At 68.1% G+C, this 41,626-nt stretch carries 35 protein-coding genes; 25 read left to right on the top strand and 10 right to left on the bottom strand.

Features of this window, described 5'->3' with window-relative positions:
* Positions 1 to 97 precede the first annotated feature (97 nt).
* The 5 genes from D3654_RS15190 (at position 98) to sucD (ending at position 6,655) form a co-directional block, all read left to right on the top strand.
* Positions 98 to 937, top strand: a complete 840-nt coding sequence (locus D3654_RS15190) for an inositol monophosphatase family protein (protein WP_120522316.1) — start codon at positions 98 to 100, stop codon at positions 935 to 937.
* An 87-nt stretch (positions 938 to 1,024) separates the two neighbouring features.
* On the top strand, positions 1,025 to 3,601 hold the full coding sequence (gene pcrA, locus D3654_RS15185) for a DNA helicase PcrA (protein ID WP_120522315.1): 2,577 nt from the start codon (positions 1,025 to 1,027) through the stop codon (positions 3,599 to 3,601).
* A 14-nt stretch (positions 3,602 to 3,615) separates the two neighbouring features.
* Positions 3,616 to 4,308 (top strand): hypothetical protein, encoded by a 693-nt coding sequence (locus D3654_RS15180; protein ID WP_120522314.1) that lies wholly within the window; start codon positions 3,616 to 3,618, stop codon positions 4,306 to 4,308.
* A gap of 261 nt (positions 4,309 to 4,569) precedes the next feature.
* Positions 4,570 to 5,739 (top strand): ADP-forming succinate--CoA ligase subunit beta, encoded by a 1,170-nt coding sequence (gene sucC, locus D3654_RS15175; protein ID WP_120522313.1) that lies wholly within the window; start codon positions 4,570 to 4,572, stop codon positions 5,737 to 5,739.
* 13 nt (positions 5,740 to 5,752) lie between these two features.
* A complete protein-coding gene (sucD, locus tag D3654_RS15170) occupies positions 5,753 to 6,655 on the top strand; it encodes a succinate--CoA ligase subunit alpha (protein WP_120522312.1) in 903 nt (300 codons plus the stop codon).
* Between the two features lie 177 nt (positions 6,656 to 6,832).
* On the opposite strand, the gene D3654_RS15165 is transcribed toward sucD, so the two are convergent.
* Entirely contained in the window at positions 6,833 to 7,819 is a 987-nt protein-coding gene (locus D3654_RS15165) for a LacI family DNA-binding transcriptional regulator (protein WP_245413262.1), read from the bottom strand.
* A 160-nt stretch (positions 7,820 to 7,979) separates the two neighbouring features.
* Between D3654_RS15165 and D3654_RS15160 the strand changes: the two genes are divergently transcribed.
* From D3654_RS15160 to D3654_RS15115, 10 genes are all read left to right on the top strand, one after another.
* Entirely contained in the window at positions 7,980 to 9,431 is a 1,452-nt protein-coding gene (locus D3654_RS15160) for a sugar porter family MFS transporter (protein ID WP_120522310.1), read from the top strand.
* Positions 9,432 to 9,550: 119 nt separating this feature from the next.
* Positions 9,551 to 9,958 (top strand): tautomerase family protein, encoded by a 408-nt coding sequence (locus D3654_RS15155; protein ID WP_120522319.1) that lies wholly within the window; start codon positions 9,551 to 9,553, stop codon positions 9,956 to 9,958.
* 127 nt (positions 9,959 to 10,085) lie between these two features.
* Positions 10,086 to 11,084: a 5-dehydro-2-deoxygluconokinase gene (iolC, locus tag D3654_RS15150; RefSeq protein WP_120522309.1), complete on the top strand. Its 999-nt coding sequence runs from the start codon at positions 10,086 to 10,088 to the stop codon at positions 11,082 to 11,084.
* Positions 11,081 to 12,037: a Cgl0159 family (beta/alpha)8-fold protein gene (locus tag D3654_RS15145; protein ID WP_120522308.1), complete on the top strand. Its 957-nt coding sequence runs from the start codon at positions 11,081 to 11,083 to the stop codon at positions 12,035 to 12,037. Before iolC ends, D3654_RS15145 begins: the two co-directional genes overlap by 4 nt.
* 8 nt (positions 12,038 to 12,045) lie before the next feature.
* Positions 12,046 to 13,977: a 3D-(3,5/4)-trihydroxycyclohexane-1,2-dione acylhydrolase (decyclizing) gene (gene iolD, locus D3654_RS15140; RefSeq protein ID WP_120522318.1), complete on the top strand. Its 1,932-nt coding sequence runs from the start codon at positions 12,046 to 12,048 to the stop codon at positions 13,975 to 13,977.
* 62 nt (positions 13,978 to 14,039) lie between these two features.
* Positions 14,040 to 15,539 carry a CoA-acylating methylmalonate-semialdehyde dehydrogenase gene (locus D3654_RS15135; RefSeq protein WP_120522307.1) on the top strand — a complete coding sequence of 500 codons (1,500 nt, stop codon included), beginning with the start codon at positions 14,040 to 14,042 and terminating at the stop codon, positions 15,537 to 15,539.
* Between the two features lie 29 nt (positions 15,540 to 15,568).
* On the top strand, positions 15,569 to 16,486 hold the full coding sequence (locus D3654_RS15130; RefSeq protein WP_120522306.1) for a sugar phosphate isomerase/epimerase family protein: 918 nt from the start codon (positions 15,569 to 15,571) through the stop codon (positions 16,484 to 16,486).
* 46 nt (positions 16,487 to 16,532) lie between these two features.
* Positions 16,533 to 17,579, top strand: coding sequence for a Gfo/Idh/MocA family protein (locus tag D3654_RS15125; RefSeq protein WP_120522305.1), 1,047 nt, complete (start codon positions 16,533 to 16,535; stop codon positions 17,577 to 17,579).
* Positions 17,576 to 18,454, top strand: coding sequence for a sugar phosphate isomerase/epimerase family protein (locus tag D3654_RS15120; RefSeq protein WP_120522304.1), 879 nt, complete (start codon positions 17,576 to 17,578; stop codon positions 18,452 to 18,454). Before D3654_RS15125 ends, D3654_RS15120 begins: the two co-directional genes overlap by 4 nt.
* Before the next feature lie 101 nt (positions 18,455 to 18,555).
* Entirely contained in the window at positions 18,556 to 19,563 is a 1,008-nt protein-coding gene (locus tag D3654_RS15115) for a Gfo/Idh/MocA family protein (protein WP_120522303.1), read from the top strand.
* Between the two features lie 151 nt (positions 19,564 to 19,714).
* Here the strand turns inward: D3654_RS15115 and D3654_RS15110 are convergent, their stop codons facing one another.
* The 3 genes from D3654_RS15110 to D3654_RS15100 form a co-directional block, all read right to left on the bottom strand.
* On the bottom strand, positions 19,715 to 20,491 hold the full coding sequence (locus D3654_RS15110; RefSeq protein ID WP_162943755.1) for a hypothetical protein: 777 nt from the start codon (positions 20,489 to 20,491) through the stop codon (positions 19,715 to 19,717).
* 405 nt (positions 20,492 to 20,896) lie between these two features.
* The gene (iolB, locus tag D3654_RS15105; protein WP_120522301.1) at positions 20,897 to 21,802 is read right to left on the bottom strand and encodes a 5-deoxy-glucuronate isomerase; all 906 of its coding nucleotides are present in this window, start codon (positions 21,800 to 21,802) and stop codon (positions 20,897 to 20,899) included.
* A gap of 40 nt (positions 21,803 to 21,842) precedes the next feature.
* On the bottom strand, positions 21,843 to 22,583 hold the full coding sequence (locus D3654_RS15100; RefSeq protein WP_120522300.1) for a GntR family transcriptional regulator: 741 nt from the start codon (positions 22,581 to 22,583) through the stop codon (positions 21,843 to 21,845).
* Positions 22,584 to 22,868: 285 nt separating this feature from the next.
* Between D3654_RS15100 and D3654_RS15095 the strand changes: the two genes are divergently transcribed.
* From D3654_RS15095 to D3654_RS15075, 5 genes are all read left to right on the top strand, one after another.
* On the top strand, positions 22,869 to 23,867 hold the full coding sequence (locus D3654_RS15095; protein ID WP_120522299.1) for a substrate-binding domain-containing protein: 999 nt from the start codon (positions 22,869 to 22,871) through the stop codon (positions 23,865 to 23,867).
* Positions 23,868 to 23,933: 66 nt separating this feature from the next.
* Entirely contained in the window at positions 23,934 to 24,986 is a 1,053-nt protein-coding gene (locus tag D3654_RS15090) for an ABC transporter permease (protein WP_205571824.1), read from the top strand.
* A 14-nt stretch (positions 24,987 to 25,000) separates the two neighbouring features.
* Positions 25,001 to 25,936 carry an ATP-binding cassette domain-containing protein gene (locus tag D3654_RS15085; RefSeq protein WP_120522297.1) on the top strand — a complete coding sequence of 312 codons (936 nt, stop codon included), beginning with the start codon at positions 25,001 to 25,003 and terminating at the stop codon, positions 25,934 to 25,936.
* Positions 25,933 to 26,949 carry a Gfo/Idh/MocA family oxidoreductase gene (locus D3654_RS15080; protein ID WP_120522296.1) on the top strand — a complete coding sequence of 339 codons (1,017 nt, stop codon included), beginning with the start codon at positions 25,933 to 25,935 and terminating at the stop codon, positions 26,947 to 26,949. The genes D3654_RS15085 and D3654_RS15080 overlap by 4 nt, the downstream gene beginning before the upstream one ends.
* Entirely contained in the window at positions 26,946 to 27,983 is a 1,038-nt protein-coding gene (locus D3654_RS15075) for a Gfo/Idh/MocA family protein (RefSeq protein WP_120522295.1), read from the top strand. Before D3654_RS15080 ends, D3654_RS15075 begins: the two co-directional genes overlap by 4 nt.
* A gap of 4 nt (positions 27,984 to 27,987) precedes the next feature.
* Here the strand turns inward: D3654_RS15075 and D3654_RS15070 are convergent, their stop codons facing one another.
* From D3654_RS15070 to D3654_RS15060, 3 genes are all read right to left on the bottom strand, one after another.
* Positions 27,988 to 29,898 carry an alpha-amylase family glycosyl hydrolase gene (locus tag D3654_RS15070; RefSeq protein WP_245413261.1) on the bottom strand — a complete coding sequence of 637 codons (1,911 nt, stop codon included), beginning with the start codon at positions 29,896 to 29,898 and terminating at the stop codon, positions 27,988 to 27,990.
* Between the two features lie 89 nt (positions 29,899 to 29,987).
* Complete coding sequence (locus tag D3654_RS15065) at positions 29,988 to 31,022, bottom strand: LacI family DNA-binding transcriptional regulator (RefSeq protein WP_120522294.1); 1,035 nt, start codon at positions 31,020 to 31,022, stop codon at positions 29,988 to 29,990.
* On the bottom strand, positions 31,019 to 32,440 hold the full coding sequence (locus D3654_RS15060) for an MFS transporter (RefSeq protein WP_425359426.1): 1,422 nt from the start codon (positions 32,438 to 32,440) through the stop codon (positions 31,019 to 31,021). The genes D3654_RS15065 and D3654_RS15060 overlap by 4 nt, the downstream gene beginning before the upstream one ends.
* 67 nt (positions 32,441 to 32,507) lie before the next feature.
* Here D3654_RS15060 and D3654_RS15055 point away from each other — a divergent pair, with 67 nt between their 5' ends.
* From D3654_RS15055 to D3654_RS15040, 4 genes are all read left to right on the top strand, one after another.
* Positions 32,508 to 33,695, top strand: coding sequence for a Gfo/Idh/MocA family protein (locus tag D3654_RS15055; RefSeq protein WP_120522292.1), 1,188 nt, complete (start codon positions 32,508 to 32,510; stop codon positions 33,693 to 33,695).
* An 11-nt stretch (positions 33,696 to 33,706) separates the two neighbouring features.
* The gene (locus D3654_RS15050) at positions 33,707 to 34,708 is read left to right on the top strand and encodes a sugar phosphate isomerase/epimerase family protein (RefSeq protein WP_120522291.1); all 1,002 of its coding nucleotides are present in this window, start codon (positions 33,707 to 33,709) and stop codon (positions 34,706 to 34,708) included.
* Between the two features lie 225 nt (positions 34,709 to 34,933).
* Complete coding sequence (locus D3654_RS15045) at positions 34,934 to 36,139, top strand: Gfo/Idh/MocA family protein (protein ID WP_120522290.1); 1,206 nt, start codon at positions 34,934 to 34,936, stop codon at positions 36,137 to 36,139.
* Between the two features lie 156 nt (positions 36,140 to 36,295).
* Complete coding sequence (locus tag D3654_RS15040) at positions 36,296 to 37,216, top strand: endonuclease domain-containing protein (protein WP_120522289.1); 921 nt, start codon at positions 36,296 to 36,298, stop codon at positions 37,214 to 37,216.
* Positions 37,217 to 37,267: 51 nt separating this feature from the next.
* On the opposite strand, the gene D3654_RS15035 is transcribed toward D3654_RS15040, so the two are convergent.
* On the bottom strand, positions 37,268 to 38,143 hold the full coding sequence (locus D3654_RS15035; RefSeq protein ID WP_120522288.1) for a gamma-glutamyl-gamma-aminobutyrate hydrolase family protein: 876 nt from the start codon (positions 38,141 to 38,143) through the stop codon (positions 37,268 to 37,270).
* A 58-nt stretch (positions 38,144 to 38,201) separates the two neighbouring features.
* On the opposite strand from D3654_RS15035, the gene D3654_RS15030 reads away from it, so the two are divergent.
* The gene (locus D3654_RS15030) at positions 38,202 to 39,347 is read left to right on the top strand and encodes an LOG family protein (RefSeq protein ID WP_120522287.1); all 1,146 of its coding nucleotides are present in this window, start codon (positions 38,202 to 38,204) and stop codon (positions 39,345 to 39,347) included.
* 105 nt (positions 39,348 to 39,452) lie between these two features.
* On the opposite strand, the gene D3654_RS15025 is transcribed toward D3654_RS15030, so the two are convergent.
* Positions 39,453 to 40,703 (bottom strand): aminopeptidase P family protein, encoded by a 1,251-nt coding sequence (locus tag D3654_RS15025; RefSeq protein ID WP_120522286.1) that lies wholly within the window; start codon positions 40,701 to 40,703, stop codon positions 39,453 to 39,455.
* Between the two features lie 62 nt (positions 40,704 to 40,765).
* Positions 40,766 to 41,539: a creatininase gene (locus tag D3654_RS15020; protein ID WP_120522285.1), complete on the bottom strand. Its 774-nt coding sequence runs from the start codon at positions 41,537 to 41,539 to the stop codon at positions 40,766 to 40,768.
* Positions 41,540 to 41,626 lie beyond the last annotated feature (87 nt).

Genomic DNA, 41,626 nt, shown 5'->3' with positions numbered 1-41,626 from the left:
TCGCTGCGCTCGGCCGGGGCCCCTCGCGGATAGCGCCTATCCGCTTCCCCAACCTCGCTGCGCTCGGCCGGGGCCCCTCGCGGATAGGCTGGGACCCATGACCACTGGCAGGCACTCCGCTGTTGAACTCGACCCCGCACTCGACGACTACGAACTGGCCGCGGCCCTCGTCCGCGAGGCCGGGCAGCTCGCGCTCCTGATGCGGATGGGCGGGCTCCAGGCGGACCGCAAGACCTCCGTGTCCGACGTCGTCACCGCCGCCGACCGGGCCGCCGAGGCCTATGTGCTGGAGCAGCTGCGCCGCTGCCGCCCGGACGACGGGATCCTCGGCGAGGAAGGCAGTTCCGTGGCCGGCAGCAGCGGCCGCACCTGGGTGATCGACCCCGTGGACGGCACGTTCAACTTCCTGCACGGCTCGGCGTACTGGTGCTCGGCCATCGCCCTCAAGCGCGACGGTGTTCCCGGCAGCGGTGCCCGGGACCCCGAGGTGGTCCTCGGCGCTGTCTACCAGCCGGAACCGGACAAGCTCTGGCTCGGCGGCGAATCCCGCCCGGCCACCCTCAACGGCGAACGGATCAGCGGACCTTCCGCCACCGCGCTCGCCGAACTCTGCGCCGCCACGTACATCCACCCCACGTGGCTCGCCGACCCCCGCGCGGCCATGCCGTGGCATGCTGCGGCGGTGTCGGCGGCCTCCCTGCGCATGTTCGGTTCCGGTTCCTGCGACCTTGGCCGGGTGGCCGACGGCGAACTCGGCTGCTGGTTCCAGCACAGCTGCCCCGAATGGGACTGGCTGCCCGGCAAGGCGATCGTCCGCGCGGCCGGCGGGGACACCGCCGTCGTCCGCGTGAACGGACTGGACTGGTTCATAGCCGGAGGCCCGACGGCGGTCCGCGAGCTCGGCGCGGCGCTCACCTCCGTGCCCCAGTTCGCGTAGTCCGGCGCGGGTAGGCGGGCCGCGTGACGCTCCACGTCACGGCCCGGAAGTCCGGTGTCAGCCCCACCGCCTAGACTTGTAATCACCATGGATATGTTGTTCGACCCCTATGCAGGCAGCTCCTACAAGGCTGCGCCCGAGCCCGCCCGGTCCCTCGCCGGTGCCGCCCTGCCCGCGTCGGCGTCCGGCGGACCCGGCGCATCGCTGCGTGGTTCCGGGACCGGCGGGTCCGCTCCATGGGAGTCTGGCGGCGGCCATGGCGGGCACTCGATGCCGAGCGCCGAGTCGCTGCTGCTGGGCCTGAACCCGCAGCAGGAGGAGGCCGTGAAGCACTCCGGCAGCCCGCTGCTGATCGTGGCCGGCGCGGGTTCGGGAAAGACCCGCGTGCTCTCCAACCGGATCGCGTACCTGATCGCCACGGGCCGTGCGCACCACGGCGAAATCCTCGCCATCACGTTCACCAACAAGGCCGCTGCCGAAATGCGCGAACGCATCGAGGCCCTGGTGGGCGGGCGCGCCAAGAGCATGTGGATCTCCACTTTCCACTCCTCCTGCGTGCGCATCCTCCGCCGCGAGGCCGCCAACGTGGGCCTGAATTCCAACTTCTCCATCTATGACTCCGCGGACTCGCTGCGGCTGATCACGCTGGTGGCCAAGAACCTGGACCTGGATCCCAAGCGCTTCGCGCCCAAGGCCATCCAGCACAAGATCTCCGCGCTCAAGAACGAGCTCGTGGACGACGACGCCTTTGCCGCCGCGGCCAACTACAACGATCCGTTCGAACAGGCCGTGGCCGGGGTCTTCAAGGGCTACACGCAGCGGCTGCGCCAGGCCAACGCCATGGACTTCGACGACCTCATCGCCCAGACGGTCTACATGTTCCGGGCCTTCCCGGCGCTTGCCGAGTCCTACCGCCGTCGCTTCCGGCACGTGCTGGTGGACGAGTACCAGGACACCAACCACGCCCAGTACGCCCTGGTCCGGGAGATCGTGGGCACGGACGCCGGGACGCATGACGGCGAGGGCCTGGACGGACCCGGCCACGGCGGGCCCGGACATGTCGGACCGAGCGAGCTGACCGTCGTCGGCGATTCCGACCAGTCCATCTATGCCTTCCGCGGCGCGGACATCCGCAACATCGTGGAATTCGAAGAGGATTACCCGAGCGCGCGCACCATCAAGCTGGAGCAGAACTACCGCTCCACCCAGAACATCCTCTCCGCCGCGAACTCGGTGATCTCCCGCAACCCGAACCGGCAGGAGAAGCGGCTCTGGACCGCCGAGGGCGACGGCGAAAAGATCATCGGCTACGTGGGTGAGAACGAGCACGACGAAGCCCAGTTCATCGCCAAGGAAATCGACCGGCTCCAGGACGAGGAAGGCCTGCGCCCGGGCGATGTCGCGATCTTCTACCGCACCAACGCACAGTCCCGTTCCATCGAAGACGTGCTGGTGCGTGTAGGCCTGCCGTACAAGGTGGTGGGCGGCACCCGCTTCTACGAACGCAAGGAAATCAAGGACGCCCTCGCGTACCTGCGCGTCCTGGTGAACCCGGACGACGACGTCAACCTCCGCCGCGTGCTGAACGAACCCAAGCGCGGGATCGGCGACCGCGCCGAAGGTGCCGTGGCGGCCCTCGCCGAACGCGACCGCACCTCCTTCATGGCCGCGGCCCGCCGCGCCGCCGAAGCCCCCGGAATGGCCACCCGCTCGGTCAACGCCGTGCTCGGCTTCGTGAAACTGCTCGACGACCTGGCCGAAGTGGCGTCCGGATCCGGGGCGGCCGCCGCGCTGGAAGCCGTGCTCGAACAGACCGGCTACCTGGCAGGGCTGCGGGCCAGCAACGACCCGCAGGACGAATCCCGGGTGGAGAACCTGGCCGAACTGGTGGCCGTGGTCCGCGAATACGAGCGCGACAACCCCGAAGGCTCGCTCGGCGAGTTCCTGGAGCAGGTTTCCCTCGTGGCCGACGCCGACCAGATCCCGGACGCGCCGGGTGCGGACATCGACGCCGCCGTGGCCGAGGCCAAGCGCCTGGGCGTGGTCACCCTCATGACCCTGCACACCGCCAAGGGCCTGGAATTCCCGGTGGTGTTCCTCACCGGCATGGAGCACGGGATCTTCCCGCACCAGCGTTCGGCCACGGACCCGAAGGAACTGGCCGAAGAGCGCCGCCTGGCCTATGTAGGCCTGACCCGCGCCCGGCAGCGGCTGTACGTCACCCGCTCCGAGGTCCGCAACATGTGGGGCCAGAGCCAGTACAACCCGGCCAGCCAGTTCATCGAGGAAATCCCCTCCGACTTGGTGGAGTGGAAGCGCGAAGGCACTTCCCGGCAGCTGGGCGGCTGGGGCGCATCGTCCCCGGGCGGCAACCGCTACGGCGGTTCCTATTGGGGCGCGGGGACCTCCCGCGGCGCCGCCGCCAGCCCCACCGCAGGCTTCGACGCCGACGTGCCGGCCGCCGTCGCACGCAATCGCGTGCAGCCGCAGAAGGAAGTCATCACCGTGGCGGTGGGGGACAAGGTGAACCACACCAGCTTCGGCAACGGCACCGTGATCGGCGTCGAAGGATCAGGCGACAAGACGGTCGCCAAGGTGACGTTCGACGTCGGGGAGAAGCGCCTGCTGCTGCGTTACGCGCCGCTGACCAAGCTCGAGGGCTGACGCCGCCGGGCATAATGGGTGCCATGCGACGGACTGTGTTGGGGATTCTGGCCGCCTGCCTGCTGATGCTGGCCACCGGGTGTTCGGTGTCGACGAAGGACCCGGACTATGTGCCGCCGGCGCCGCTGCCTCCCCTCGAGCAGCTCAAGCAGGTCCCGGTCACCCAGCCCAGTGAACTCACCGGCGACGAGGTGACCGCGTTCGTCACCGCGGACCGCAACATCGTGTGCGCCATGACCTCTGCCCGTGGAGACCACCTGAACCTGCCCTACGAGGCCAACAACTACGGCGACAGCGCCAACGGAAAGCTCGCCACCGTCCCGGTGGTGCACTGTGAACTGGCCGCGTACCCTGCGCCGCAGCCCAAGGACGCCACGGATACCTGCAACGGCACGGGCCTGGGCTACCTAGGCGGCACTGTCCTGCTGCGGCCGGACAAGGTAGCCTACGGCGGCTGCCGCTCCGGCGTCACCGAAATGGAGGCGGAGTTCGGGCCCAAGGGCAGCCGCACGGGACCTATCGCGGAACTGCCGGTGCTCGGCGAAGGGCAGAACATCGAACGCAACGGCCTGCGTTGCTCCACCTACAACGGCGGCGTGGCCTGCGGGAACCTCTCCGCGGGGGTGGCCTTCTTCGTGAACCGGGCCGGCTACATGCTCGTCTCCAAGGGCGGAACTGTTACCAGCGGCACGATGCCGGCATCATAACCTGCGAACTGAGAGGAAACTGCTGAAAATCCGCGGGATTCCGCGGATTTTCTACGTCTGATAGAAGTGTGTGGTTACTCACTTAACGGGTACTGTAGAACCGGCTTGCCCCCGCGGGCGGCTAGAGTTCCAGAGGAACTTGCGCAATATGACCGGCAGTTTTGGCGGGATGTTGCACACTTCTCTTCCGCAGCTGGTTACCGCGGTCACCGCGGACGCCGGCTGTACCGACACTACTTCGACGTAGAAGGACACTAAACCGTGGACCTGTTTGAATATCAGGCGCGCGATATGTTCGAAGCGCACGGTGTACCCGTGCTCGCCGGCATCGTGGCGCACACTCCTGAAGAAGCAAAGGCAGCTGCCGAGAAGATCGGCGGAGTCACTGTCGTCAAGGCACAGGTTAAGGTCGGTGGCCGCGGCAAGGCCGGCGGCGTGAAGGTTGCCAAGACTGCCGATGAGGCACTTGAGCACTCCACCAACATCCTGGGTATGGACATCAAGGGCCACACCGTCAACAAGGTGATGATCGCCCAGGGCGCAGACATCGCCGAAGAGTTCTACTTTTCCATCCTGCTGGACCGCGCCAACCGCAACTACCTGGCCATGTGCTCGGTCGAAGGCGGCATGGAAATCGAGCAGCTCGCCGTCGAGCGTCCCGAGGCCCTTGCCAAGGTTGCCATCGACCCCGCCACCGGCATCGACCAGGCCAAGGCTGACGAGATCGTCGCTGCCGCCGGTTTCTCCGCCGAACTGGCCCCCAAGGTCTCCGCCGTCATCCTGAAGCTCTGGGACGTCTTCAAGAAGGAAGACGCCACCCTGGTGGAGGTCAACCCGCTGGTCCGCACCGGCGCCGGTGACATCGTTGCCCTGGATGGCAAGGTCTCCCTCGACGAGAACGCCGACTTCCGCCACGTGCACCACGCCGAGCTGGAAGACAAGGAAGCCGCTGACCCGCTCGAGGCCAAGGCCAAGGCGCAGGACCTCAACTACGTGAAGCTGGACGGCGAAGTGGGCATCATCGGCAATGGCGCCGGTCTTGTGATGTCCACCCTCGACGTCGTCGCTTACGCAGGCGAGAACCACGGCAACGTGAAGCCCGCCAACTTCCTCGACATCGGCGGTGGAGCCTCCGCCGAGGTCATGGCCGCCGGCCTGGATGTCATCCTGGGCGACGAGCAGGTCAAGAGCGTTTTCGTGAACGTCTTCGGCGGCATCACCGCCTGTGACGCCGTGGCCAAGGGCATCGTGGGTGCGCTTGCCGAACTGGGCAAGTCCGCCAACAAGCCGCTGGTTGTCCGCCTCGACGGCAACAACGTGGACGAGGGCCGCCGCATCCTGACCGAGGCCAACCACCCGCTGGTGACCCTGGCAGCAACCATGGACGAGGGCGCCGACAAGGCCGCCGAGCTCGCCAACGCAGCAAAGTAAAGGGACGCAGACTATGTCTATCTACCTCAACAAGGACTCCAAGGTCATCGTCCAGGGCATCACCGGCGGCGAAGGCACCAAGCACACCGCCCTGATGCTCAAGGCCGGCACCAACATCGTCGGCGGCGTGAACGCCCGCAAGGCAGGCACCACCGTGCTGCATGGCGACAAGGAAATCACCGTCTACGGCACCGTCAAGGAAGCCATCGCGGAGACCGGCGCCGACGTCTCGATCGTCTTCGTTCCCCCGGCATTCACCAAGTCCGCCGTGGTCGAGGCCATCGAAGCCGGCATCGGCCTCGTGGTTGTCATCACCGAAGGCGTTCCGGTGCAGGACTCCGCCGAATTCTGGGCCCTGGCCCAGTCCAAGGTGGACGCCGACGGCAAGCAGATCACCCGCATCATCGGCCCGAACTGCCCCGGCATCATCACCCCGGGCGAAGCCCTGGTGGGCATCACCCCGGCGAACATCACGGGCAAGGGCCCCATCGGCCTGGTCTCCAAGTCCGGCACCCTGACCTACCAGATGATGTTCGAACTGCGCGACCTCGGCTTCTCCACGGCCATCGGCATCGGCGGTGACCCGATCATCGGCACCACCCACATCGACGCCCTCGCTGCGTTCGAAGCCGACCCGGAGACCAAGGCGATCGTCATGATCGGCGAAATCGGCGGCGACGCCGAAGAGCGTGCGGCTGACTTCATCAAGGCCAACGTCACCAAGCCGGTCGTCGGCTACGTGGCCGGCTTCACCGCCCCCGAAGGCAAGACCATGGGACACGCAGGCGCCATCGTCTCCGGCTCCGCCGGTACCGCCCAGGCCAAGAAGGAAGCCCTCGAAGCCGCAGGCGTGAAGGTCGGCAAGACGCCGTCCGAGACCGCCAAGCTGCTCCGCGAGGTCTTCGCAGCGCTCTAAGACAGCAGGCCCAGCGCCCGGGTTACGTTCGGCGCCCGTCACCTTCCCCGCGAAGGTGACGGGCGCCGTCGTCGTTAAGTCCCGTTGAGTGCCCAGTTGTGACGGGTTTTTCCGCGAAAAAGCCGCCACAAGTGAGCACCCAACGGCCAGGAAGGTCCCGACGGCGGCGGGCGGCCTTCAGCGCAGGGCGGCGGTGGAAGAGCGGGTCACTAGAGCCGGGGCGAGGATGCGGTCGACGGCGGGGGAGGCCGGGTAGAGCATGCGCTCGACGGCGGCCCGGCCGGCGGCGCGGCCGAGCTCGCGGGCGTGCAGGTCAACAGTGGTCAGGTCGATCCCGTGCAGGCCCGCCACCCGGGAATTGTCGTAGCCCACCAGGGAGAGGTCGCGGGGAATGGACAGCCCGAGCGAGGCGGCAGCCTCCCGCACGCCGAGGGCCAGTTCGTCGCTGTGGGCGAAGATTGCGCTCGGCCGCTGCCCGGGCGGGGACGCGAGGACGTCGAGCGCCACGGCCGCCGCGTCGCGCCGGCTGAAGCCCGCGGCCTCGACGATGAGCGGCTGCAGCCCATGCTCCAGCATTGTGTCCCGGTAGCCGGTGCGCCGCTCCAAGTGCCCTTCGAAGGCGGGACCGCACAGGTGGGCGATGTTCCGGTGGCCGAGCTCCAGCAGGTGCTCCGTGGCCAGCCGGCCGCCGCTGATGTCGTCGGAATGGATGCTGTCCACTCCGGGCACCGAGCGCGTGACGTTGACCAAAGGAACGCGGCGGTTCAGTTCCTGCACCCGTTCGTCCGGGTCGAGCAGTGTGGCCGCGATGATGACGCCCACCTGTGCTTCAAAGAGCGGGTCCAGTGCGCGCGGGTCCGGTCCGTAGGGTGTGGCGTTGACGCTGATGACCAGGCGGGAATCGTTGGCCCTGAGGACTTCCTGCACGCCGCTGAAGATGTCGGCATAGACATCGTTGTGCAGGTCCACCAGATGCAGCCCTACCGCCGTCGGGCGCTTCCGGGCGAGATCCGCCGCCTGGACGTTGCGGCGGTACCCGAGCGCATCGGCGGCGCTGAGGATCTGCCGCCTCATGTCCTCGCTGACCCCCGGTGCGCCGCGCATGGCGAAGGATACGAGCGTGCGTGACACCCCGAGGTGCCTGGCGACGTCGCTCTGTGTCACCGCCCGTTTGTTTGTTTCCGTTTCCGGGGTGCGCATGGCATCAATGATGGCACGGCCAAAGAAACATTAATACTTTTTGAGAGTATGACCTGACAAACTTTCTTTCGCGCGTTAGGCTGTGTGTGATCCACATCGCATGACCCGACGACAAAGGAGTCTCATGAGTTCTCATCCCACGGCCGGCAAGCTGACGGACGGCGCCGGACTTCCGCCCCTGACGGGCGGCCCGCACCGGAAGCGCTTGGGCCTGGTGGCCCTCGTCGCCACCTTCGGCGGCCTGCTCTTCGGCTATGACACTGGTGTTATCAACGGGGCCCTGCGCCCCATGACCGCGGAACTCGGCCTCTCGGCCTTCACGGAAGGCATCGTCACCAGCTCCCTGGTGTTTGCCGCCGCAATCGGTGCGATTTCCTGTGGACGCATCTCCGACGGCTGGGGCCGCCGGAAGACGATCCTCCTCCTGGCTGCACTCTTCTTCGTGGGAACCCTCGCCGTGGTGCTCACCCCGAACTTCGCCGTCCTGGTGCTGGGCCGCATCCTGCTCGGCCTCGCAGTGGGCGGCGCGTCCGCCGTCGTTCCTGTCTTCCTCGCCGAACTGGCACCGTACGAGATCCGCGGCTCGCTGTCCGGGCGCAACGAACTCGCGATCGTCGTCGGGCAGCTTGCCGCGTTCGTTGTCAACGCCGTCATCGGCGGGCTTTTCGGCCACGTGGAGGGAGTCTGGCGCATCATGTTCGCCGTCTGTGCCCTGCCCGCCGTCGCGCTCTTCTTCGGCATGCTCCGGATGCCGGAATCCCCGCGCTGGCTCGTGGAGAAGGGGCGTCGCGAAGAGGCCCTGCAGGTCCTGCGGACCATCCGCTCCGTGGACCGCGCCGACGCCGAACTTGCCGAAGTCGAGTACATCGCCCGCTCCGAGAAGTCGAGCACTGTCGGCTGGCGTGCCATCCTCAGCAACCGCAACCTCCTGCGCATCCTCCTGGTCGGAATCGGCCTCGGGGTTGCCCAGCAGCTCACCGGCATCAACTCGATCATGTACTACGGCCAGACCGTCCTCGTCGAGTCCGGCTTCAGTGAAAGCGGAGCGCTCGTCGCCAACATCGCCCCGGGTGTCATCGCCGTGGTCGGCGGCATTATCGCCCTGACCATGATGGACCGCGTGGACCGCCGCAAGACGTTCATCATCGGCCTGAGCCTCACCACGGTCTGCCACCTGCTGATCGGCGTCGCATCGATGGCCCTGCCCGTGGGCAGCCCGATCCGCCCGTTCGTGATCCTGTTCCTCGTGGTGGCCTTCGTCGGCTCCATGCAGACCTTCCTCAATGTCGCCGTCTGGGTATATCTCTCAGAGGTCTTCCCGCTCCACATGCGCGGCATCGGCACCGGCATCTCGATCTTCATGCTCTGGATCGTCAACGGCTTCCTGTCCCTGTACTTCCCGTCCCTCGTGGCCGGCGTCGGCATCACGGGAACCTTCTTCCTCTTCGCCGTCGTAGGCGCCATCGCCCTGCTCTTCGTCGCCACGCAGGTCCCCGAGACCCGCGGGCACACCCTGGAAGCCCTCGAAGAGGACGTTTCCACCGGCGCGATCTTTGTGGTGGCGAAGTCCAAGTAGCGCCTGGTCCTGAACGCTTGGTCCTGAACGCTTGGAGGCCTGGTATTGACCGGCCTCCAAGTCGGCGATATTGTAAGTATGTCAGGACAAAGTCTTTGAAGCTCAATTGGAAGGTCGCCATGCCCCTCGTTCGTATCGATGTCACCGCGGGCCGCAGCCCGGAAGAGCTCCAGGCGATCAGCCAGGCCGTCCACGAAGCGATCGTCGACGAATACCGGATCCCCGAGCGCGACTACTTCCATATCCTCACCGAGCATCCCGCGGGCCAGCTCGTGGCGCAGGATGCGGGCCTTGGCTTCGAGCGCAGTGGCGCGGTGGTCATGCTCCAGATCTTCACCCAGCGGGGGCGCAGCGTCGAAGCCAAGCAGAACCTGTATGCCAGGATCCACCAGGCGCTCGGCGGCGTCGGCGTGGCCGGCGAGGACATCTTCCTGGGCTACGTGGAAAACGGCCCCGAGGACTGGACCTTCGGCTTCGGGTGGGCCCAGTACCTGACCGGCGAACTCAAGGTGCCCGCGGCGTCGTAGTTTCGGAATAAATGTTCTGACAAACCTTTGACAGGACATTAAAATCGTAGGAAAGTTTAGCTGTGGCCGGCATCACAACGGCCGCGGTCCGCTCCGGGGAACCGGAACGACAAGGAAGGCGGAAGAAGTGGGCTTCGAGCTACTCACGATGGGACGCATCAGCGTCGACATCTACCCGAACGACATCGGCGTCACCCTCGATAAGGTGGGCAGCTTCGGCAAGTACCTGGGCGGTTCGCCCTCGAACGTGGCGGTCGCCGCGGCCCGGCATGGCCGCTCGACGGCGGTGATCACCCGGACCGGCCAGGATCCTTTCGGGGAGTACCTGCACGGGGAACTGGCCAAGTTCGGCGTGGATGACCGTTTCGTCAGCGGTGTTGAGGGTCTCCAGACCCCGGCGACGTTCTGCGCGATCCTGCCCGAGGAGCAGAAGTTCCCGCTGTACTTCTACGGCCGCTTCCCCACGGCGCCGGACCTGCAGATCGACGCGGGCGAGCTGGACCTGGACGCGATCCGGGAGGCGAAGATCTTCTGGTCCACTGTGACCGGGCTGTGCCAGGAGCCCAGCCGCGCCGCGCACATCGCCGCGCACGAGGCCCGCCCGCACAGCGGCCTGAAGGAGGGCCAGCACACCATCCTTGACCTGGATTACCGGCCGATGTTCTGGAACAGTGTCGAGGAGGCCCGCGAACAGGTCGCCAAGGTCCTGCCGCACGTGACCGTGGCGATCGGCAACGACGAGGAGTGCGCGGTCGCGGTCGGCCCCGGGACTCCGGACGAGCAGGCGGACCGGTTGCTGGACGCGGGCGTGCAGATCGCCGTCGTGAAGCTCGGCCCGGAGGGCGTGATGGCCAAGACCCGCACCGAGCGGGTGGTCTCGGCGCCGGTTCCGGTGCAGACCTTGAACGGCCTGGGCGCCGGTGACTCCTTTGGCGGGGCGTTCGTGCACGGCCTGCTGGCCGGCTGGTCCCTGGCCGAAGTCCTGGACTACGCCAACGCGTCGGGCGCGATCGTGGCCTCCCGCCTGTCCTGCGCGGACGCGATGCCCACGCCGGAGGAAGTTGTGTCCCTGCTGAGCGCACGCGGCCGCCTGGTGGCCGATTCCCTGAAGGAGCTGGCCAAATGAGCCTCGAAACCCTCGACCTTGAGAACCCGCGCCGCTATGAGTTCCTGACCAAGATCCGCCTGGAGGATCCGGGCGCGGTGGCCAGGGCCGCGGCCGGCCGCGTCAGGCACCCGGGTGCGGTGCTGGGCAAGCAGAACTTCATCGTGGCCGCCGACCACCCGGCCCGCGGGGCCCTTGCCGCGCAGGGCCGGCCGACGGCGATGGCGAACCGCCGGGAACTGCTGGACCGCCTGCAGATAGCACTGTCCAACCCCGCCGTGGACGGCGTGCTGGCCAGCCCGGACATCATGGATGACCTGCTGCTGCTCGGCGCCCTGGACGGCAAGCTCGTGTTCGGCTCGATGAACCGCGGCGGCCTGGCCGGCCTCGTGAACGAGTTCGACGACCGTTTTACAGGCCACACGGCCGAGGCCCTCGCGGCGCTGGGTGCCGACGGCGGCAAGATGCTCACCCGCATCGCCCTGGGCGACCCGGTGACGGCTCAGTTCCTCGAAGCGACCGCGAAGGCGATCGATTCGCTGACCAGCCGCGGCCTGATCGCCATGGTGGAGCCGTTCCTGTCCGCCTGGGTGGACGGCAAGGTGCGCAACGACCTGTCCCCGGACGCGGTGATCAAGTCCATCGGCATCGCCTCGGGCCTGGGTGCCAGCAGTGCCCTGACTTGGATGAAGCTGCCCGTGGTGGAGGAGATGGAACGCGTGATGGCGGCCACCACCATGCCCACGGTCCTGCTCGGCGGGGACCCGACGGGTTCCCCGGACGAGGTCTTCGCCCAGTGGGGCAAGGCACTGGCTCTGCCGGGAGTGCAGGGCCTTACCGTGGGACGGACCCTGCTGTATCCGGCCGACGGCGATGTGGCTGGTGCCGTCGCCGCCGCGGCGTCGCTGCTGCACTGTGAGGAAATCAAACCTGAAGAAATCACCCGTTTCGTCAGCAAGGAGACCGTGCGATGACCCGCACCATGACCGTGGCCCAGGCTGTTGTTGAGTTCCTGGGCAAGCAGTACACCGTGGACCGTGTGGGCGGGGTGGAGTACCGGGAGCGGCTGATTCCGGGCATGTTCGGCATCTTCGGGCACGGGAACGTGGCCGGGGTGGGCCAGGCGCTGAAACAGTTCCAGGCTGCCGACCCGACGCTCATGCCGTACTACCAGGGCCGCAACGAACAGGCCCAGTCGCACCAGGCGGCCGGCTATGCCCGGCACACCCGGCGCCGGCAGACCTTCGCGGTGACCACCTCGGTGGGACCCGGTTCCACGAACCTGCTCACCGGTGCGGCGCTGGCCACGGCCAACCGGCTGCCGGTGCTGCTGTTCCCCTCGGACACCTTCGCCACCCGTGCCGCGGACCCGGTGCTGCAGCAGATCGAACAGCCCCACGGCTACGACATCACCGTCAACGACGCGTTCCGTCCGGTCTCGAAGTACTACGACAAGGTCCAACGCCCCGAACAGCTGTTCTCCGCCCTGCTCAACGGCCTGCGGGTGCTGACCGACCCGGCCGAAACCGGCGCGGTGACCATCGCCCTGCCCCAGGACGTGCAGGCCGAACTCATCGAGGTCCCCGAGGAATTCCTGGCCGAGCGGGACTGGCGGATCCGCCGCCCCGCCCCGGAACCGGAAGACATCACCGAAGCCGTGGCCCGCATCAAGGCGGCCAAGCGGCCCCTGATCGTGGCCGGCGGCGGCGTCCTGTACGCCTTCGCCCAGGACCAGCTGCGGGAGTTCGCCGAAGCGACCGGCATCCCGGTCGGCTGGACCCAGGCCGGCGTCGGCGTCCTGCCCTGGAACCACCCCCAGGCGCTCGGTGCGATCGGCTCCACGGGCACGACGGCGGCGAACGCCCTGGCCCGCGAAGCGGACCTGGTGATCGGCATCGGCACCCGATACGAGGACTTCACCACCGCGTCCCGGACCGCGTTCCAGAACGAGGACGTGACGTTCGTGAACATCAACGTGGCCGCGATCGACGCCTACAAGCACGGCACCACCCTGCCGATCGTGGCCGACGCCCGCAAGGCCCTCGAAGCGTTGACGGCCGAACTGTCCGGGTCCTACTCCGTGGCCGCCGGGGTGGCCGCGGAGGTTGCGGAGGAAAAGGCCCGCTGGGACGCCACCGTGGACACCGCGTTCGCCCAGCGCCACGCACCGCTGGTGTCGCAGAACGCGATCATCGGCGCGACCAACCGGACCATGGCCGGCCAGGACGTGCTGATCTGCGCCGCCGGGTCCCTGCCCGGGGACCTGCACAAGATGTGGCGGGTCACCGACCCGTTCGGCTACCACGTGGAATACGCGTTCTCCTGCATGGGCTACGAAATCGCCGGGGGCCTGGGCGTCAAGCGCGCCGCCCTGGACGAGGCGAAGGCCGGCGGGGTGAACCGCGACGTCGTCGTCATGGTCGGGGACGGCTCCTACCTGATGATGCACACCGAACTGGTCACCGCCGTCGCCGAGGGCATCAAACTGATCGTCGTCCTCATCCAGAACCACGGTTACGCCTCCATCGGCTCCCTCTCCGAGTCCCTCGGCTCGCAGCGGTTCGGCACCCAGTACCGGGTGCTGGACAAAGCCACCCACTCCTTCGACGCCGGCGAGAAACTCAACATCGACCTGGCCACCAACGCCGAATCCCTCGGCGCCACCGTGTACCGGATCGAACCGGGCGAGCACGTCATCGACGACCTCGAAGCCGCGATCGCCAAGGCCAAGGCCGCCCCCGAAGGCACCGGGCCCATCGTGATCCACGTCGAATCCGACCCCCTGATCGACGCACCCTCCTCCGAGTCCTGGTGGGACGTGCCCGTCTCCGCCACCGCCGAACTCGACAGCACCAAAGAAGCCCGCCAGGTCTACGAAGACTGGAAAGCCGTCCAAAAACCCCTGCTGGGCTGAACCGTCCGTTGAAGGACGCGCCCCCGCATCCACCCTTGAAAACTTCCACGCAGGAGAAACACATGACCATCACCACCATTCCGCACTTCTTCAACGGTGCCGAGCACCCCGGCACCGGCACCGACACCGAGGGTGTGTTCAACCCCGCCACGGGCGCCCAGACCGGTGAAGTCCGGCTCGCCAGCCCGTCCGACCTGGACCAGGCCGTCGCGATCGCGAAGGAGGCCGCGAAGTCCTGGGGCGACGTCTCCCTGGCCAAGCGCACCACCATCCTGTTCAAATTCCGCGAGCTCGTCGCCGCGCACGTGGACGAACTGGCCGCCCTGATCACCGCCGAGCACGGCAAAGTCCTCTCCGACGCCAAGGGCGAAATCGGCCGCGGCCTGGAGGTCATCGAATTCGCCTGCGGCATCCCGCAGCTGCTCAAGGGCGAGTACTCCGACCAGGCCTCCACCGGCATCGACGTCTTCTCCTACCGCCAGCCCGTCGGCGTCGTCGCCGGCATCACCCCCTTCAACTTCCCCGTCATGGTGCCGCTCTGGATGGCCCCGATGGCCATCGCCACCGGCAACACCTTCATCCTCAAGCCCTCCGGCCGGGTCCCGTCCGCCGCGATGCTACTGGCCAAGCTGTTCAAGCAGGCCGGCCTGCCCGACGGCGTCTTCCAGGTCCTGCACGGCAACCGCGAAGTGGTCCAGGGCCTGCTGACCCACCCGGACATCGACGCAATCTCCTTCGTCGGCTCCACCCCGGTGGCCAAGCTCGTGCACGACACCGGCACCGCGCACGGCAAGCGCGTCCAGGCCCTGGGCGGGGCAAAGAACCACGCCATCATCCTGCCCGACGCCGACCTCGACAACGCCGCCGACCACCTGGCCGCCGCCGCGTTCGGCTCCGCCGGGCAGCGCTGCATGGCCATCTCCGTCGCGATCGCCGTCGGCGACGCCGCCGACGCCCTCGTGGCCAAGGTCAAGGACCGCGCCGAAGCCGTCCGCGTGGCCGACGGCACCCACCCCGACGCCGAAATGGGCCCGGTCATCACCAAGGCCGCCCAGCAGAAAATGCGCTCCATCGTCACCGCCGCCGCCGAATCCGGCGCCGACCTCGTGGTCGACGGCCGCGAATTCACCGTGCCAGGCCAGGAAGACGGCTACTGGTTCGGTCCCACCGTGATCGACAAGGTCGACTTCGACATGGACGCCTACCAGGAAGAAATCTTCGGACCCGTCCTGTCCGTGGTCCGTACCGAAACCGTCGAGGAAGCCATCGAACTCATCAACTCCAACCCCTACGGCAACGGCACCGCCATCTTCACCTCCTCCGGCGCGAACGCCCGCAAATTCCACCGCGGCGTGCACGTGGGCATGATCGGCATCAACGTCCCCGTCCCCGTCCCCGTGGCCTACCACTCCTTCGGCGGCTGGAAGGACTCCCTGTTCGGCGACAAGCACATCTACGGCCCCGAAGGCGTATCCTTCTACACCCGCGCCAAAGTCATCACCGAACGCTGGCCCGAACCCAAACAGCGCACCGGCGCCAGCTACAACTTCCCCACCAACTGACCACGCCGCAGAGAAAAGACAACGCTGTCATGACCGACGTCGAGAACAAGCTCACCATCGGCACCGCCCCCGACTCCTGGGGCGTCTGGTTCGCCGATGACCCCAAGCAGACCCCCTGGGAACGGTTCCTGGATGAGGTGGCCGAGTCCGGCTACAAATGGATTGAACTGGGCCCCTACGGGTACCTGCCCAACGACCCCGCCCGGCTGGCCGAGGAACTCAAGCAGCGCGACCTTAAGGTCACCGCCGGCACCGTGTTCACCGCCTTCCACCGCGGCGCGAAGCAGTACGACGAAGCCTGGGAACCGGCCCGCAAGGTGGCCGAACTGACGGCGGCCATGGGCGGCGAGCACATCGTGGTCATCCCGGCCATGTGGCGCGACGACGTCACGGGCGAGGCCGTGGAGAGCGGCGAACTGACGGACGAGCAGTGGGCCGACCTCTTTGCCGGGCACAACCGTATGGGCAAGGTCCTGTTGGAAGACTTCGGGCTGCACCAGCAGTTCCACTCCCACGCGGACTCCCACGTCGGTGCGCAGCAGGACATCGAAACCCTGCTGGCCGCCACCGACCCGCAGTACCTGAACCTCTGTCTGGACACCGGCCACGCCGAATACTGCGGCGCCTCCAGCCTGGAGCTGATCAAGAACTACCCGGACCGCATCGGCTACCTGCACCTGAAGCAGATCAACCCGGAAGTCCTGCAGAAGGTCAACGAGGAAAACCTGACCTGGGCCGCCGCCAACCTGGCCGGCGTCATGACCGAACCGCCGAACGGCCTGCCGGACCTGCGCGCCGTCATTGAGGCCGTCGAAGGCCTCAACCGGCCGATCTTCGGGATCGTGGAGCAGGACATGTACCCGGTGGCCTTCGATGTGCCGATGCCCATTGCCAAGCGCACCAGGAACTACCTGCTCTCCTGTGGCTCCCGCACCACTGTCGGCTGAGAAACCGGATCCTTCGAACACACTGAGCTGAAAGGCAAACGTCACCATGAGTGAAAACCTGCGCGTCGCCGTCATCGGCGCCGGCATGATGGGCGCAGACCACATCAAGCGCCTCCACACGCGTATCCACGGCGCCGACGTGGCCGCCGTCGTCGACATCGACCTGGACCGTGCCAACGCCGCCATCGCCGGGATCCCCGGCGCCAAGGCCTTCGCGACCGCCGCCGAGGCCTACGCCTCCGGCGACGTGAACGCCGTCCTGATCGCCACCCCCGGCTTCCTGCACGAACAGGCCCTGCTCGAGGCGCTGCCGCTGGACATTCCGATCCTGTGCGAGAAGCCGCTGACCCCGGACGCCGGCTCTGCCTGGAAGATCGTCCAGGCCGAGGTCGAAGCCGGCCGGAAGCGCATTCAGGTGGGCTTCATGCGCCGCTACGACGCCGAATACGCCGAACTGGGCGGCCTGATCCGCGGCGGCGAGCTGGGCGAGCTGCTCATGCTGCACTGCCGCCACCGCAACCCGAGCACCCCGGCCGGCTTCACGAACGAGATGCTCATCAACGACTCCGTGGTCCACGAATTCGATGTGATCCGCTACCTGACCGGCGAAGAGATCACCTCCGTCCAGGTCCGCCTCGGCAAGGCGTCCAGCAAAGCCCCGGCGGGCCAACACGACCCGCAGCACGTCCTGATCGAGACCGAATCCGGTGTCCTGGCCGACGTCGAGATCTTCGTCAACGCGAAGTTCGGCTACGAGGTGGCCACCGAGGCCGCCTTCGAAGAGGCGATCGTGAACATCGGCCGCGACGGCGGCCCGTACGTACGCCGCAGCGGCGGCTGGGGCGGGCAGGTCACCCCGAGTTTCATCGAGCGTTTCGGTGCCGCGTACGACGTCGAGGTCCAGTCCTGGGTGGACGCCGCCGCCCGCGGCGAGCTGGGCGGTCCGTCCGCCTGGGACGGGTACGCCACCGCCGCCTGCTGCGAGGCCGGCGTCGAGGCGCAGAAGAGCGGCGAGAAGGTGGCCGTCGTGCTGAACGAGAAGCCGGAACTCTACCGCGCTGAGGAAAACCGCGCTGAAGGGGAGAAGCAGTGAAGATCGCGCTCGACCCCACCCCGTTCCACCACAGCCACTCCCTGTTGGAGTTCCCGGCCCTCGCCGCGGACCTGGGTTACCGCTACCTGCAGATGACCCCGCACGCGGACATGATCCCGTTCTTCCGCCACCCCAAGGCGGACGACGCGCTCGTGGCGCAGTTCCGGAAGAACTGTGAGGCGGCCGGCGTCGAGGTGGCATCGGTGCTGCCCGTGCTGCGCTGGTCCGGGCCGGACGAAACCCTGCGCCAGGCCGCGGTGCGGTACTGGAAGCGCGCCATCCAGATCTCCGTGGGCCTGGGCTGCACCCAGATGAACACCGAGTTCTCCGGCCGCCCTGAGCTGCCCGAGGAATCCGAAGCCGCCTTCTACAAGTCCATGGAAGAGCTGCTGCCGGTCTTCGAACGCGAGGGCGTCCACGTGGCGATCGACCCGCATCCGGACGACTTCGTGGAGGAGGGCCTGGCCGCGTGGCGCGTGATCCGGGGCCTGAACTCCCCGAACGTCGGCATGGTCTACGTCGCCTCGCACACCTTCCACATGAAGGACGAGCCGCTGGAGATCATGCGCGCCGCGGGGGACCGCCTGCGGGTGGTCCACGTGTCCGACACCCTCAACCACCATGCCTCCCACGGGCTGCGGTACATCACCAACCCGCCCGGCAACGCGGTGCGCGTGCACCAGCACCTGAAGATCGGCGACGGCGAGGTCAACTGGGACGAGTTCTTCGGCGGCCTGGCCGAGGTGGGCTTCCTGGACTCCCCGGACACCGTGATGTGCTCCTCCGTGTTCGCCGAGGATGAGAACGCGCACGACGTTGCCCGGTACCAGCTGGAAACAATCGAAAAGTACGTGGCGAAGTTCAGCAAGGGCTGAGGCCTTCCGCTTCCGCCCCCTCATACGTGGTTGACCCCCTGAAATTTCAGGGGGTCAACCACGTCTGAAGGGGCTTCTTCCGACACCATCGAAAGGACACCATGGACAACGAAGTCCGCTGGGGCGTGCTGACCACGGCCCGCATCGCCCGGAACCGCTTCCTCCCGGCCGCCGCCCGTGCCGGCAACGCCCGCGTCGTGGCGATCTCCAGCGCTAGCGGCTCCGCGGCCGCCGTCGCGCAGGAGTTCAGTGTCGACCGGGCCTATGACTCGCACGAGGCGCTGCTGGCCGATCCCGACGTCGACGCCGTCTACGTTCCGTTCCCAAATCACCTGCACCGTGAGTGGGCCGTCAAGGCAGCCCGCGCCGGCAAGCATGTGCTGTGCGAAAAACCTCTGGTCCCGGACTGGGAGGGCCACCACGAGCTGGTGCAGGCCACCCGGGAAACCGGCGTGCACCTCCTGGAAGGCTTCATGTACCGCTTCCATGAGCAGCACCGGGTGATCGCGGAGCTCCTGGCCTCCGGCGCCTTGGGGGAGCTGGTGTCCCTGCACGCCCGCGTGAACTTCGCGATCGACCGCAGCCCCGGCGAGCCCCGCCTGCGGGAGGAGCAGTACGGCGGTGCGCTGAACGACGTCGGGACTTATGGCGTGGACGTCCTGAACAAACTTGTGGGGCGGCCGCCGTCCCGTGTGGCTGGGTTGGGCGTGAGCCTCTCCGATCCCGTCGATACGTCCATGGCGGCGCTGCTGGATTACGACGGCGTGCTGGGCACCGTGGACTGTGGCTTCGAAGGCCCGAAGGACCTGACCCTGCGGGTCACCGGCACCCGGGGGAGCGTGACCGCCTCCAACGCCTTCGACCCCGACCCGGGCGAGCTCGTCACCCTCACCATCGAAGGGCGGGACGGCTCCACGGAGCTGCGCGAGGTGGCCGACGACGCGTTCCGGAAGGAGATCGAATTCTTCAGCGGTGTGGTCCTGGACGGCGGCGAGGCCATGCCGTTCCGTGAGCTCACCGAGTGGAACCTCGCCGTAAGGGAAGCCCTGCACCTCAGCATGGCCGAGGGCCGCTTCGTCGCGCCCGTGGTGGAGGCGGCGCGGGTCTGACGGCTGCGGCTTCGCCTGCGGCCCGGCTCCTGACTGTGGCCAGAGTTCGGACTCTGGCCAGGCTTCGCCCCGCCAGACGTGGGTGACCCCCTGAAATTTCCGGGTGTCACCTACGTTTGAGGGGCAGAACTGACGAGGGAGCTCAGCGGCCTCAGCGGGTCCTCCGCGGAACGCCTGCGCGCAGGAGTTTGGCCGCAAGCCGTTCCGGATTCATCACCTCGTCCCAGACCCAGCGGACCACGCCGTAGTCGAGTTCGCGGATCCGGTCCTCGCGGAGCTTCTCTTCCGTCACCTGCGCTGCGGTTTTCCCGCTGAGCTCCCGGGCCCGGGTGTACTTCATCAGGCCGTCGAACTCGCCCACCAGCTTCCGTTCCCGCCAATGGAAGTCCGTCCGCGCCACCTCCCCGGACGCGCCAAGGACGCGAAACTGCAGCTCCGGCAGCTCGAAGCCAAGCTTCGCGATGACAGCCCGGCTGTACGACTCGCCCACGGATTCGGACAGCGGATCCGCGAAGGCCAGGACCGCGGCCATCCGCTCCCTTTGGGCGCCCTTGCCCAAGGCCGCGCAGAGAGCCGCGAGATGCTCCTTGGACCGGGTGCAGCGCTCGCCGGCCCGCGCCGAGCCACGCTCTGCCGGGATCACCTGGTCGGTCACCACCACAGCCTCCGGGAACGACAGCCGGTGAAGGGTATCGGCGAGCAGTCCGTCGAAATCCTGCACGTGCAGGCGCAGGCCAAGCCGCCGCGACACGACACTCCACTTGCCCGTGGACGATCCCAGCCGCCTGGCATCCCTGAACCCCGTGGGCAGCATGGAAAGGTCGGGCGCCACCCGTGCCTTGAGTTCTTCCAGCGCATCCCGGTTCCCGTAGAGGGACGGCGCCGCCGAGCGCCCAAGCATCTGGCGTCGGCCGGTCAGGTACTCCACCGTCTGTGGAATCCCGGGCGAGGCCCAGCCCCCAGAGCAACAACCCGGTCTCCCGGCAGAAGACCGGGGACTGATCCCGCACGGCGAGGGACGCCGTCGTGAGCGCATAGCGGTCCCACCCCGTGCCGGAGAGCCATTGCTCGGCCGGGAGGTAGACACCGTGGCGGACGCGGACCAGGCTCCCACGCACGTATCCGCGGTGCAGTTCCCAGGGCGTGGCGCCGGCCCGGGTTCCGGAGGCTGAGCTGAGGAAGGTGGCGTGCGGAAATTCCATGTACCCACTGAAACCCCTCGGCGCAGGAACCGGCACCGCCCAAGACCCCTATGTGGAAAACCACCCCAACAGACGTGGGTGGCCCCCTGAAATTTCAGGGGGCCACCCACGCTTGAGGGGGCAAAATCCAGTTACGCCGTGAACGGCAGCCGGGGGTCGACGTCGACGCCCTCCCAGGTGGTGCGCACCCAGCCGTGGTGCTCGTCGTCGCTGATGAGCCACTCGCGGACGCGGCCGGGCCCGGCCATTACGTTGAGGTAGTACATGTCGTAGCCGGGGGCGGCCATGGCGGGGCCGTGCCAGCCGTAGGGGACCAGGACGACGTCGCCGGTGCGGACTTCGCCGCAGATGTCGATGGGCCGCTCATCGGAGGCGGAGACGCGGACGTAGCCCAGGGGATCGGTTCCGGCAGGGCTGCCGGCGGGGACGGGGGAGCCTTCGGCGAGGCGGGTTTCGAAGTAGTAGATTTCCTCGAGCGCGGTTTCGCCGTCCTTTTCCTCGTCGTGCTTGTGCGGCGGGTAGGAGGACCAGTTCCCGGCCGGGGTGATGACTTCGCAGACGATGAAGCGGTCCGCCTCCAGGGCAGCGGGGGTGCCGAAGTTGTGGACTTGGCGGGAGCAGTTCCCGGCTCCGCGCAATTCCAGCGGGGTCTCTTCGGCACGGACCAGACGGGTGGGGTACTCCGCCTTCGCCGGTGCCAGCGCGACAGCGACCCGGCCGCCGCCCGCGGTGCGAACCGTGGCGGCCTTCCCGATGCCGGTGTACAGCACGTCCGTGGCGCCGTGGAAAACGCTCCGCCGGCCGCGCAGCTCGTGCTCCTCGCCGTCGACCGTCACGGTGAACGACCCCTCCAACGGGACCACGATCCGCTCCTCGGCGGCGGCGTCCAGGGACACCGATCCGCCCGGGGCAAGGGTGGCCACCTTGAGGCCGGTGTGGGCCCAGCCCTCCACCCGGGTGCTACTGTCGTGCGCGCCGAGGGAGACCTGCCAGTCGCCGTCGGCTGCTGTTCCGTAGGGGTAGACCCATTCGGCCATGGGGGAGCGTCCTTTCAATCGGGGGTGCCGGCCCCGCGCCTCAGCGCTGGACCAGCGTCATTTCAAAGCTGTAGGAATCGGCCCGGTACACGTGGTGCCCGGTTTCGATGTTCCGGCCCGTGTCATCCACCGCGGTGCGCTCCATGGTCACGAGCGCCGCGCCCACCTCGCAGCCGAGCATCTCGGCCTGGTATTCGTCCGCGACGGCGGCACCGATCCTCTGCTGCGCGAGCCGGAAGTTGACCCCGGCGGTGCGCAGGAGGTCGTACATACCGCGCTCCTTGAGCGTTTCCTCGCTCAGCTGCGCGACGTCGTCGCGCACCCAGTTCTCCATGAGCGCCAGCGGCTTGTTGCCGACGCTGCGGAGCCGGGTGAAGTGGTAGACGCCGACGCCGGGCGGCAGCTGCAGCGTGCTGCGCTGCTCTTCCAGCCCGGGGCCGTGGCTGAACGACAGCACGCGCGTGCTGGGCTTCTGGCCGGTGCGCACGAGGTCGTCGTTGAGGCTGGAGAGCTCCAGCGGACGCCGCACCTGGCTCGCGACCACCTGGGTGCCCACTCCGCGCTTGCGGACCAGCAGCCCGGCGCGCACCAGCTCATCCATGGCCTTGCGCATGGTGGGGCGGGACAGGTTGAGCCGGTTGGCCAGCTCGATCTCGTTTTCCAGCCGGGAGCCGGGTTCCAGGGCGCCGGAGCGGATCATGCCTTCGATGCCCTGGACCACCTGGTGGTACAGGGGTACGGGCGAGGAACGGTCGATGGGGATGTTCAGGAGCTGCGACATTTTCTACTTCTCCCTCGGTTTCGGGTGGGTGTGGCATGTCCGGTTGCATGGACAAATGCCTTGCCTGAAGTGTAGGCCCGGAATCCGCGCCACGGCAGCATCACACGCCACCCGGAAGCCGTGATCCGTTTGTCAGCATTAGCTGACATACGCCGGTTTCCTGATCCCATTATTTATCGTGACGTAAATATGTCAAGACAAACTATTGACTATTGTGATGGCGATCACCCATGATCGGTTGCAGCCCCCACGCCGTTCCGTGGGAAAGGATCGAAGGAGATTCGGATGAAGAAAAACACCTGGCGCCGTGTCGCCGCCGTCGCGCTGATGGCACCCCTGCTGGCCGTCGCGGCCTGCTCCGCACAGGGAGGCAAGCCCGCCGACAGTGGCACCGGCAATGGTGGCGGCCAAGCCGCAGTGAGCACCCCGCGCCTGAAGATCGCGATGATCACGCACGCGGCCCCCGGCGACACGTTCTGGGACATCGTCCGCAAGGGCGCCGAGGAGGCAGCCAAGAAGGACAACGTCGAACTGCTCTACACAAATGACCAGGAAGCCGGACGCCAGGCCCAACTGGTCCAGCAAGCCATCGACCAGAAGGTGGACGGCATCGCCGTCACCCTGGCCACCCCGGACGCGCTCAAGGACGTCGTGAAGAAGGCCATCGACGCCGGCATCCCGGTGGTGAGCTTCAACGGCGGCGAGGACGCCTCCGCTGCGCTCGGCGCCTTCACGCACTTCGGCTCGAACGAAAAGCTTGCCGGTGAGGCCGTGGGCACCAAGCTCGCGGCCGGCGGCTACAAGCACCCCATCTGCGTCATCCAGCAGCAGGGCCACGTGGGCCTGGAGGCCCGCTGCGCCGGTGTTAAGGCGAAGGTGCCGGCCACCGAGGTGCTCTACGTCAACGGCCAGGACATGACCAGCGTGCAGTCCACCGCCACCGCCAAGCTGCAGGCCACCAAGGACGCAGACGCCATCATCGGCCTGGGCGCACCCATCACCCTGACCCTCCTGAAGTCCATCAAGGACGCCGGCAGCTCGGCGAAGGCCGCGAGCTTCGACCTCAACGCCGATCTGGCCCAGCAGATCGTGGACGGCAACGTCCTGTTCACCGTGGACCAGCAGCCGTACCTGCAGGGCTACATGTCCGTGGACTCGCTGTGGCAGAACAAGCGCGGCGGCTTCAAGATCGGCGGCGGCCAGGCGGTCCTGACCGGCCCGGCCATCATCGACAAGGAGAACGGCGCCGAAACCCTCAAGTACGCCAAGGAAGGCGTCCGCTAAACGGCCGTACCCGGGGGTGCCGTCCGGTCCCGGCCGGGCGGCACCCCGCAACCCAGGAGTATCCCCATGTCATCAACTGTCACTGCTCCGCATGCTCCCGTGGTGGACGAGCGTGTCGCGAAGCGAAACCCCTTCCAGAAACTGATGGCCCGCCCGGAGGTCGGCGCCCTCGTCGGCGCCGTCGCGCTGTTTGTCTTCTTTGCCTCGGTGGCCCCCACCTTCACCCAGCCCAACGCCCTGGCCACCGTCCTGTACGGCTCCTCGACCATCGGCATCATGGCCGTTGGTGTCTCGCTGCTGATGATCGGCGGTGAGTTCGACCTCTCCACCGGTGTTGCGGTGATCTCTTCGGCCCTCACGGCGGCCCTGTTTTCCTGGTACTTTTCCATGAACGCCTGGGTGGGCGTCGGCGTGGCCCTGGTCATCTCGCTGGCCATCGGCTTCATCAACGGGTGGATCCTGATCAAGACCAAGCTCCCGTCCTTCATCGTCACCCTCGCCAGCTTCCTCATGCTGACCGGCCTGAACCTGGCCCTGACCCGCGCCGTCGGCGGCAGCGTCTCCTCCCCGTCCATCGCGAAACTGGACGGTTTCGAGTCCGCCCGAGCCGTGTTCGCCTCCTCCATAACCATCGGCGGCGTCGAACTGAAAATCACCATCTTCTACTGGATCCTCCTGGTGGCCGTGGCCTCGTGGGTCCTGCTCCGCACCAAGGTGGGCAACTGGATCTTCGCCGTGGGCGGCGACGACAACGCCGCGCTCGCCGTCGGCGTGCCGGTCACCAAGACCAAGATCGGCCTGTTCATGGCCGTGGGCTTCTGCGGCTGGCTGCTGGGCATGCACAACCTCTTCGCCTTCGACGCCGTCCAGTCCGGCGAGGGCGTGGGCAACGAGTTCCTCTACATCATCGCGGCCGTGATCGGCGGCTGCTTGCTCACCGGTGGCTACGGCTCCGCGGTGGGCGGCGCGATCGGCGCCTTCATCTTCGGCATGGCCAACAAGGGCATTGTGTACGCCCAGTGGAACCCGGACTGGTTCAAGTTCTTCCTGGGCCTGATGCTCCTGCTGGCCACCATCGTCAACCTGATCGTCAAGCGCCGCGCGGACGCGAGTAAATAAGGAAGGGCGCAACCATGACTGAGAACAGTACGGCCAAGCACATCTCCAACCAGACCCTGCTGGCCGACGAAACGGACCCGCTCACCGACCGCCCCGTGCACCTGCTCAAGCTCGACAAGGTAGCCAAGCACTACGGCAACATCATCGCCCTGACGGACGTGACCATGGCCGTGGACAATGGCCGCGTGACCTGCGTGCTCGGCGACAACGGCGCCGGTAAATCCACCCTCATCAAGATCATCGCCGGCCGCCACCAGCACACCCACGGCACCTTCACGATCATGGGCGAGGAGCGCAAGCTGAACAGCCCGCGCGAGGCCCTGGACTCGGGCATCGCCGCCGTGTACCAGGACCTGGCCGTGGTCTCCCTGATGCCGATCTGGCGCAACTTCTTCCTCGGCTCGGAGCTGACCACCGGCTTCGGTCCCTTCAAGCGCCTGGACGTGGCGCGGATGAAGGAGATCACCAAGAAGGAACTGAAGGACATGGGCATCGACCTGCGCGATGTGGAACAGCCCATCGGCCAGCTCTCCGGCGGTGAACGCCAGTGCGTGGCGATCGCCCGTGCCGTGTACTTCGGCGCCAAGGTCCTCATCCTGGACGAGCCCACGGCCGCGCTGGGCGTGAAGCAGTCCGGCGTGGTGCTGCGCTACATCCTGCAGGCCCGCGACCGCGGCCTGGGCGTCATCTTCATCACCCACAACCCGCACCACGCCTTCCCGGTGGGCGACCGCTTCCTCCTGCTCAAGCGCGGACGGAGCATCGGCTACTACGACAAGAAGGACATCACCCTCGAAGAGCTCACCGCCCAGATGGCCGGCGGTGCCGAACTGGCCGAGCTCGCCCACGAACTCGAACAGATCGGCGGGCACACCGAACAACTCAAGGAAGTCCGGGCAGAAGCGGCCGCCGTGCAGGCGGACGCTCCGGCAGAAAGCAGGACCGTATGACCATCAGGGTCGGAGTGATCGGCGCCGGCATCATGGGCGCCGACCATATCAGGACTCTCAGCCGGTCTGTCCGGGGCGCGGAGGTGGTCCTCGTGGCCGACCTCGACGCCGGACGGGCGGCGGAGGCGGCCGCCCCCGCCGGGGCGCGCAGCAGCACTGGTCCGGAGGCGCTGATCGCGGACTTGGAGGTGGACGCCGTCATCATCGCCTCGCACGACTCCACGCACGCCGCCCTGGTGACCGCCTGCCTGGCGGCCGGCAAGCCGGTCCTATGCGAGAAGCCGCTGGCTCCTACCGTTGAAGAGTGCCGGGACCTCGTAGAGCTGGAGGGCGGACGCGGCCTGGTGTCCCTGGGCTTCATGCGCCGCTTCGACCCCAGCCACGTGGAGCTCAGGCGGCGCATCGCGGACGGCGACCTGGGTGAGGTCCTCACCGTGCACAACATCAGCCGGGGTGTCCGCGGCGCACCGGACGCCAGCAACGCCTTCGCCATCACGGGCTCGGCCATCCACGAACTGGATTCCATGCCGTGGCTGCTGGGGCAGCCCATCACCGAGGTGGCGTGGCTGTCCGGCCGGAAATCCACGTCCCTGGCCCCGGCGGGCCTGCAGGACCCCTCGTTCATGCTCCTGCGCATGGCCGACGGCATGCTCGTCACCCTGGAGCTCTTCCTGAACGCCGATTACGGCTACGTGACCCGCTGCGAGGTGGTGGGCGAGCGGGGCACGGCCAGCTTCACGGACTCGCCGCTGCTCGAGACCAGCACAGCCCGCCGCAGGTCCACCGAGTACCCGGCCGACTGGCGGCCCCGTTTCGCGGACGCCTACCGGCTGCAGCTGCAGGCCTGGATCGACTCCCTGGCGCACGGGACGCCCACGCCGCTCGCCACCGCCGCGGACGGGCTGAGGGCCTCGCAAGTGGCAGCCGCCCTGCTCGAATCCGAACGGAGCGGCGGCGCCTTCGTGCGGGTCGCCTACCAGGGCACCCGGCAGGAAACAGGGGTGCGCACATGAGCGGCTTTGTCTTCCCGGAACCCCGGGTCCCCGATGCCATGGAAGCTCCCAGCCTCCGCTGGGGCGTGGCCGGGCCGGGCTGGATCGCCGAACGCTTCGTCGAATCCCTGCTGCGGCACGGCAGCCAGCGCGTCACCGCCGTCGGCTCCCGCAGCGTGGAGCGCGCCGCGGCCTTCGGTGCGCCCCGGGGATTGCGCGCCCACGGTTCCTACGAGGACCTCGCCGCGGACCCCGACGTGGACGTGGTCTACGTCGCCACCCCGCACACCGCCCATCTGGACGTGGCGCTCGCCGCGCTGGAGGCCGGGAAGCATGTGCTGGTGGAGAAGCCGATGGGCATCAATGCCGCGCAGGCGGAGACCATCCGGGCCGCAGCCGCCGCCCGGGGGCTTTTCGCGGCGGAAGCGCTGTGGACGGTCTTCCTTCCAAGGTACGACGTCGTCCAGCAGCTCGTGCGGGACGGCCGGCTTGGCGCGGTGACGCAGATCGTGGCGGACTACGGTGAGTACCTGCCGCCGTCGCACCGCGCCTACGACCCCGCCCTGGCGGGCGGACCGCTGCTCGACCTGGGTGTCTACCTGTTCGCCCTGGCCACCGACCTGGCCGGCGAGGCCACGGCCGTGACCGCGCGCGGAGCCACGGTTCCGGGCCATGGCGGGGTGCCGGTCAACGGCCGGCTCTCCGCGCTGCTGGACTTCGACGGCGGCGCCCAGGCCGCGCTCGCCACGACCATGGGCGGCTTCACCCCGGCCACGTTCACCGTGGTGGGCAGCGAGGCGACCCTGGTGATGGACGGACCGTTCAACGGCCCCGGCGGGCTCACGGTCCGGACCAAGGACGGCACGGAACACCGCTGGGACGGGAAGCCCGGAAACCATGTGGACGGGCTGCATTTCCAGGCCGCCGCCGTGGCCCGCGCCATCGCCGCAGGCGGCACCGAGGTGGCGGAGCGCCCGCTCGAAGCCACCCTGCGCACGCTGCGCGCCATGGACGAGGCCCGCGGGCAACTCGGCATCGCCTACCCGGGCGAGTAAGGGCTCAGGCTGCCTGCACCGCCAGCCACACGAACTCCTGGGCTCCCAGAGTCACACCGTCCGCCAAGGACAGGGCCCGGCCGCCCAGGAGTTCGGTGGCCTCGGGCAGGAAGCCTGAGAGGGTCTCGGCGGAGACGTGCTGGGCCGTATCGGCGAAGTTCGCCAGGACCAGGACGGTGCGGCCCTCTCCCGGGCGCTGGTAGCCCAGGACGTGCCGGTTGTTGGCGTTGAAGCCGATGAGCGGGTTCCCTGCGAGCTCGGACGTCGCGGAACGCACGCCGAGCATCCGCTTAAGGCCCGCGAAGATGGTGCCCTCCGGCGTCGACGGATCCCGGCGGTGGTCATAGCGTCCGGCGGGGTAGTGCGGGCGGTGGACCCAGCGGCTGTCGGCCTCGTGGCCCGGTTCCTCGGCGTAGCCGTAGTCGTTGAGCTGGCCCACCTCGTCGCCGAGGTAGATGAGCGGGATGCCGCCGGTGCTGATCGCCACCGAATGCAGCAAAAGGACCCGGCGCACCGCCTCCGGTGAGCCGTCCTCGAGGCCGCACAGGGACGCCGTCGTGCCGGAAATGCGGCAGTCCCCGGTGCGCGGGTTGTCCTGGAACGCGACCCCGCGCGCGAAACTGCCCGGGAAGCGGTTGACGTAGAACGAGTTGAGGAAGCGGCGGTGGTCGAAGCCGTTGATCCCGAGTTCCGCGGCGTCCTCGTCGGCGAAGGTCCAGCCGATGTCGTCGTGGCTGCGCACATAGTTGACCCAGGCGGTCCCGTCCGGCAGGTTGTGCCGCCGCTCCAAGGCCTGGGAGAGCAGCGAGGCGTCCCGCGTGGCGAGGGCCTCCCAGCCGAGCGCCATTTCCAACGGGTTGTAGGAAATCTGGCATTCGGCGGGATCGATGTACTGGACCACCTCGTCCGGGTGGACGATCGCCTCGGATTTGAACAGCAGCGACGGCGCGGCGAGGCGGCACACGGCGTTGAAGCCGCGCAGGAGTTCGTGGGCCTCGGGCAGGCTCTCGCACGCGGTGCCCAGTTGCTTCCAGATGAACGCGACCGCGTCCATGCGCAGGATCTCCACGCCTTGGTTCGCGAGGAACAGCATTTCGCCCGCCATCGCCCGGAACACGGCCGGGTTGGCGTAGTTGAGGTCCCATTGGAACGTGTGGAAGGTGCACCACACCCACCGGCCGTCCGGCTGCTGCACGAAGCTGCCCGGGTGGTCGTCAGGGAAGATCTCGCGCACGGTCTGCTCGTAGGCGTCCGGCATGGTGCGGTCCGGGAAGATCCAGTAGTAGTCGGAAAACTCGGGCTCGCCCGCGGCCGCGCGCCGCGCCCATTCGTGCTCGTCCGAGGTGTGGTTGAAGATGAAGTCCACCACCAGGCTGATCCCGTTGGCCCGCAATTCCGCGGCCACCTCCCGCAGACCGGCCATGGTGCCGAGCTTCGGGTTGACGTCCCGGTAGCTGGACACCGCGTAGCCGCCGTCCGAGTTGGGCTCCGGGGCGAGGAAGAGCGGCATGAGGTGCAGGTAGCTGAGGCCGAGTTCCTTGAAGTAGGGGATGCGGGCGCGCAACCCGTCCAGGTTCTCCGCGTATCGGTCCACGTAGCAGACCCCGCCGAGCATGTCTCCGGAGGCGAACCACTGCGGCTCGGCCTCGCGCCGGGCGTCCAGTTCCTTCAGGTCCGCGGGGCGGTCCTGCCAGGATTTTGCGCACTCCACCACGAGCGCGGCCAGGTGGTCCCGCCAATCCGGGCGGTTGCCGTAGAGCGAGGCGAAGAGCCCTTCAAGCACGGGCACGTACTGGTCCACGCGGGCCAGGAACGACGTCCAGTCCGGTCCTTTGCGGCGGAGCGTCGGTTCCGCTTCCAGAGCCGAGAGAACCTGTGGGAGCGTCCCCATCCCGTCGCTGGTCATTCCGCCCATCGGACCTCCTTGTGCACGCGCGTGGCAGCAGCGGGGAATATGCGCTGCATCACACACTGTAACGGGATTGGGGGGAAGTGTGAAAGCGCTTACGCAATCGTTTCGCGCACGGAGGACCGCTCGACGACGGCCGGTTCCAGCAGGAGCCGGCGCGGGGGTGCCGCCGGGGCGGCCATCCGGTCCAGCGCCATCTGTGCCGCCTCGGCCCCGAGCCTCCTGCTGTGGCCGTCCACGGTGCTCAGCCTGATGTAGCCGTAGGCGGCCAGCGGAGAGTCGTCGTAGCCAAGGACCGAGACGTCTTCGGGCACCCGCAGTCCCGCGTCACGCAGCGCGGCCATGGCGCCCAGGGCCATGACGTCGTTGGCGGCGAACACCGCGGTGGGCGGCCCGCCCGCGGCCCGGCCGCCAGCGTCGAGGGCCTGCCGCATCGCCCGGAATCCGTTGGCCTCGTCCGTGCCGCCGTCGACCCCGTACACCAGGGGCTCGGCCCCGGCTTCCGCCATAGCGCGGACATAGCCCCGCCTGCGGTGCTCGGCGGGTGCGCCCTGCCCGCTCAGGTGCGCGATGCGGCGGTGACCCAGCGCCAGGAGGTGCCGGGCGGCAAGCTGCCCGCCGGCGTCGTCGTCCCCGGCCACCACATCGGCTGCACCGTCGTCGAGCGACTTCCCAAGCAGTGGGGTGAGGCTGCGGGTGCCCGCGATGACCAGCGGGACACGGACGTCCCGCACCATCTCCGGGGGCGCTTCGGCGGCCACCACCAGGGCGTCAACATGCTGGGCCAGGAAGCCGTCCACCGGGTTGCGGCCGCTGGCTTCCTCCAGCCGCAGGTCCGCGACGGTCACCGTGTAGCCGGCCGGGTCCAGCACCGAGCGGACCCCGGCCAGCAGTTCCACGAACCACGGATTCCGGAAGTCGTCGATGAGCAGGCCTACCGAGCGCGTGCTCTGGCTGGCCAGCGCGCTCGCGGCCCGGCTGGGCCGGTAGCCGAGCTCCTGGATCGCCTTCTTCACGGCTTCGCGCTTGGCCTCGGCCACATGCGGGGCGTCCCGCAAGACCAGCGAGACGAGCGACTTCGAGACGCCGGCGCGTTGGGCGACGTCGTAGATGGTGGGGCGGGCGTTCATGCCTTCACCGTCCCCGGGCGGCGGCCGCTCACCGAGGTGCCCGCGTGCCGGGGCAGGAAGAGGCAATCCACCACGCTGAGGAGCATGAGCGCGGCCACCCCCAGCAGGGCGGCCCGGTACTGATCCGGCGAACCGTCTGCTACCGGCAGGAGCGCGGCGCCCGCCCGGATGAACAGGGCCCCGACGGCGACCCCCAGCGCGTGCGCCAACTGCACCAGGGTGTTCGCGACCGCGTTCGCGCTGGCCAGCTGCCCGGCGGAAACATCCGCGTACTGGACGTTCATGTACGCCGAGAACCCGAGGGAACGCAGCGCCCCGGAAAGGGCCAGGAGCGCCACGATCACGGCATCCGGCGTCCCGGGGCCGAGGGCTGCGCAGGCCACGAAGGTGAGTGCCGATCCGGTGCCGGCGATGACCAGCAACGGCTTGAAGCCGAAGCGTCGGATCAGGGGAGTGGTGGCGGGTTTGATCGCGATGTTCCCGATGAATACGGCCGTGACCAGCGCGCCGGCATGCACCGGATCCCAGCCGAAGCCGTCCTGGAACAGCAGGGGCAGCAGGAACGGGATGGACGTGACGGCCACCCGGTAGGCCAGACCGCCGGTCTGCGTGGCGCGGAAGGTGTGGACGCGGAAGACGCCGAGATCGAACAGGGCAGCGGGGCCCCGGCGGCGCATCCATTGCGCGGCGGCCACCAGGAGTGCCGCGCTCAACAGCAGGAGCCCGACGGCGGCCGCCGCCTGGTGGCCCGAGCCCAGCAGTTCCAGCCCGGTCACCAGGGCGCCGACGCCCAGTGTGGTGAGCACGACGCCGGGCCAGTCAAGGCGCGCCGTGCGGTCCGGCGTCGTGCGGGGGGCCAGGCGCAGCGCGGCGAGGAAGGCCGCGGCACCGAGTGGCAGGTTCACCAGGAAGATCCAGTGCCAGGACAGGTATTGGGTGAGCAGTCCGCCGACCAGCGGCGCCAGGACGGGGGCCATGAGACCGGGCCACACCAGGAAGGCCGTCATGCGCAGCAGTTGATTCTTGGGGGTGTCCCGCAGGACCAGGAGCGAACCGACGGGTACCATCATGGCCCCGCCCAGGCCCTGCAGGGCGCGGAAGGCCGTCAGGGCCCACAGGGTCGGGCTCAGGGCGCAGAGCAGCGAGGCGACGGTGAAGACCGCGATGGCCAGGCAGAAGATGCGCCGGAAGCCGAAGCGCCCCGCCAGCCAGGAGCTGGCCGGAATCCCCATGGCCACGGCCAGGAGGTAGGCCGTCATCGCGACGTTCGCGTCCGCGGCAGCCACCTGGAAATCCCGGGCGATGGCGGGCAGTGCCGTGGCCAGTGCCGTGCCGTCGAGGAACTCGAGGAAGAACGTCGCGGCGACCAGCAGGGCCAGTGCAGTTCTATTGGTGTATTGACAGGACAAATTACTCAGCCTTACTCTCGTTTGGAGCGCTCCAAATGTTACCCAACGCACACCACAATTTCCAAGGAGAACCACCATGAGCAAGCCGCTCGGTGTCGCCGTCATCGGTGCCGGCATGGCCGGCAAGTCCCACGCTGCAGGCTATCGCGTGGCCAGCAGCCTCTTTGCCCCAACACTGCCGGAGATCAAGCTGGTCTCCATCGGGGACGTGAACGCCGAATTCGGCCAGGCTGCTGCCCGCCGCTTCGGCTACGAACGCCACGACGCGGACTGGCGCGCCATTGCCGAGGCCGATGACATCGACGTCGTCTCGGTGGTGATCGCCAACTCCCTGCACCGCGAGGTGGTGGAGGGCCTGCTCGACGCCGGAAAGCACGTCCTCTGCGAGAAGCCGCTGTCCGACTCCATCGCCGACGCCGAGGCGATGCTCACCGCCGCCCGCGCCGCCGAGGAACGCGGTGTCCTGGCCCGCATCGGCTACACCTACCTGCGGTCGCCCGCCATCGCAGCCATCCGCAAGCTGATCGACGACGGCACCCTGGGCCGGCCGCTGCACTTCTCCTCCCGCTACTGGACCGACTACTCCTGCAGCCCGCACGCGCCCATGAGTTGGCGCTACAAGGGCGCACCGGGCTCCGGCGCCCTGGCGGACCTCGGCAGCCACACCACCTACATCTCCGAGTTCCTCTGCGGCAAGACCCGGGCGGTGTCCGGCGGCCAGTTCCACACCGCGATCGAAAAGCGTCCGCTGCCGCTGGGCGCCGTCATGGGCCACGACCACAGCGCCGTGAGCGACGTCTTCGAGCAGGTGGAAAACGATGACTACGCCGCCTACGCCGCGGAATTCGAACACTGCAAGGGCAGCCTGGAGGTCTCCCGCATCGCCGCGGGCCACCCCAACTCGCTGACCTTCGAGATCTTCTGCGAGAACGGCGCCGCACGCTACGACCAGGACCGCCCTGCCGAGTTCGGCCTCTACCTGAACCAGGGCCCGTACGCCCAAAACGGCTACCGCCAGGTCCTCATCGGCCCGGAGCTGCCTTATGTAGCCAACGGCATGGCCATGGACGCCCCCGGCGTCGGCTACAACCACAACGACTCCTTCGCCTACCAGTCGCGGGCCTTCCTCGAGGAAGTCGCCGGCCTCTCCGCCGAGGAATCCCTGCCCCGCTGCGCCACCTTCGAGGACGGCCTGCGCAGCATGAACATCCTGGATGCCGTGGCCCGCTCCGCCGCAGCCGGCGGCTCCCGCATCGAACTCTGAGAAAGACCATCATGAAACTCGGCGTCTACAACGCAATCCTGCATGACCGCTCCCTGCCCGAAGCCCTGAAGGTCATTGCCGACCTGGGCCTCACCGGGATCGAACTGAACACGGGCGGCTTCCTGCCCGCCGTGCACGTGCCCACCCTGGACGACATCCTGGTCTCGGACGCAGCGCGGGACGACTTCCTGGGCCTGTTCGAAGGCACCGGGGTGTCCATTGCCGGCCTGAACTGCAACGGCAATCCGCTGCACCCCAAACCCGAAATCGGTGCGAAGCACGCGGAGGACATCCGCCGCTCCATCCGCCTGGCCGAGCGCCTGGGCCAGCACCGTGTGGTCACCATGTCCGGCCTGCCGGGCGGCGAGCCCGGCGCCACTGTGACCAACTGGGTGGTCAACGCCTGGAACTCCGCGGCCCTGGACGTCCTGGACTACCAGTGGGGCGTGGCCGTGCCCTTCTGGAAGGAGATCGACCTCCTGGCCCGCGACCACGACGTCAAGATGGCCCTGGAACTGCACCCGCAGAACCTGGTGTTCAACACCGCGGACGTCCGCAAGCTCGTGGAGCTGACCGGCGCCACGAACGTCGGCGTCGAACTGGACGCCTCGCACCTGTTCTGGCAGCAAATGGACCCCGTCGCGGTGGTCCGCGAGCTCGGCCCGCTTATCTTCCATGCCGCGGCCAAGGACGTGCGCGTCAACACCGAGCATGCCCGGCTCTACGGCGTGCTGGACAACACCTTCCGCAGGCTCTCCGCCGACGAGCCGCGCACCAACCTCGGCGGGGACGAATGGGCCAACGAATGGCCCAAGGAGTCCGCGTGGGACTTCGTTGCCTTGGGCCGCGGCCACGACACCGCCTACTGGGCCGAGTTCCTCCGCGCCCTGCGCGAGGTGGACCCGGACATGCTCGTCAACATCGAGCATGAGGACGTTTCGCTGGGCCGTATCGAAGGCCTGGAGGTTGCCGCCAAGGTCCTCAAGGACGCCGCGGCCCTGGTGGACGCGTAAGGGCAGGCCCGCAGGGAGTTGAGTGCTCACTTGTGGCGACATTTTTCGCGGAAACCCCGCCACAAGTGAGCACTCAACGGGGGGCGCCCGGCTGGGGTGCCGCCGTCGGGAAATAAGAACTATTGACAGGACAAACTGACGTTCATATGATCGTCTGGCGTTCTGCGTGAGGCGCGCCACACAGCCGTGGCCCGTGCTCCCTCCGACAGCTGAAAGGCGAGTCCCATGTCCCCTGAAATCCGTAGTGTCGGTGTCGGCCTGATCAGCGTCGGCTGGATGGGAAAGCTGCACGCGAAGGCGTACACGCAACTGCCCCTGGTGTACCCGGAATTGGGGATCCGCCCCCGCCTGGTCATCGCAGCGGACACCGAACCCAGCCGGATCGACTACGCCAAGGATGTCCTGGGCTTCGCGGAGGGCACCACGGACTACCGCGAGGTGCTGGCCCACCCGGACGTGGACGTCGTCTCCATCTGCGCACCGAACTTCCTGCACGCCGAGATCGGCATCGCCGCGGCGAAGGCCGGCAAGCATTTCTGGATCGAGAAGCCCGTGGGCCGGGGGATCGAGGAGACCGAAGCGGTGCGCAGCGCCGCGATCGAGGCCGGCGTCCACAGCTCCATCGGTTTCAACTACCGGCACGCTCCCGCCGTCGAGCACGCCCGCGAGCTGGTGGCGAAAGGCAAGCTGGGCCGCATCACCAACGTCCGCGCCGAGTTCCTCGCCGGCTACTCAGCCGAACCCAACGGCGCCCTGTCCTGGCGCTTCGACCGCAAGCTCGCCGGCAGCGGCGTGCTGGGCGACCTGTTCAGCCACGCCGCGGACCTGTGCCAGTACGTCGTCGGCCCCATCTCGGACATCACCGCCCTGACCAGTACCGTCCACACCGAACGGCCGAAACTGGCCATGGGCCAAGGCACCCACTTCGCGGTGATCGAAGGCGGCGAAATGGGGCCCGTGGAGAACGAGGACTACGCGGCCGCCCTGGTGCGTTTCGGCGCCGGTGCCGGCGGCGCGGTGGGCACCATCGAATCCTCCCGTGTGGCGGTGGGCCGGGACTGCGGCTACCGCCTGGAGGTCTACGGCACCGAGGGCTCCCTGAAATGGGACTTCGAGCGGATGAACGAACTCCAGGTGGTGCTGGGCCGCAACAACGACGAACAGGGCTACACCACCGTGACCGGCAGTCCGCGGCACGGGGACTACGCGCGGTTCCAGCCCGGACCCGGCTGTGCCATGGGCTTCGACGACCTGAAGGTGATCGAGGCGAAGAAGTTCCTGGTGGCCGTCACCGGCGGGGAACAGCTGAACTCCAACATCCACGACGCCGCCTCGGCAGCCGCGATCGTCTCCGCGGCGGAAGCCTCCGCTGCGGACGGGCAATGGAAGGCCGTTCCGCTGCTGGACGGCACCACCGCTGCCGGCGTTTGAGCTGCCCCGCCTCAGGCCGTTGAGTGCTCAGTTGTGGCGGGTATTTCCGCGGAAAAGCCGCCACGATTGAGCACTCAAGGGGGACCGATTGTGGGTTTATCCACATAGGCGGATTGGGTCCTCCAGCCCCGCGGGCTTGGCTGTTCTGATGAGCCCATGCGTCTTTCCGAATTGCCGGGTCTGTTCAGGACCGCCTCATTCACCACGTCCGAAGCCACGGCTGCCGGCCTGAGCCGCAGCAGGCTGCGAGCCAAAGACCTTGCCGCCCCGTCGCGGGGAATCCGGGCACCGGACAGCGAGCTGCCCGGACTCCTGGAAAGCCTGCGTGGATATACGGCCTCGGACGATCAGACCGTGGTTTCCGAGATTACCGCCGCGAAGGCAGGCGGTATCCCGTTGCCTGGCTGGGTCGATGACCGGATCCACCTCTCCCGGACGCGAGGCGGGACGCATCCACGCCGGAGAGGCACGGTGGGTCACCGGACACTCTTGCTTCCGGGCGAAGTGATCATGGTCAACGGGGTGCGGATCACCTCACCGGCCAGGACTTGGCTGGACCTGTCGCACCACCTTCCCCTGTATGACCTCGTGGCCGCCGGCGACTACCTCGTCAACCGTCATGGCCCGGACCATCCCTTCCCAAGGGAACCGATCTGTACTTTGGACGAGTTGCGCGCAGTCACCATGAAACACCCCAAGAAGAAAGGGAAGGTTCAAGCGCTTTCCGCGTTGGACCTCATCCGTCCCGGCGCGGATTCGCCGCAGGAGACGAAGATGCGGCTGCTGTTGAGAGACCATGGCCTGCCGGAGCCGGAGCTTAATGTCGTTCTGTTCGACGATGGCGGGTTTCCGGTTCTCTGGCCGGATGCGGCTTACCGGTCTTACAGGATCAGCCTTCAGTACGACGGGGGTGTCCATGGCGATGAGCTGCAGTACCAGAAGGACATCGACCGTGGAGCCCGGACCGCCAGGCTCGGCTGGACCGAGGTCCGCATCAGCGCCAAGGACCTAAAGGGAATGCGGCCGCCGGTCGTGGCGAAGGTCCGGGAGGCTCTGCGGCGCACCGGCGAGCGTTGAGTGCTCAGTTGTGGCAGGTATTTCCGCTGAAAAGCCGCCACAAATGAGCACTCAAGGGGTGCGGTGGCCGTTGCGGCACGCCTCCACGAAGGCCCGGAACGGCGCCAGCCGCTGTTCGTCCGGCAAGCGCGCGGCCTCCGGATGCCACTGCATGGACACCACCCAACGCTGGGGGTCCTCCAGGCCTTCGATGGTGCCGTCGTCGGCCACCGCCGTCACCACCAGGCCGTCACCCACCCGCGCGACGGCCTGGTGGTGGCCCGACGCGATCCGCACCGTCGTGGCCGGGCGCCCCGCCGGCGCGCCTTCTCCGGCCGCCCCGTACAGGCCGGCGAGCCGGGAGCCCGCGGTCAGCCCGACGTCGTGCCACGCCCAGGAATTCTCGGCCCAGGTGTCCTCGACCTCCGCCGCCGGTTCCGCCGCCGCCGCCTCCGCCGGTTCCTCCGCCGCCGCGGCCTCCGCCGCCGGTTCCTCCGCCGCCGGGTCCGCGGCCGCCGCGATCCGGTGCGCAACCTCTGAGGGGTGCATGTCCTGGATGAGGGTGCCGCCGTAGAGCACGTTCAGGAGCTGGTGGCCGCGGCAGATGCCCAGCACCGGGATCCCGGCCGCGATGCCCGCTTTGCCCACCGCGATGTCGAGCTCGTCCTGGGCGGTGTTGACGTCGTACAGCGCCGGGCCGGGCTCCTCGCCGTAGAGGCCGGGGTCGAGGTCGCCGCCGCCGGGAAGCAGGACGCCGTCGAGTCCGCGGACATCGCCCGCGGAATCGCCGGCAGAATCCAGCAACACCGTCTCCGCGCCGGCCCTGTGGAGCAGTTCCACGATGAATCCGAAGAGTCCGTTGGCCTTGCCGACGCGCGGATCGGCGCCCTCGGAACTGCTGAGCCGGACCGGGATGCCGATGCGCGGGGAACCGTGTGAAGGCTGCATCTGCCCATTCTGCTACGGAGCCGCCCGGAAAGGACCAGCAAATGCCTAAGCTGATCGAATGACACCATCCGGCCGCCTGAACCGTGGCAGCTTGAAAGCGAGCCCGCGCACCCTCGACGTCGAGAGCGTGGCGCATTTCGACAGGCTGGTCAGTGCCGGTGCCGGAACGATGCACGGCTGGCACGCCCAGTCGCTGGACCTGCGCGGCCGGAGCCGCGAACTCAGTGCCCTCGACGCCCAGGGCGCCATCTTCCTCGGCTGCACGTTCGACGCCGGTGTGGAGGACAGCCTGCGCAGCCGCGGCGCCCTGATCTTCCCGAAGTTGCGCGGCATCCCCTTCAACCCGTACCGGGGGAGCCTGTACACCGCGGCCGAACTCTACGAGGACATCGCCGGGCACGAATACGAGGCAACCCCGGACGCCAGGATCTACCAGTGGAGCATCCTGCCCGGCCAGCGCACCAGCCTCGATGCGACCCTCGCCGCTGCCCTGCACGACCACGCCATCGGCGACGCCCTGGACGAAGCCCTGGCCAACGGGGACTTCGCCGGTACCCGGCTGGTGGGCGTGATGGGCGGCCATGCGGCCCGGCGCGGCACCGCGGACTACGCCGACGCCGCGCGGCTCGGCCGGCTCCTCGCCCGTTCCGGCCTCACGGTGGCCACCGGCGGCGGTCCCGGCGCTATGGAAGCCGCCAACTGCGGCGCCTACCTCAGCGGACTGCCCGACGGCGACTTCACCGCCGCGCTCGGAAGCCTCGCCGCCGCGCCGGGCTTCCGGCCCTCGGTGACGGACTGGGCGCGGACGGCGGCCGCCGTCGTCGGGCAACACCCGGGAGGGACCGCGACACTGGGCATTCCCACCTGGTTCTACGGCCACGAGCCGCCCAATCTTTTCGCCACCCACATCGCCAAGTACTTCGCGAACTCGGTGCGCGAGGCGATCCTGCTGCAACTGTGCACGGGCGGGATCGTGTTCCTGCCCGGCTCGGCCGGCACGGTGCAGGAGATCTTCCAGGACGCCTGCGAAAACTACTATGGTGCGCCGGAAACCATCACCCCGATGGTGCTGGTGGGGCGCGGATACTGGCAGGAGACGTACCCGGCCTGGCCCATGCTGCAGGCGCTCGCCGCGGGAAAACCGATGGCCGGCCGCATCCACCTCGTGGATACCGTGGAGGAGGCGCTCGCGGTCCTGGCCTAGCCACCCTACCGGGGTGCGGACATGTCCGCTCCGGGCCGCGGCCAGTGGACCTATCGCTCATATGTCCACTGGCCGCGGTGAAGAAGGGACATGTCCCGCGGAGGATCAGGCTCCGACGATGTTGTGCTCCGGGCCGAAGCCGAACTTGGTAATGTTCTCCACCGAGTCCTCGCCGATCACCAGGATGTCGTGCTCGCGGTATCCGCCGGCGCCCGGGAGTCCGTCGGCAACGGTGATCATCGGCTCCATGGAGACCACCATGCCCGGCTCGAGGACGGTCTCGATGTCCTCGCGCAGCTCGAGGCCCGCCTCCCGGCCGTAGTAGTGGGAGAGGACGCCGAAGGAGTGGCCGTAGCCGAAGGTACGGTTGGGCAGGAGGCCGTAGCCGATGTAGATCTCGTTGAGCTCGGCGGCGATGTCCTTGCAGACTGCGCCGGGCTTGATGAGCTCGAGGCCGCGGCGGTGCACCTCGACGTTGATGTTCCAGAGCTCGAGCGAGCGCTCGTCCGGCTGGCCGAGGAAGAGGGTGCGTTCCAGGGCGGTGTAGTAGCCGGAGGTCATGGGGAAGCAGTTGAGGGAGAGGATGTCGCCCTTCTCCAGCCTGCGGGTGGTGGCCCAGTTGTGGGCGCCGTCGGTGTTGATGCCGGACTGGAACCAGACCCAGGTGTCGCGGACTTCGCGGTCCGGGAACGTCCGGGCGATCTCGTGGACCATGGCCTCAGTGCCGATCAGGGCCACCTCGTACTCGGTGATGCCTTCGCGGATCGCGTTGCGGATGGCCTCGCCGCCGAGGTCGCCGATGCGGGCGCCGTGCTTGATGACCTCGATCTCCTCGGCGGACTTGATCATGCGCTGGCGCATGGCGTCCTGGGAGACGTCGAGGAGTTCCGCGCCCGGGAACGCGGCGGCGAGCTTCTCGCGGGTCAGGGTGGGCAGGGCGTCGTCCTCGACGCCCAGGCGGGTGGCCTTGACGCCGCGCTGGCGCAGCGCTTCCTGGATGCCGAAGTAGAAGTTGTCGCGGCGCCAGTCGGTGTAGACGATGTTCTCGCCGTACGAGGTGCGCCACGGCATGCCGGCGTCGATGTTCGCCGTGATGGTGACCGAATCCTCGGCGGTGACCACCAGGGCGTAGTTGCGGCCGAAGGTCGTGTAGAGGAAGTCCGAGTAGTACTTGATGCCGTGGTACGAGGTCAGGACGACGGCGTCCAGCGACTTCGCGGCCATGATCCGGCGGAGGCCGGCCAGGCGGCGTTCGAATTCCGCATCCGAGAAGGTGAGCTTGCCCTTGCTGCCGTTGTGCAGGACCTTGAGGCGCTCGAGTTCGGTGACGTTCGTGACGGTGGTGTCGACGGACATGGTGTGTCTCCTTTTCAGGGGTTGTGTTGCGTGGGTGATGGAAATTGGTGGTTGCCGTGCAGCTACCGCGCGGCGAGTTCGGCGCTGATCGCCTCGGCGAGGGCCTTGGAAGTCCGCTCGAGCAGGAGCTGCCCGGCGGCCTCCGAGGCGGACTTGGCGGAGGAGAGGCAGCCCGATGCGGGCGTGAGTTCGGCCCGGACCGGCAGGACGTCGTAGCGGGGCAACTGCGCGGCCGGCAGGTCCATGACGCGCTCCAGGCGGACGAGTTCGGGGTGCAGGTGCAGCATGAGGGAAGTCTCCAGGACGCCGCCGTGCTCCACGTCCCAGCCCGGGAAGGAGCCGCGGTAGATCTCCTCGATGGTGTCCTCGTCGACGAAGTCCCAGTACGAGAGCAGGATGGCGGACACGTCCTGGCCGCGCCGTGCCAGTTCGGCCGTGGCCTGTTCGATTCCCTCGTAGAGGAACTGGTAATTCTCGAAGTGGCCGTTGAGGAACACGAGCCGGCGTGCGCCGTGCCGGGCGAACTCGAGTGTGAGCGTCCTGGCGATCGAGATCAGCGTCGTCGCGTCGAGGCTGGTGGTGCCGCCCAGGTGGTTCCCGCCGCCCGAACGCTGCTGCGACTTGTACCCATACACGACCGGCGCAGCGACGAGGCCCCCAATGACCCCGGCGAGACGGGCGCTCATGGCCTTGGACAGGATGACGTCGGTGTTGAGCGGCAGGTGCGGTCCGTGCTGCTCGATCGAGCCGACCGGAATGATGACCGGCGCGCCGTCCGCGATGGCTTCGCGGTAGGTGAACGCGTCGAGCTCCTCCATGAGGACGCTGCGGGGCATGGTTTTCTCCTTGAATGCGGTGCGGGAAGGCATGCGGGATCGGGGCGGCGGCGGGTCGTGGACCCGCCGCCGCCGGGATCCGGGAAG

Origin of the sequence: Arthrobacter celericrescens, assembly GCF_003614925.1 — a bacterium.
Taxonomy (GTDB): Bacteria; Actinomycetota; Actinomycetes; order Actinomycetales; family Micrococcaceae; genus Arthrobacter; species Arthrobacter celericrescens.
Note: the sequence above shows the minus strand (reverse complement) of the source record. Positions and strands in the feature narration are given on the sequence as shown.

Coding starts and splice junctions, on each gene's coding strand:
- D3654_RS15190 (WP_120522316.1), top strand. CDS start 98: ATGACCACTGGCAGGCACTCCGCTGTTGAACTCGACCCCGCACTCGAC.
- pcrA (WP_120522315.1), top strand. CDS start 1,025: ATGGATATGTTGTTCGACCCCTATGCAGGCAGCTCCTACAAGGCTGCG.
- D3654_RS15180 (WP_120522314.1), top strand. CDS start 3,616: ATGGGTGCCATGCGACGGACTGTGTTGGGGATTCTGGCCGCCTGCCTG.
- sucD (WP_120522312.1), top strand. CDS start 5,753: ATGTCTATCTACCTCAACAAGGACTCCAAGGTCATCGTCCAGGGCATC.
- D3654_RS15160 (WP_120522310.1), top strand. CDS start 7,980: ATGAGTTCTCATCCCACGGCCGGCAAGCTGACGGACGGCGCCGGACTT.
- D3654_RS15155 (WP_120522319.1), top strand. CDS start 9,551: ATGCCCCTCGTTCGTATCGATGTCACCGCGGGCCGCAGCCCGGAAGAG.
- D3654_RS15145 (WP_120522308.1), top strand. CDS start 11,081: ATGAGCCTCGAAACCCTCGACCTTGAGAACCCGCGCCGCTATGAGTTC.
- iolD (WP_120522318.1), top strand. CDS start 12,046: ATGACCGTGGCCCAGGCTGTTGTTGAGTTCCTGGGCAAGCAGTACACC.
- D3654_RS15135 (WP_120522307.1), top strand. CDS start 14,040: ATGACCATCACCACCATTCCGCACTTCTTCAACGGTGCCGAGCACCCC.
- D3654_RS15130 (WP_120522306.1), top strand. CDS start 15,569: ATGACCGACGTCGAGAACAAGCTCACCATCGGCACCGCCCCCGACTCC.
- D3654_RS15125 (WP_120522305.1), top strand. CDS start 16,533: ATGAGTGAAAACCTGCGCGTCGCCGTCATCGGCGCCGGCATGATGGGC.
- D3654_RS15115 (WP_120522303.1), top strand. CDS start 18,556: ATGGACAACGAAGTCCGCTGGGGCGTGCTGACCACGGCCCGCATCGCC.
- iolB (WP_120522301.1), bottom strand. CDS start 21,802: ATGGCCGAATGGGTCTACCCCTACGGAACAGCAGCCGACGGCGACTGG.
- D3654_RS15100 (WP_120522300.1), bottom strand. CDS start 22,583: ATGTCGCAGCTCCTGAACATCCCCATCGACCGTTCCTCGCCCGTACCC.
- D3654_RS15095 (WP_120522299.1), top strand. CDS start 22,869: ATGAAGAAAAACACCTGGCGCCGTGTCGCCGCCGTCGCGCTGATGGCA.
- D3654_RS15090 (WP_205571824.1), top strand. CDS start 23,934: ATGTCATCAACTGTCACTGCTCCGCATGCTCCCGTGGTGGACGAGCGT.
- D3654_RS15085 (WP_120522297.1), top strand. CDS start 25,001: ATGACTGAGAACAGTACGGCCAAGCACATCTCCAACCAGACCCTGCTG.
- D3654_RS15080 (WP_120522296.1), top strand. CDS start 25,933: ATGACCATCAGGGTCGGAGTGATCGGCGCCGGCATCATGGGCGCCGAC.
- D3654_RS15075 (WP_120522295.1), top strand. CDS start 26,946: ATGAGCGGCTTTGTCTTCCCGGAACCCCGGGTCCCCGATGCCATGGAA.
- D3654_RS15070 (WP_245413261.1), bottom strand. CDS start 29,898: ATGGGCGGAATGACCAGCGACGGGATGGGGACGCTCCCACAGGTTCTC.
- D3654_RS15065 (WP_120522294.1), bottom strand. CDS start 31,022: ATGAACGCCCGCCCCACCATCTACGACGTCGCCCAACGCGCCGGCGTC.
- D3654_RS15055 (WP_120522292.1), top strand. CDS start 32,508: ATGAGCAAGCCGCTCGGTGTCGCCGTCATCGGTGCCGGCATGGCCGGC.
- D3654_RS15050 (WP_120522291.1), top strand. CDS start 33,707: ATGAAACTCGGCGTCTACAACGCAATCCTGCATGACCGCTCCCTGCCC.
- D3654_RS15045 (WP_120522290.1), top strand. CDS start 34,934: ATGTCCCCTGAAATCCGTAGTGTCGGTGTCGGCCTGATCAGCGTCGGC.
- D3654_RS15040 (WP_120522289.1), top strand. CDS start 36,296: ATGCGTCTTTCCGAATTGCCGGGTCTGTTCAGGACCGCCTCATTCACC.
- D3654_RS15035 (WP_120522288.1), bottom strand. CDS start 38,143: ATGCAGCCTTCACACGGTTCCCCGCGCATCGGCATCCCGGTCCGGCTC.
- D3654_RS15030 (WP_120522287.1), top strand. CDS start 38,202: ATGACACCATCCGGCCGCCTGAACCGTGGCAGCTTGAAAGCGAGCCCG.
- D3654_RS15025 (WP_120522286.1), bottom strand. CDS start 40,703: ATGTCCGTCGACACCACCGTCACGAACGTCACCGAACTCGAGCGCCTC.
- D3654_RS15020 (WP_120522285.1), bottom strand. CDS start 41,539: ATGCCCCGCAGCGTCCTCATGGAGGAGCTCGACGCGTTCACCTACCGC.